Genomic DNA, 57,671 nt, shown 5'->3' on the forward strand with positions numbered 1-57,671 from the left:
TCTTTGATTAGGTTGAACATCGATTGCAAAGGAAAAAAACCCATTATTGCATCCGTCGTATCCCCATCAAATAATTTCCAGCGGATTATACCTCTCGTTATTCCTTCGAAAATTTGCCATAAAATGAGAAACCCTAGGGCAAAAGCAGAACGTTTTACCAAAATCCCAAGGAAAAGACAGAAGGAGAAAAAACCCATCAACTTAAAAAAGAAGGCTGCCAGAAATTCCAAATCGGAAAATATGATGGACAACTCGTCATAATCTGAATATATAAGACCTAATATTAAGGAGACCAAGAAAACAAACACAGTAGAGATGACGGAAAAGGATACTACTGTCAGGAACTTGGAAAGAATAAATTCTTTTTTGGATAGTCCGTCTATAAGATTTTGCTTTATGGTCTTATTGCTGTACTCATTGGACATCATGGATACGATAACTATGGCCAAAAACAATTTAAAAAAGGCGGTAACGAAGGTGTTGAAGTGCCAAATATAGGGGAAGTTAAATATTCCGATTTCTGCCAAGTGAAACTTAACAGGCCCAATATCGAACTTAATCGCTGCAACAAGTGCGATGGAGGTAAGGATAAAAAAATAGGAGATGATCAACACCTTGCTGGCCCTATTATTCCATAGTTTTATGAATTCTATTTCTAATAAACGTATCATGGTCTTCTGTTAGTTTGATTGATTCTTGGTCAGTGTTAGGAACTGTTCCTCAAGACTTTCCTTTCTTTTTACCAAATGGGAAAGCACGATACCCTCTGAAAAAAGGGATTCGTTCAGGGTTTTGGCGTCCATTTCTTCCGTTGGGAAGGCGGTGATCAATCCATTCTCTTGCTTTATATCCCCAAATTTTTTGTTGGTTTTAAGGGATTGGGACAATTTGTCCATGTCGTTGGCTTTCAGTTCAAAGAATCCATAACTGGCCATCATTCCATCGACCGGGCCTGAATATAATTTTTCACCTTTTCTTAGGATGATAACATGACTGCATACTTTTTCCACCTCGTCCAACAAATGGGAAGCCAGTAATATGGTGGTGCCCTGTGATGCTATTTTTTTGATGATTTGCCTGATTTGGTGAATTCCCTGTGGATCCAAGCCATTGGTCGGCTCGTCCAGAATCAGGATTTCAGGGTCGTTAAGAAGGGCCGATGCAATGGCCAAGCGCTGTTTCATACCCAGGGAATAGGTGCTGAACTTACTGTGTTTTCTATCCAAAAGGCCCACCAACTCTAATTTCTCATCGATTTTATCGGTGCCGACTTCCTTGATCTTACATACAAGTTTCAAGTTTTGTACGGCAGTCATATACGGGTAGAAATTGGGACGCTCAATGATGGCACCCACTTTTTTTAAGGCCTGGTGGGTCGAGGTATTTCCATCGAACCAATAAAAGTTCCCACTGGTTTTGTTCACCACGTTCAAGACTATGCCCAAAGTGGTCGATTTTCCACTTCCGTTGGGCCCCAGAATACCGTATACATTGCCCTTTTCAATGGAAAATGACAAATCCTTTACGGCGGTTAAATACCCAAAATTTTTGGTAAGATTGTTAACGGTAAGAATAGTGCTCAAAGCAAGTAGTTTTTTGTTTGATTGTACTTACTTGACGAGCGGTTTGAGTAATTGTTACAAAAAATGCCTAATTCTTATTGACCCTAATGGTTATTCTTCGGTTAGTGATGACGGTCCTAGGGCCTACCGTCAGTGTTGCAGGGAAAGAGACCGTATTCCCACATACAAAGGTATCGCTGGCAATAAGGACCCGGTATTGATAGCCGTTCTTGTCCACTTCAGGGGTAATGATTGTGAGGGTGTTGGTCGTTGTTCCGCTGTATTCGGGTCCGTCCGAAATATCCGTAAAGGTAGTGCCCCCATCCGTGCTGACTTGCCATTGGTACGTATCCCCGTCATCGGTCGACGAAAAAGTGTCGTTTGTGTTTACAAAAGTATGCGAATTTGCAGGTGCTACCGTGATTGTAGGTACGGTTCCTGCTTCTTGGAATTCAGGCGTGCCATTGGTATCCATATCGGCAGGAGTAGGGTAGGCCGCTGCTACTACTGTGCCATTGGCGTTTACGGAAGGTACACCGGAACCGTAGACCATGTCGTCGCCTCCGTCGGCATTGATGTTGTTGTAGGCCTCATTTGAGTCCGAGCAACCATCGTTGTCCGAGTCAAGTTCGTAACTGTCTATTACGTTATCAGAGTCACTGTCCATTCCACGACAGGAAGAAATGGTAAAATTAATGTCATCAAAAAATGAATAATTTTCTCCATCGTCATCTATTTGATTATATACATAGACCCTTAATGTATAGGTAGTATCTGGTAAAAGTGGTATAAAAGTTTGGTCCATGAGGTCAAATACCTGATATGTAGTGGCATTGTTGGTTATGACCAAATCTTCCTTAGTAAGTATACTGCTAATGAAACCATCAGCCGATAAGAAAGCACTCATGGTATAGGAGTCACCGCCGCTAGGTTGATACCAGCCCCAGTTTATATTGTGCAATATGTGGTTGGATAGATTATCTGTGGTGGTAAAGGACACTTCTATATAGTCATTATTATATAAGGCCTCTTCAAGGGAAGTTGATGGCATATTGTCTATTTGAACCGCGCTAAAGGGAGTACTCGCGGTTATACCGCTATATGAAAGGTTTGAAGTAGAGGACAAGAACCAGGAATTTAATTCAGGATTACTGGTGTTATCCATGGCCAATGTTCCTGAGGGTGTATTTAAATACCAACCGAAGGTACCATTGGTAATTGTTCCATTCGATTCCGTGCAATCAAGAATACCATCATTATCATCGTCAAGATCTACGACGTCGATTATTCCATCGTTGTCAAAATCATTGTTTACGATAATAGCCACGGAAGGTTTGTCCAAGCTAAGATTGCTGTCCACCTGATTTTGGGTATTTAAGGCAATATTTGCCAAATGGCGTATTTGGTTGGGTAACGAATTAAAAACAGCCACAGCGGTAATAGTAATAGTCTCCAACTGTCCGCTGTTCAAAGTACCTACGTTCCAATTGGGAGATGTCCATGAACCTGTACTGGGCGATGCCGATACAAGGGACAGTCCCGTTGGCAATGCATCGGTCACTACCAAATTGGTGGCGGGATCTACACCAAAATTCTGCACGGTAATGGTAAAGGTGATATTCTCCCCTTCATTGATCATAGTTTGGTCCGCGGTCTTTATGAGTTGAATATCAGGATTGCAATAGTAGGCTGCCAAGGTGTTGGAGTCATAGGTACAGGGGCCTTTGGTCACGCGTACATAGTAATCACCGGCCACTGTTGGGTTATAGGTGTCCGAAGTGGCGCCAGAAATGGGGTTGCCTTCATAAAACCACTGGTAGGCATCAAAGACTTCTCCAACAACTTCCAAATTGGAACCTGGTAAACACTGCGTACCGGTAATCTGAAGGTCTACATTGGGTGCCACGTCAAAGCCGGAAAAATACCCAGCGATACCCCGGTTGCCATTTGCTCCAAAGAACCCTACCGCTATGGGACCGGTGGATTGAACGTCCACGTTTCCCGTTAAGTTGGGTATATAGAAAGTTTTCCAGTCTGTATTACCAGAAATTGTTAAGGCTGCGGGTTTGGTGACTGCACCACTACCATCTGTCACTACAATGTTGGCATCTGGGGTTGTTGCGGATGCAATGATTGTGATACCACCATTTAAGGTAGTTCCAGCGGCATCGGTTATATCTGGAATATTGTCGACTTTATCCGGTATCAAACAATTTAGGGGAGCAACAAAATTTAATCCAACGGTCTGCACTCCGGTACTGCCCGCCAAGTTTTGATAGGCGTATGCGTCCTTGGATGTTCGAACGTACATATTGGCGCCCGGGCTAGCACTTGAATAATTGGTGCCGGGCACTATAAAATAATCCCCTTCATTGATGGTGGCCATTGGAGTCGTATTTCCATTGACAAATATTTGTGTGTTGTTCTGGGTGGCGATGATTATGGGAAATTCGGTACTATCCTGACCACCGCCTCTTATGAATACATAATCCTTGCCCAAATTGTCTTCCGGTACAGGTTGGTCGATACCGGCGTCCCTACTGCTAGAAGAGGTTGGTACCACACCGTAATTAAGACCACCATTGCTTATGACTATATTTTTGTCCGACGTTATGGAGGCGCCCAACCAGCCATCCACGTTCGCCGCAGTTTCCGTAGTGTAGGCTTCGAGTACAAAACTTTCGCCTGCGTTTAGCACAACTTGGATAGCATCGTCCAATATGCCATCCCTGTCGTTTTGCAAACGGAACTCGCAGCCTGGGTTGTACCCAAAAATATCCACCGTGGTGTTGTTTTCCGTGGCCATTATGCCCAAGGAGGTCGAAATGTCACTGGTAGTGGCATAATTAGGCGCACCGCCCCATTTAAAGTTGGTTCCCATCGCTTGTCTACCTTTTGATGTCAACGAAGTGGATTGGGCTCCGCTACTGCCCCGATAGTTTACATAAAACCGTTGGCCACCGGTAGATTCAAATCGAAGTCCGCCGGTTGTAATGACAATACCCGTATCGTTGTTCTGAACCATGGTAATGCCATTATCGCCATTTGGTAAATCATATCTTGCAGGAGTTGCGTTTGAAATACTGAAGCTTGCTATGGGTATAGTACTTGTGCCTCTATAGGCATTTACTGTAAAGGCCGTGCTCTCAGGGGTTGACATATAAATGGCCTGTTCCTTAACGGAACTATTATTACTTCCTTGTTTTAAGGGAGGCAAATAATGTAAGTCGCTCAACTGAGCGTTACTTTTTAAAATTCCAAAAATCAAAAATAGGATCAGTAACCCTAATTTTTTTATTTCCATACCTAGACGTACTACGTCTCAAAATAATACGAATACCACCGCATGGACAATCTTTTGTTGTGAACGGGCCAATCCCGTAAACCAAAACTTCGATAAATGGTGTGGAATACTTAAAATGACCTGATTTTCCTTACGTTGGCAGCTGATCCTTAATAAGTAAAAACTAATTTTTATTAACCCTAATTGTTATTCTACGGTTGGTAATGATGGTCCTGGGGCCTACCGTCAGTGTTGCAGGAGAAGAGACCGTATTCCCACATACAAAGGTATCGCTGGCAATAAGGACCCTGTATTGATAGCCGTTCTTGTCCACTTCAGGGGTAATGATTGTGAGGGTGTTGGTCGTTGTTCCGCTGTATTCGGGTCCGTCCGAAATATCCGTAAAGGTAGTGCCCCCATCCGTGCTGACCTGCCACTGGTACGTGTCCCCATCATCGGTCGACGAAAAAGTATCGTTGGTGTTCACAAAAGTATGTGAATTTGCGGGTGCCACCGTAATTGTTGGTACGGCTCCCGCTTCTTGGAATTCAGGGGTTCCGTTGGTATCCACATCGGCCGGGGTAGGGTAGGCCGCTGTAAATACGGTTCCATCCGGGTTTACGGTTGGTATGCCGGAACCGTAGACCATGTCGTCGCCCCCATCGGTATTTGGGTCGTTATAGGCTTCATTGGCATCTGAGCAGGAGTCGTTGTCCGCATCAAGGTCCAGATGGTCCGGGAATCCGTCGGTATCGCTTTCACAGGAGACAGGGTATAGGATTGAGAATGGGATATTCTGTTTGGTTATCGAAGGCCCTTGGTACTGAACGATCAAATTATCGCCTCCTGTAAGTTCAAAGAAGACTATTTCCAACCAATGAACTCCAGCCGAAAGTGCTATGGTGCCGGATTCCTCGTTCATGGCGTGTAGGCCGTCATTGTCAACCACTTCTAGGGCATCAATATATAGCTTAGATCCATCATCTGAATTTGTAAAAAAGGTGTAGCTGCCGCTCGTGGCTATTTCAATATACCCGGTATACCGAACCGAATACGTTTCGCCATCCCCGGGCGTATAGGTGGCCGCCAAACCGGATACATCGATGTTGGTTGCCACTCCGGTTGCGAGTGCCCCAGAGGTAGGAATGTTATCTACCGAGTTGCCTGCTGGCGATACATTGTAAAACTCATAATCCAATCCTCCTGAGCAACTATTGAGTTCCGTGGCATCATAGATTCCGTCGTTGTCATCGTCCTCATCCGAAAGATCGACAACGCCATCATCGTCAAAATCGTTATGGATAATGACGGATACGTTTGGATTGTCCGAAGTGATATTATTATCGGTTTGATCCTGACTGTTGGTGACCGAATTGGTGACCGATACCGCTGGAATAACCGAATTGTTTGCATCCGCCACCGCTGTAATTGTCAGCGTTTCCAATTGGCCACTGTTCAAAGTGCCAACGTTCCAATTGGGAGCTGTCCAACTGCCATGGGATGTCGTGGTCGATAGGATGGAAAGTCCGGAGGGTATAGGGTCCGAAACGACTAGATTGGTCGCAGGGTCGATACCCAGGTTTTCGACCGTTATTGTAAAGGTTACATTATTCCCTTCCGATACGGTCGTAACATCCGCAGTCTTATTGAGCACAATATCAGGGTTGCAATAATATACCGATATGGAGTTCGAGTCATAACTACAGGGTCCCCTGGTTACCCTTAAATAATAGTCTCCCGCCGTAGTTGCGGTATAAGAAGACGACGTGGCCCCCGGGATCAAAGCTCCATCGCTGTACCATTGGTAGGCATCAAAGACTTCGCCCGATGCAATTTCCAATATGGCACCCGGAAGGCAACTGTTGCCTGTAATTTGTAAATTGATATTGGGAACGGTATCAAAACCCGAATAATATCCGGCTAGACCCCTTGCCCCATTGAAACCGAAAAAACCAACGGCTATGGGTCCAGTAGACTGCACACTTACATTACCCGTTAGACTGGGAAGGTAAAAGGTTTTCCAGTCCGTCGTACCGGCAACTGGAGAGGAGGCTGGGAGCGTAACGGCTCCGCTGCCATCTGTGACCGTTATGTTAGCGTCCGGTGTAGTGGTAGCGGCAATAATGGTGACACCACCTGTAATGGCAACTCCGGCCGCATCTGTAATGCTGGGAATGTTGTCCATGGTATCTGGCAAAAGACAATTTACGGGTGCTACAAAATTCAGGCCCTGGGTGTAAGCCGCCGTTGACCCTCCTACACATTGGTAAGCATATACATCTTTTGAAGTTTCAATATACATGTTCGCCCCTACCGAGTTGGACGAGTAGTTGCTACTGGGTACCTCAAAAAAATCACCTTCGTTCAACGTAGCAATGGGTGTTGCCGACCCATTGACAAAAATTTGGGTATTGTTCTCGGTTGCAATAATTAATGGGAACTCTGTCCATCCATTGCTATTTCCATTTCCCCTAACGAAAATATACTCCTTGCCCAATCTATTTTCAGGTACGGGTTGGTCAATGCCCGCATCCCTGTTACTATTGCCTACTTGTCTACCATAATTAAGGGAGCCGTTGCTAATGACGATATCCTTATCGGCCACGATGGAAGCGCCGATCCAGCCCCTTTCGTGGGCCATGGTGGGGGAGTTTCCTAGATAGGTCTCATAAACAAAGGATTCATTGGCATCCAAGGTAATCGTATGGGAATTTGCCGTTATTCCAGCTCTGTTGTTACCCACCCTAAATTCACAGTTGGGGTCATAACCCGAAAGGGTAATGGTCGTATTATCTTCTGTTGCCATAATCCCCAAGGTGTTTGATTTGGAAACATGGCTGCCCAGGTTGGGAACGCCCCCCCATTTAAAATTGGTTCCCATGGCTACTCTTCCCTTTGAGGTCAAGGATGCCGCCTGTGAACCTGAACGGCCCCGATAGTTTACGTAAAATTTTTCCCCTCCCGCAGATTCAAATCGGAGTCCGCTATTGGTCAAAACCACTCCGGTACTATTATTGGTCACCAAAGTGATATCATTATCACCATTGGGAAGGTTATAGATGGCAGGCGCTACATTGGAAATGGTAAACGAAGTTATGGGAACGGGGTTCGTACCCCGATACACATTTACGGTAAACGCCGTAGTTTCAGGTGTTGAAAGATATACGGCCTGTTGTTGAATGGCCCCATTATTCTGTCCTTGCCGTAAAGGTGGCAAATAATGCAGGTCGCTCAATTGGGCATGGGAATATCCAACAACTAAAAAAAGTACCAATAAAAGTGTCTTCTTTGAAGGGTACACGTTCTTTGATTTTTAGTAAACCTTTGAACTACAAATAAAAAAGGATTATAAAGGGAAGGCAAGAGTTTGTTGTGAACGGGTCAATTATTGTGGTATTTCATCGATCAAGTCAATGAAAAGGGCTTTTTTGACAAAAAAAGCCCGTGGCACAAATGCACGGGCTTACTATATAATTTGGTTGGGTTTAACGATATAAGGTAAAATGTCCTATGAATTCCCGCTTGTCCTCTTCACCGTTTAGTTTCAGAATATACCAGTAATCTCCAGTTGGTAGATCGGTATCTTGATATAGTCCGTCCCAACCGTTCCTATCGTCTGCAAGTAGATAAACCTCACGGCCATATCTATCAAAAATCTTGATGAACAGGTCTGGGTATTGTTCAATATTTTTAGGAATCCATCGATCATTCTGTCCATCCCCATCAGGGGTAAAGAAGTTGGGTATTTCAATATCGATGAACTCCATGTAAATGGTGGCCATCGCTTCACATCCATAGGCATCCACAACGCGCACGGTATAGGTGTCCGTGCGTGTAATGAATATGGTATTGTCGTCCCCATTGTTTCGATCGCCAAAATAGAAGGTGTAATCACCACTTCCGCCGGAGGCGACGGCTGTAATCTCGTTTAGATTGTTTTGTTCCAAGATCAATTGCAATGGTTCAAAACTCTGCACCTCAAAGTCGATGGTGTTTGTACAGCCATTGGCATGAACTAATAGAATATAATGACTTCCAGGAGCCAAATTGGCAAAATCCGGTTCCAACCTATAGTCATTAGGGTCTGTTGAATCCAAGGCATACAATACATCACCGGCCACACTTGGGTCTTCCAATACCAACTGAATTCTATTGTCCGGTGTATCCCCGGAGCATTCATAGATTACCTCTGCCGTGGCATTGAGGTTGGCGCCGTTTTCAACGGTAATGGTCTGGTTTGTGGTACATCCATTGGCGTCCCTAACAAATACGATGTAGGTGTCTCCCGCAAGGTTTTCAAATAACAGACGATCTTGTACAAAATCAGCATCCGCATTGGAATTTAGTGCGGTACTGTATGGCGCCGTACCTCCCGTCACGGTAATTGAAATGGTTCCGTCCCCATCCCCGGCACATATCTCCGGTGTGCTGGAAGCCTCCATTTCCAATGGTTCCGGTGCAATCAGTTCAAATTGGATTACTTCAAAACAACCGTTGCCATCCTGGACGATTACCGTATACGATCCTTCTTCCAGTTCATCAAAAGTATTTTGATCGTCAAATTGGTTCAGGTTGGGTGAAATGGCATATTGATAATTGCCCGTTCCCCCTTGAACATCCAAGGTGATGGCGCCATCATTGGCATCGGAACAACTAATTTCCGTAATATCAGGAGTTACCACCAAGGGTGCAGGTTCATCGATTTGTATCACTTGCGAAATAACTTCACAATCCCCACTTTGTACCCTAACGTAGTAGGTTCCCATAGGCAAATCCGCGAACGTACCGTTGTTCTGGTTGGGTCGCACTTGATCCGTGGCGGCCGCATCCCTGAATAGGGCGAATTGATAGTTTCCTAATCCGCCATCGGCGTCTGCCAAAATCACGGCGGTCGCATCCCCGTTACAATTGATGAATGCTGCGGATGGGTCAACGTCCACCGTTAAGGCAGGAACATCTTCCACGCCTACAGTATTTGAAACGATGGATACACAACTGTTGCTGTCCATGATGTAATACCGATAATTTCCGGCGGATACATTGGTGAACAAATGCGTATCTGAAGTAATGGTCTCGTTCATTGGACTGAACGAAAGGCCATCAACACTCCATTGGTAAGGGGCCGTTCCGCCCGATGCTACCAATAGCAATTCGGCACCGTTCTGGCAGGTCATGGGCTGGTTGGTAACCAACAAGGCCTCCACATCTGAAGGTTCAATTATATCCTCATCGAAGGTAGCGGTACATCCCATATCATCGGTGACGAGAACACTATAGAAACCAGCGCCCAAATTGTTGAACGTATGATTCGTTTGGGAAACAGAGGTACTCAACAAGGTCGTTCTTGCCCCTTCGGCATACTTGTTCAGTACATATCTGTAGTTGGTCGTTACGTTTCTTGGGTTCAAGGTCACCGTAATCGCAGCATCTGTATCACCCTCACAGACCAAAGCGGTGCTTGACGAACTGCCGGTTATGGGGTCCGGTACCACCAAACTAAAGCTGTTGGTTCCGGTAAGCTGGTTACAACCGAAGGCATCCGTAACACTGACCGTATAAGTGCCCGCGCCCAATCCTTGGAAAACATGACTGTACACATTGGTTCGTGTTACCGGTGTGCCCAAAGCAGGGGTAATCGTTATGGTATACGGACCCTGTCCGCCCGCTGGCGTAATGGTCGCCGCACCTTGGTCGTTGGAACAACCTACGTCGGTGAGGGCAATTGGATTCAACGTTATCGGTGCCGTTGGCGAATTGATCGTAAACGACCTTTCTTGGAAACACTCCGGAAATGCTACTTGCGTTACCCGAACGATATAGTTGCCTGCCGCTGTCGGAATGTTGGCAACGGTACCTGAACCGGTCAATGTACCGGCATCGTCCGTTCTGGCCGTCGGAGTGCCATCGGCATTTAAGACTTCCCAGTTGTAGTCTCCGGTATAGGTGGCATCGGCCACGTTGAGGTCTATGCTTCCATCATCGCCAAAACAGATGACGTTGGTAATATTGCTCAAGGTAATATCAAAAGTATTGGGTGCCGCAACGGTATGGGATACAGTCACTTCACAGCCCGTATTCACATTTAAAACAGCGAAGGTATAGGTGCCCGCGGCCAAGTTCGAAAAGGTGTTACCTGCCTGATAGGCGCCCGAGGGCAATTGTCTAAATTGATAATTGGCCGGGTGGGTCGCGAAGCTGGTCATGTTGCTAACGATGTCTATGGAAATGTCCTCATCCGGGTTCGGACAACTGATTGGACTAACTACATGAACGCTAGGAGTGCCCATCAAATCGAAGGGGGCTATGGTCGCCGTGGTAGTTCCCAAGCAACCTTGGTCATCATATACATTGATGGTATACATACCTCCGGCAATATCTGTTTCAATGTATGTTGGGTTTGTTCCGGACTGTACCGTTACCGGTGCCTCTACGGCCATGGTATTTGGGTCGTCCTCCTCAATAAACTCATAACGTACGTAGTTGTTGCTACCACCTGTAACCCCGCTAATGGAAATGGATGCGTTGTCCATGGTATTACCGCTGGTACAACCAAATTCGACTACGGTCGGCGCAGGTACGCTAATAAGGGCAGGCTCACCAATCGGGATGACCACACTATCCACGGAACAGTTGTTCGTAGCGGGATTTCCCGTTACGGTCACCACATAACCACCTGCCGTGGCAGGGGCCAATCCTGTGAAGGTGGCAGAATTGCCCGTCGTACTCGATGGCAAAATACTGATAGCGGCACCGTCCATGGACGTAATCTCAAAAGTATACGGAGCTGCCGCGCCGTTGGTGGTACTAATGGTAATACTTCCATCACTGGCACCAAAACAGCTCACATCGTTCGCAATGATCGACGGATTGATGACCGGTACGACCCTATTCGGAACATTGATGGTAAAGGTTCGGTTACAGCTTGCACTATTGGGCGTAGTGGTATCGTAAATGGTTATGGTATAGGTACCTGGCATTGGCGCATGATAATCGAAGGTCGTCCCAGGAACCGGACCTTGAGGTACGGCAGGGGCACCCGCAGTATTGCTGATACTGTACTCATAGCTACCAGAACCGGCCAAGACTTCGATACCGATTATGGCATCGGGCGATGCGGTACAATCCAATAGTTTAGTAAGGGTTGCATCTGCCGATAACACCGGATTTACCGTGAAATTGCTTTCAACATTGGTACATCCATTTCCGTCCATGACATAAACATCATAGGCACCTGGCGTTACATTGGTAAATATACCGCCATTGTTTTCAAAGGTTGTAGGTGCCGGACTACCGCTAGCTATTATGGCATAGCGAAGGTTACCTGCGGCCGAAGCTCCTACAGCGTTGACCGTAATGGGCGAGACACAATTGTCCTGGGTCACGCTCAATGTTGGGTTGGGTGTTAAGCTCATCGTAACCGTGTTGGTCACGTAGGAACAACCATATTGGTCAAATAGGGTTACCGTGTAATTCCCTGCTGGGGAATTCACAGGAATTTCCACCGGATTGTCCAAGGTGCCCGTCAAGGCCATAAACCCGGCCGGACCGGTAATATCGTAGGAGTAGGGAGCCCCACCGCCTCCGGTAATTCCGGTAATCGAAATGAGTCCTGGCAAATTACAGGAAATATCCCTAGTGGCCGTGGCCGTCGCTGATAATGGAGCCAATTCCGGTACGTAAGCGTTTTCACTCGCGCCCCTACAGGCATCCGCATTGCTTCCGTCCACTTGAATCACATCAATGTAATATTCACCCTCTGCTAAGGGTACGGTAGTGGTAATGCTGCTATTATAAGCTACGATTCCTCCACTGGTTTCAATAGGCGTGGTATTGCCCAGTTCATAGATCTCCCATCGCATGTTTGGATAGGATGTCGTAGGGTTCAAATTAAAGGTAATGACTCCATTTGCGGCACTATCGCAACTAGGTTGTATGTCCGTTGTGATTTCAATAGGCAGATTGATGCCCGGAATCTCGTTTACGTTGACATTACTTTGTCTGATACAGCCTGCCCCGTCCCGTACGTAGAACACGTAGGTCTTTCCGGGAACCAGTAAAGGCACTTCTGGATACTGCGGTGTGACCGGGTCGATGTTCGCAAAGGTATGGGCGGTACCGCTAGGCAATGGCGCTGTCCATACGGCCGGATTGGCGGCAAACGTATTGAAATTGGCCGGGTCATCCGTATAGGTATATTCATAACCGGGAATCGGATTTCCTTCACTACCCTCAACGGTTACTTGTAAATCGTTACAGCCTATAATGATGGCGGAGAGGGTAATATCCAAGTCGTCCAATGGGAATGGAATGATGTATCGGTCAAAATCCTTTTGGCAAACCGTTCCGCTGGCCAAAGTAACCCTAATGGAAGGGAAAACCTCGGTACCGGAGGCATAGCCTCGCAATTCATTGGAAGCCTGCCATGTAGTTCCACCATCGGCACTGTATTCGACTGTACCGGTTGGCGTAACGACATTGGCGAATTCAAATCCGTATTCCAATGGATCTGGGTCGTTACAAGCCGCGGGCAATATCGGTATGATATCCGCGGTAATTTCCACGGCGTTGTTTATGGTCTGTATGGCTGCCGTTGCCGTACATCCGTTGGCATCGGTAATGGTGACTTCGTAATCACCTACGCCAATACCACTATAATTTAAGGTTGTAGCAGAAATATTCGTATTGTTTCGGCTGTAATCGATACCATCCGCAGGGGATAGATCGACCATGGCATACGTATAGGGGGCGGTTCCACCGGTAATGGTAATATCCATTGCTCCCAATCCGTTGAAACATTCCGGATCCGTTGGAACGGCACCTACGGATAATGTCGTCACCGGTGCAAAGATGAAATCTTCACGCAAGGTCGTACAAATTGCCGGAGTACCATTGTTATCCTGGACATATACATCCCAGCCTGCTGGGTTTGCGATGGCCATGGCCTCGGTAACCGTAAGGGTATTTGTGGCACTGTAAAAGCCTGCCGGACTCGTATTTGCGGGTACGATGGCGTACAATAGGGTGCCGTTTCCTCCCGTAGCCGTTGCGGTAATCAATCCGTCGCCACAGGCACTAAGCGGTGTGATGTCCACATCAAGTTCCAAAAGCGGACTGATGACCACTGTTTGGGTATTGGGGGCGGTGGGGCAACCCAATTGGTCCCTTACTTCAACATCATAACTACCTGCAGAAAGCCCGGAGAAGGTAAAGGAAGTCGCCGAAGCTGGCGTTGGCGTAATCCATGGACCTCCGTTGATCCTAAATTCATAATCCCCGTTACCTGCCGTAACATCCACTACTATGGAGCCATCGTTGGTGCCGGAGTAACATGCCGTAGGCGTGGTCGTAAACACGATGGCCGCAGGAGGGGTCACCGTTACTGCACTTGTCAGGGGCAATAACACTTCGCAGGCATTCGTATCCCGAACCCGAACCAGATAATCGCCATCCGGCACATTGGTAAATTGTGTGTTGGTCTGATAAGTGGCTATCACCGTTCCTGCGGTGTTCTCCAATTGGTACTCGTAACTTGGGTTTCCACCCGATGCCGAAGCTTCCAAAGTAGCCCCTGTGTTAAAGCAGGTATAGTCCGATATCTGGCTTAAAGCCGGTATAATGGCCGATGGTTCCGTCAAGGTAATGGGGAAGGAAACGGCGCAGGACGTATCGTCCAATTTTCGGACTTGAACCGTATAGCTGCCATCGGATAAATTTGCAGCCGTGGTCACTGGAGATGTTAAGGAACTGGTCCAGTTGGTACCGTCAAAAGAATACTCGAAACCAATTCCGCTCGTAAAGTTGTCCACTTCAAAACGAATGAATCCATCCGAAGAACCGTTACACCTTGGGTCGGTAACCGCCAACAAATTGGCTTCAAAAGCCTGGTTTGCTTCAACGACTACGGTCAGGTCCTGACTAGCCGGACAAACGGAAGGCACTTGAAAGGCCGTAATGTCGTCCAAAATAAGGTCGTTACCATCGTTACTGTTCACATTGTTCCGGAAGACGATATCAATATCCGTATTGGCACCTGGGTTAAAGGTAACGGTGCGTTCGTGCCAATCCGTATCGCTGGTGTTTTTTGGAATTTCCGGTACCACTTCACTATGGATTACCGTACCACCATTGTCCAATATCTCGATCAACACCTCTGGATTGTTACCTGCACCACCCAAGTTCATGAGGTTGTAGGCCCAGAAATTCAAGGTGATTTCCTCATTGGGCAATACTTCAACATCCCTTTTCGCCCAAAGAATGGAGTTCAATACGGGGCTACCCGTATCGGAGAAAGTAGAGATGTCAATGGCCAAGAAGCGACCATCGGTCAACCCGGTGTGATCTTGCGGACTGGTTAAGGTGGTCAAAGGATTGGTCACAAAATTCGTGACCGTATACTCCCCGTTTACCAATATTCCTGCAGGTCCACGGTTACATGGGGTCAAGGAACCGTTTTGGGGTTCAAAGCAATAATCCGGACCAATTTCACCGATCTGGGTACTAGGTCCTGCCCCAAAGTTTTCAAAGAACAAGGTCGTCTGATCGGGGGTACTACTGCTTGAATAATCAACGGTAACGGTGTGTGTACCCGCCGCTACACCGCCAAAAATATTGCTATCCCCTGGAGTGTTCAAAGTGCCGTTGAGGGTATAGGTATAGTCAAAGTCGGTCGTGTTCGATGTATTTATCGTTATCGTTCCCAAACCATCACAGTCATAATCTACGGTATAGGAAAGGTTGGGGTCCGCGGCCGGCGCCGGAACCGTTAGGTCCATGTCATAGCTACAGCCTAAATTGTCGCGTACGACCAATTGATAGGTTCCCGGCATTAGGTTTCGCTCGTTCAAGGCACCAAAATTGCTTCCGCCATCGAAACTATATTCGTAGGGGGCCTCACCGCCACTGGCATTTAAAATCTTGACCAAGGCACCACTTGGATTGCACGAAGCGTCCTCCACGATGGCCGCCGAGGCGGTCAAACGGAAGGGCTGGTCAATTTCATATTCCAGGGTTTCGATACATCTGGACGTTGGGGTTCCGCTGGAATCCATAACGGAAATCGTATAGAACCCGGCAGGAAGGTTTACAAAGGTATTTTGGGCTTGGAAGGTTACACCGTCCAAACTGTATTGATAGGGGGCCGTTCCGCCCGTAACGTTTATCGTTAAGGATGAGGTAGACGAATCCGCACAAATGATGTCCGTGTGGGAAGCCGATATGGAGGGAGTGCCCAAAAACTCGATTTCAACGGAATTCGAAATGGCATAGCATCCACTGTCATCGAATACAATGAATTCATAAATCCCTGCATCCGAAGCATCTGAAAAGGTAAAGTTGCTGGCCGTCTGGATATCCGTTACCAGAATGTTCAGCATATTTGGTGGACTTGGATACAGATCGGTTCCATCCTTGCTCCAAATGGCCATAAAATAGTCGGGGTTGGGTTGCCCACCATTTGGGGTCAAGGTGATAACTCCCGGATTACAGGTAATATTGTCCGTAGTAACAGCACTTAACGTAAGTTCCGGTATTTCCGCTACCGTAATGTTCTGGGTATCGGTACAGCCATCATCGGTAGTGGTGATGACGATATAATCACCTGCATTTACACTGGTAAACGAATAGGTATTATCAGGGGAAATCAGTTGACTGTCCACAAAAGTGCCCAATCCACCGTTGCTGCCGTCGTCCAAACGAAGTTCATAACTGTAATTTGGCAATACGTTCAAGGCTTGGATGTTAATGGCTCCCGGGGCACCGCATTCCGCTGCAACGGTTGTAATGTTTACCTGAAAGTCGCGCTCCAAAATCCCGATATCCTCTGTGGTAAAAATACAGGCACCATCCATTGGATTTCCCGTAATTGGATCTAGCTGTGTTACTTCCACATAGTAAGACCCGCTGTTCGTAATATCAAAACTAGGCCCGTTGTTGGCCGAAAAAGGTACGACAACGGAATCATCCGAAGCATCCACTAACTGAAAACCATATCCCGATCCAACATTGGTGATACGAATGTTACCTGGTGTACTGCACAGAATATCATCCGAAGTATAATCAAGATCCAACGTATTTTTGAACACGTTGAAATAAAAACGGCTAAAACATCCGTTCAAATAATTGATGACTACGCGGTACTCACCGCTATCGGTTATGGTAAAATTGTCCTGTATGGCCATATTGGTCCAGGTACAGGTCCCATTTTTGTTTGCACAATCATCTCCCGTAGCCGAGCAACTGCCCTCGTCCAATTTTTGCCAAACGATGCTCTGGGCATCGGAAATGCCCAATTGCAGGGTAGCCTCGTCATTTTCACCACACAAAAATATTTTGGGAAGTAAGTCCCCATCGATGGAACAGGTTACGATTTCCCCTTGGATATCGTTATCCGGATTGGGGTCCGCGTTGACCATATTGAAATAGTCGATAATGGGGTTGGTCTGGGTGGTCCCAAAACGTTCTACGGTAATCAGTTCCACCAAATCCACACAACCGGAAGCACCGGATTTTTCAACGATGTAGTTTCCAATATCCGTTACCAAAAGTGTCGCGGGATTATTGTCCGGATTACCGTCATTGATCGCGGGTTCCCCCGCGTCTATCTGTCCGTTGCCGTTGGCGTCGATGGCCCAGGTATAGGTGGCAAAACCACTTCCTGCGGTTAAGATGGCGAAATCACCACATAGCTGAACGGTACGTGCCACGTTACAGTTTGCCAAATCACTTAAAATGTCATTGGTAGCAACTTGAGGAGGTACGTCACAAGGGGAGGTTGAATTTGCCCCGCCCTCATCCGTAAAGGTGGCGGGATTCAATGTACCTTGGTAGGTAGAATACGCTTCATTGACCAGGGTGCCCGAACAGGCATCCACAAAATCCGAACAATTTCCGGAAAGGGTCACCATAATACGTATGGTATACTCAGGGTCTCCCACTTCCACCAAATTATCCGGTACTTGAAATACGATTTCATTGGTTACAGGATCGTGGTTGGAGGTAACCCCCGGAGCATCGGAAGTATTGATGCCATCCAAGGCTACATTAGCTGGAAGTATATTTCGTATGGAATAGTTTGTGGCATCGTCATCGCCCGTATTTTGAAAACGAAGCACGTATTGGAACGATTGGCCTAAGTTTATGGACTGTCCCGTTAGGGATGCCCCACCCAAGTTTTCTGAGGTGTTGCCCAGCAAAATTTCAGGAGCGAACACCTGAACATAGGATGCCGCGTTTACGGTTCCATCAGTAGGGTCTACTGCAGGAACACCTGCCCCATATACACCATCATCGCCACCATCGGCATTACCATCCTTATAAAATTCGTTGGCATCGCTACAGCCATCGCCGTCGCTGTCCAAATCCAAATGATCGGGGATTCCATCATTATCGGTATCGCAACCTGCGGTCAATAGTACACCCCGCATATTTGTTGGTCCTACCACTTGTTGGCCAATGGTGAACGAATTACTTCCAGAAGGATTCCATGAAACAGGTGCCGGTGGCGTGTCCAAGAACATGGGTTCCAAAGGACCGTTGGAGCTTCTTGCCCCAAAAATCTGAAATTGTCCGGATTGATCAATAATCACCCTAATCGTTGGGCTTCCGTTGGAACTGTTTACGGTCCAAATATTTGGGTTTCCGGCCTGTCCGTAGGTAGTACCATCCGTAAATCGTGCAAAATTTCCTGCCGCACCCAATTGGAACTGGATTTCACCCGCTACATCATTCCCGTTTAGGTTTAGATTAAACGAGTTATCCACGCTGAAAATATCTACGATCAGATAATTGTCCACACTGACCAAAGGGCTGGTATGGCCATTTCCATTGGCGATGTTGAAGGCCAAGGTATCACATTCATCCTCGTCATAAATTCCGTCATTGTCATCATCCAAATCAGTGATATCCCTGACGCCGTCATTGTCCGTATCGTTATGGACCGTAATCAATGCGGTAGGGCTGTCCGGTGTGGTATTAGTATCCGTTTGGTCTTGGGTATTGGTAACGGTATTTATTAAACCTAAAAGAGGTAGGGTATCGATTTCATCTGCGCGAACGGTAAGTTCTAGTTGTGCGACGTCCCCGCCATCCAAGGTGCCAATATTCCATGTACTACCACTCCAAGTACCATGGATGGTAAAAGCATTTTCCAAGGTGAGTCCGGCTGGAATGTTATCTGTAATTCGGAGGTTGGTAAGGGGTCCAATTCCATTATTTCTTACCCGTACCGTAAAAGTGGCCGTTTCCCCTTCCATGATTTCATCATTGTCAACGGTCTTGGTTAGGACTACATCCGGGTCGCAATAAAGCGCCTGAATGGTATTACTATCATAGGTACAAGGTCCTTTGGTACCTCTTACGAAGAAGTCACCAGCTCCAGTAGGAGCATAACTAGGACCGTTTGCCCCAGGAATTAAAACACCATCCTCATACCATTGGTACGCATCGAAATTACTTGTTGCTTCAAAAATTTCAGAACCTACAAAGCATCCAGATCCTCCTCTAATTTCCAAGGTAACCTCTGGCACCGTATCAAATCCAGAGAAATAACCTGCGACTCCTTGATTATTGTTTACACCAAAAAATCCAACGGCCATGGGTCCGGTGGATTGCACGCTCACGTTTCCGTTCAAATTGGGAACATAAAAGGTTTTCCATTCTGAAGATCCCGCCACTGGGCTTGATGGCGGTAGTGTAACAGGTCCATTACCATCCGTTATCGATATATTTGAATCCGGAGTATTAACTGCAGCAATTATTGTGATTCCACCAGTAACAGTTGTTCCTGCTATGTTCCTAATATCCGGAATATTGTCCATGACATCGGGTAACAAACAATTTACAGGAGCCACAAAGTTCAATCCCGCTGTTTGAGCACCGCTACTTCCGGCCAAACATTGATAGGCATATACGTTCTTTGAAGTTTGCACAAACATATTAGCCCCTACAGTACTGGATGAATAATAACTACTGGGAACTTCAAAAAAGTCACCGTTATTTAGAGTAGCCAATGGAGTTGTACTGCCATTGACAAATATTTGGGTATTGTCCTCCGTAGCGATGAGCAAGGGAAACTCCGTCCATCCATTAGTATTGCCATTGCCCCTTACGAAAACATAATCTTTTCCGAGTCGGTTTTCAGGAACCGGTTGATCGATACCTGCATCCCTATTACTATTGTTTACTTGACGACCAAAGTTGACCGAGCCGTTACTTATAACAATATTCTTGTCGGATTCAATAGATGCTCCTATCCATCCTTGCTGTTGCGCTAGAGAAGGCGGATTAACATTTCCGATATAGTTTTCAAAAACAAAGGATTCGTTGGCGTCTAAAGTGATGGTGTAGGTATCGGCTGTAATGGCGTTTGCATTATTGCCAATACGAAACGTACAATTGGGATCATATCCAAATACGCGTACCGTAGTGTTATCCTCTGTTGCCATGATACCCAAGGTATTGGATTTGGATGCGTGCCTACCCCCTAAATTGGGAACACCGCCCCACTTAAATCGGGTACCCATTGCCTGCCTACCTTTGGCCGTCAATGATGCAGCTTGGGCAGATGATTTTCCTCGATAATTAACGTAGAATCGATTGCCGCTTGGGGATTCGAAACGTAACCCACTGTTGTTTAGAACAACGCCTGTATTGGCATTGTTCACCAAGGTAATATTGTTATCTCCATTGGCCAGAGTCCAAGTGGCGGGACTAATATTTGAGATGTTAAAGGAAGCTATTGGGGTTGGGTTTGTACCTCTGTAGGCATTTACCGTAAATGTAGTAGGCTCAGGCGTGGAGAGATAGATTGCCTGTTCCTGTATACCTTGGTTGTTCTGTCCTTGTTTTAAGGGTGGTAAATAGTGAAGGTCGCTCAACTGCGCGTTACCGGTTATCCCTAAGACAAGTAATAAAACAAAGAGAATTCTTTACATTATTGATAAAAGCGTGAGTTATAACCCTCAAAAAAACCTCATTATGGCATTATGGGCAATGTATTGTTGCCAATGCCTTTTATTTTGTGGTCTTCCATACCTATTATGTAGTATGGCTTTTTTGAAACGCAATGAATTAGGCGGTTTATCGATAAAAGGAGCTGTTTACCTTAGTGTCCTGTTTGTTGTATCTTTAGGGGACAATTCAGTGCTATGGAAGAAAAATTGATGTCGAAAAAAAAGCCGGCCTATCCCGTCAGCGAGGCATTGGACGGTTATCTTAAACACTACAACCGGAAGAGCGAAATTCCAATTTTTTATGATGATTTGCTCAGGTTTTCCGGCTCAGTGGTTGTCTATGACAACAATGACGAGGATACCCTTTGGATACGGGTGTATTATTCCGAATTTGACCGAAAGGAAATAGACGATAGTCTAAAAAAAGTCTATTCGATTTTACATTCCGATGGTAGTAACAACATCCATCAATACCTCAATGTGGATGCGGTAGACTTTTGCACCTTTGGAAACTCCAAACCTTTTCGAATTAAGATTAGAAACATTCTGAACGACAACTTTACCTATTTCTACATAAAACGTACCGATGCCTCCCGTATCTATGGGCTGGAATTGGAGCACATGCTCTCTCCCTATAACCTGAACTTTTTGGTATACAAGGATACATTGATCGAGGAGCACATTGCAGGGATTCCAGGCGATGAGTTTATTAGGAACATGCTGCCCAAATGTTCCGAACCCGAAAAGGCACAGCTTGCCAAGGAGTTCGTAAAATTCAATGAGCGATGTATGATTCGGTTATTGGGCGATATGCGATCTTATAACTATGTCATTGTACCCACCCATGATTTTGATCATGTGGTCTATAAGATTCGGGCCATCGATTTTGACCAACAATGTTTTGAAGGAAAACTAAAGGTATACCGACCCCAGTTTTTCAAGGAAAATTATCAAATGGTAGAAATGGTACGTGAAAAGCTGCTCCGGGATTCGGTGGACCAATACAAACTGGAGGAGCGTTCCATGGTGGCCAAACGTATTCTTAGCTCTGGAAACCGAATCAAAAAGCTACGGGCAATCTGTAAGGAGGATACCATCTCAACGGAAGAGAATATAGCCCTTTTGAAGGAACAGATTGGCATCTTGACCTCTGATTCGAATTTCAGCAAATGCAAAACGATGGGCGAAGTCCTGGACCTTGCCTTAAATTTTGTCCGCCGCAACTATGAGGATGTCAGTATGAAGCAGATAATTGAGCAGAATATCAAAATTTAGTTCTGTGTGAAAATGAAAAGTGAAAAATGAAAAGTGAAAAATGAAAAGTGAAAAATGAAAAAGATTTTATTACTAAAGGCTAAAGGCTAAAGGCTAAAGGCTAAAGGCTAAAGGTTAAAAATCAACTCTTCTGTTCCTTGTTAAAATATACTAGGTAGTAATACATCTGTCGCTCTTCGTCCCAACCTTTTTCCACATATTTTTCGGCGGATTCCGGATTGATGAAGTCCAATTTGATCTGGATATTCGTGTCGAGGTTGATAACGTTTTTTATCTTTTTTCGGACATCGGAAACAGCCTTGTTGGCAATATCGAAACTGGAAACATCTTCAATGCTGTATTTTGGACCTTTCTCTACCTTATAGTGTTTGAATTCCGGAATCAAGGCTGGGTTTTCCATAACCTCATTTAGGAAATTGGTTTCCTCAAAGGCGTCGTTCTTGGCGAAATGATTAACCGCTCTGTTCATGAACAACACTTCTTGCTGCTTGTCTTCAGCAGGTAAAACTATGTCCTTGGCAAAGTTCTGACAGAATTTTAAGTAGTTTTTGGTCTTGAAATTGTCATCTGATAGTGGTTCAACGCTAAGGAAGTTTTCTAGCCAATATTTGGTGTCATATTTATTGCTATCTACGGAAAGCACTTTATAACCTTCTTCCTTGTTAACATTGAGAATCAAGCACCCCTTATCTAGTTTATTAATGTTGATACCTTGTTGGACGATAATATCCAAATTGGATTCATTCTCCTTGAACTGAAGGAAGTCATGTTTTAGCTCGCTTTTAAAAATACCCAAGGCTTCAACCTTTTCATTGTCCAAATGCACCCCGGTCAAATAGGTTACATATACCTCACCGCTTTTAATATGGGGATGGTTGGACTGTTCAAACAATAAGGTTGCTATTTTTTTGGAGGCCTCATGCGCGTTTGAGGAATCCTGAAAAACGGTGCTGGCCAATTTGTAGAGTTCATTGAATTCCACATCCACGTCGTTTGAGAGCTTAAAATAATTCTCCTCCTTTTCGCGAAAAGGTTTAAAAAAGTATTCTTTTAATAGACCTGTAGTCTCGTCGTTGAGTGCAAATGGTTCTGCGGACAAAAATATTCCTTCGCCCTTATTTTTGTTTCCTACCCTGTGTATGGATATATGTTCGATTTGGGTAGCATATAAGTTGATCATGGAAATGTTTGTTTAAAAAGGTATTGCCTGGGGATTATTTTTCTTTTACTAACTACTAACTACGGTCTAGTTCCAATTCTCATCAAAGTCAAGGTCGTCATAATTCTCGAAGGTATCATCGAAGTCGAAGGCACTATTTTCTGATTCGAATTTTCTTTCCGGGGGTGACTCCGGCAATTCCCCAAAGCTGAACAGTACATTGGGGTAGGGGCGGCCGTCTTCCTTTTCCACGATATCCGCTAGTTCCACAAAAAAGGTCCACATATTCAAGAAGTCATAAACATAGATCATTTTAGGACTGTCCTCGGTCAAGACATCTTCCAAAAAAGTTTCGTTCATCAATCGCACATCGGAACCTGTTTCGCTCATATCGAACAACGCAATTTCTTCATCCTGTTTCCAATTTTCGTCACAGGTGTAAAAGGATGCCATTTCATTACCTAAAAAGCCAAAGGCTTGGGTGATGGCATTATGAAATTCCTCCAACGTATTGTGGGCTTCAATTTCCAAATCCCTGAAGATATCCTCTTCGGCATCCAGTATTATCCTGATTTTATAGACCATACCTAATTAATTTGTGGGATGCCAAAGTTACAAAGAATTGAGACTTGTTTTTGGCTTAAGGGCATCTAAAACCAGATAGAACTGCACCCCGAATAAAATCGAGGCAAGAACAAGATGTAGTGGTTGACTTGCAAATGGGAAATCCAAATAATACATGGCCATTCCAGAGAAAGCCTCGACCACCAACAGAAATAGAATCCAGACAATTTTTATATGTCCGAGGTTCAGTTTGAAAATTCGGTAAGCCAAATAGGCATTTAAAAGAATGACAATAATGGAAAAACTTCGATGTACATAAAATACCCATGTTGGGTCTGCCAGCCATAACCTCTTAGCGGTATCTCCCACTATATCAATCTGATGGTCCACAAACTGCCTAACTTGCGTGCCAAGAATTATTTGAACGATGGTCAAAATCAATGCAAACCAAGCTAAAACGAGTGTTGTTTTGTCAAAAATGATTCTCTTGTCCTCATTGTTTACCCTGTAAATAATATAAAGTAGTATTGCCACGATGAACAAGGCCATAAGCATGTGCAAGGTTATTTTTACAGGTTCCAAGACGGAATATACTACGGTGGCCCCCAGCCAGGCCTGAAAACCCATGCCAAATACTACCAGCCATGAGAGAATGGTGACTCTTTTTTGTTTTTTCCAGTAGGTGATGGAACTTAAGGCCAAAGCAAGGGTAGCCAAACCCGCTAGGGCACCAAAGAGTCGGTTAATGTATTCTATCCACGTATGCCAAGGGTTAAAAATTGCATAATCATGCTTCGTATACATCTGCCAATTAGTTTCATCAAAAGATGTAGTGGATATAAAATCCTTGGCTGCTACCCATAATGTTTCATCCTTTATGATAACCTGACCTTTTTTATAGGGGCTCTCCGGTTGCCACTGGAGTTCAGAAGCTTCCGTGGGAGGGATATAATACCCAAAACATTTTGGCCAATCCGGACAACCCATACCGCTTCCGGTCATACGAACCACGGCACCGGCTACAATGACCAGATATACTAGAATAAGCGCTAATTTGGCAAGTCTTCTAAAGGATATTTTCATGGAGCAGTGTTTGTACAAAATTACCACTCTTTTGAAAAAATAATGGGGAAACCCCATTTTTTTCACCCAATTCACCTTTACGACAAATCAATTGAAAAATAGGGATTTAATCTACAATAATAAATTCGGAGCGTCTATTTAATTGGTGATCTTTATCAGAACATATAATACCGTTGGCACATCGGTTTATTAATTGTGTTTCACCATACCCTCTACCGGAAATTCTATTCTCGTCAATTCCTCTTGAGATGATATAGGAGACGGTTCTTTTTGCCCTTCTGTCCGATAACCATAGATTGTAATTGTCTTCCTCTCTACTATCGGTATGAGATCCAATTTCAACCTTTACCTCCGGTCTTTTCTGCATATAGGCAACGACCTTGTCCAAGTTTTCAAAAGCATCCTCCCGAAGATAGGAACTGTTGAGGTCAAAATAAATAGGATCTAATTTTAAGACCTTTACAAGATCGGCACCCAATACGGCTTTTTTGCTGCTTTCCTCCATCTCAACTTTGACATTCTTGATATATTTCTCATTTGGTGATGTGAAAAGCAAAAGTGATCCTTCTTCATAACCTTCCAGATTTCCGACAACTGAATATTGGTTTTCCTGACAAGGTATTTGTATCTCAAACTCACCTTCTCTATTGGCTATGGTTTCCCCAATGGTACCACCAGATGCATCATAAGCGGTCATTATTACGTTTGGAATCGCTTTTTCACTATCCTTATCGATAGCTATCCCAGAAATAGTGACAATACAGTCTATGGTCTTCAGGTAATAAATGTCATCTCGTCCAATTCCACCGGGCCGATTGGAAGCAAAAAAACCGATGGTCCGCTCCTCGTCAAATACCATCGAGAAGTCATCATAGGGACTATTTATGGGATTACCGAGATTAGTAACATTATCATATTTTTTTAAATCGATAGAGAAGATGTCAAGACCACCTAACCCCTGATGACCATCCGATGCAAAATATAAAATGCCGGACTCGGAAATAAAGGGAAAAGACTCTCTACTCTCCGTATTTACTTTCGGGCCCAAGTTTTCTGGGGTTCCAAAAGAGCCGTCGGGATGTATGTCTACCACAAAAATGTCCGATGCGCCTAAAGAACCAGGCATGTCCGATGAGAAATATAATTTTGTACCCTCCTCGTTCATTGAAGGATGTGCTACGGAATACGAATCACTATTAAAGGGCAGTTCTTCAATATTCCCCCATAGACCCGAGTTTAATGTTGCACGGTAAATTTTTAACCTGCTTATTCCTTTTTTGTCCCTACTGAAACCACCTTTTTTGAAATTGTTTCTAGTGAAATAGACCGTTTTTCCATCTTTAGAAAAACTTGTGGACGATTCATTGGCCATTGATTTTAGTTCCTTATCAAAGGAAGTGGCGGTACTATATTTTCCATCGTTCGGTTTTGTAGCTTGATATAAGTTCAAATAGGGGGTTGAGGTTCTTTTACTTGTTTCCAAGTCCCTTGCGGTTGAAAATATGAGCTGATTTTGATAAAAGGATGGTGCAAAGTCTGATTCCTTTGAATTGATGGAACTTAAATTTTCGACCGTGAACTCGGTTGATGGTGCCATCAACTCTTTCAGATAATTCTCATCTTTACTATGGTTCAATGCCCTAACATCGTTCGTATTGGCTTTTTTGAACTTGTTCATCCAAATTTCGGATTCGCGGTAATTTTTGGTCGACTTTAAAGCTTGGGCATAACGATAAAAATAGTCTGCATCTATGGAACTATCGTTCAGTTCAAAAAGTTTTGAAAACCAATACGTCGCCTCATCGTATTTGGCATTTAAATAGGCCGTATTTCCAAGGTTCTTACATATTTCCTCATCAGTTAGCCCTTGCTTGCTCAACTCTTCAAAGGTGGACATATTCACCATATATCCATAATGGTCAAAATTATCTTCGGCCGTCTTGGTTTTCTTTTGTGACGTAGCGAAAACCGGAAGCAGTAATAAAATCATCCCTATGTGATGTAAATTGAGTTTCATGCTTCGTATTTTAAAAGAATCGAGGGGTTAAATCGATTTTATCTTTTTTAATGAATTCATATCTCAAGAACACTTCAAAAGAGCCGTTGTTAAATTTGGTTCCTCCCAATTCTGATATATCACTGTCATAGGCAATTCCCAACAGGAGCTCCTTTGTCATCTGAAAACCGAATAGTCCACTTATAGCAGCATCCCAGCGGTATGCCGCACCAAGGGTGAATTTGTCGTTCATTAAAAAATTGGCAGATAGATCCGCCTGTAGCGGAGCACCTGGGGTAGCTTTCAACAAAATGGCAGGTTTGAACTTTAACGACTCGGATAAATAAAAAACATATCCAGAAATAAGATACCAAGTCATTCTGTCCACCGAAACTAGATTGTCATTTCCTCCTGTGCTCTCAAAATGTTTGGTCTGTAAAATGTTCGGGACAGATAGACCCGTATAGAATTTGTTGTTATGAAAATAGATTCCCGCGCCAATATTAGGGGTAAACTTTCGGTACAATTCAGTATCCGTAATTGTGTTGGCACTGGCACTGTAATTTCTCAGATTATTAAAATCAACGTTTAACAAATGACCTCCTGCTTTTAGTCCGAAGGATATTTTATCGGATTCAGAGGTGTTTATAGTGTAGGAAAATGCAGCATCAACATAAGTGTTCTGGGTGGTATTGTTGCCAATTTCGTCATGTACGATTGACAATCCCAGACCAACTCGGTCAGAGGTAGGTCCATGCACGTTTAAAGTTTGTGTGTTTGGCGCTCCGTCCCTTCCTAACCATTGGGACCTATGTAATAACGCAATACTCAGAATATCTCGGGAACCTGCATAAGCTGGATTAACCGAAAGTGTGTTGTACATATATTGGGTATACTGTGCATCTTGTTGGCTAAAACCTAACTGTACCGCCATATAAAGGGTAAAATAAAAAAGGATATTTCTTTTATTACTGCTCATACCTATCTGATTACATAGAGATATCCTGTTAACAATTTCTGTTCTCCTTGTGCTTCATATTGAATGTCATAATAGTAGACACCGGATGGAAGTTCCTCGTTTTGCATAATGGTAGTTCTGCCATTAGATATACCGTTAAATGCATTGGTAATATTTTCATAACCTTGGGTTTCCCAAACTTTTACGCCCCATCGATTGTAAATTTTAACCGTGTTGTTTGGAAATCTTTCAATATTGATTATTTCAAAATTACCATTGATGTTGTCTCCAGGTTTAACCAAATCAAGTTCTACATATAGTTCACAAGTTGAACCTGTAGGGGGTGTTCCTCCGACAGAATCGCAAGGGTCCAATGGGTCGGTTCCATCAGATACTTCTTGTCCGTCCACCACCCCGTCACCATCGGTATCTGGATTACTAGGGTCCGTACCTATTCGTACTTCCTCATCATCCGGCAGGCCATCATTATCACTATCCGCAGTTAATGGTACGTTCTCAAATATGATAATAACCTCTCCAATTCCTGTGTTCCCCGCAATATCCGTTGCGGTTATGCTCAATATTGCTTCAGCATCAATAGTAGGAAAGCTCCCGTTATGCGGAACTTCGGTTGATGTATCTATCGCCCAAATACCATTGATATCCGTATTGATGACATAAATAATAGGAGTTGCGATATTGTCTATGGTAACGGTAATGGTAATAATTTCATTCGAGCTTCCGGAACCTAGTAAAATTGGGAAACTGTCCCTCGTAGTAAAACTCTCCACCAAAGGTACCCCCGTATCTATGGTATATGGATGTTGTACGGATGCAGAACCCGTATTTCCATTATTGTTTATAGTAGTGATTGTTCCTAGGATACTAGTATCAATGTCCGACACCAAATCACTTCCGGATACAGAAATATTAAAATTTCCATTGGAGTCTACTGCTCCCGTATAGTTTGTGTTATTAATGGATAACGTTACAATATCTCCTTCGTTAAAATCGCCGGATACGTTACCGGTAATAGTTATGGTTTCAAGAGACTCCTGTTCATTTATAATATTGTCAGCAGTGATGGAGTCAATATCGATGATTAGCTGAACTGGAATAGTTTCGGTACAGTCTGCAATACCATTATTATTTGAATCTGTCTGATTTATTGATACAATTACGGTACTCGAATCATCGGTCGTACAGGGTAAAGTTGCAAGTACCGTGTAGGTGTGTGTCCCGTCGCCGTTGTCGGTCCATGTCCCCCCGGCATCGGGCGAACCGCCTAGCTGTGCGAAGAGGTCGTCGTTGTCGAAAGTGTCCCCTTGGCAGATGTTCAGGGTACCGTCGGTCCCTGCATTCGGCCGTGCCTGTTGCGTTACGGTCACGGTACTCGAATCATCGGTGGTACAGGGTAAAGTTGCAAGTACCGTGTAGGTGTGTGTCCCGTCGCCGTTGTCGGTCCATGTCCCCCCGGCATCGGGCGAACCTCCTAGCTGTGCGAAGAGGTCGTCGTTGTCGAAAGTGTCCCCTTGGCAGATGTTCAGGGTACCGTCGGTCCCTGCATCCGGCCGTGCCTGTTGCGTTACGGTCACGGTACTCGAATCATCGGTGGTACAGGGTAAAGTTGCAAGTACCGTGTAGGTGTGTGTCCCGTCACCGTTGTCGGTCCATGTCCCCCCGGCATCGGGCGAACCGCCTAGCTGTGCGAAGAGGTCGTCGTTGTCGAAAGTGTCCCCCTGGCAGATGTTCAGGGTACCGTCGGTCCCTGCATCCGGCCGTGCCTGTTGCGTTACGGTCACGGTACTCGAATCATCGGTGGTACAGGGTAAAGTTGCAAGTACCGTGTAGGTGTGTGTCCCGTCACCGTTGTCGGTCCATGTCCCCCCGGCATCGGGCGAACCGCCTAGCTGTGCGAAGAGGTCGTCGTTGTCGAAAGTGTCCCCCTGGCAGATGTTCAGGGTACCGTCGGTCCCTGCATCCGGCCGTGCCTGTTGCGTTACGGTCACGGTACTCGAATCATCGGTGGTACAGGGTAAAGTTGCAAGTACCGTGTAGGTGTGTGTCCCGTCGCCGTTGTCGGTCCATGTCCCCCCGGCATCGGGCGAACCGCCTAGCTGTGCGAAGAGGTCGTCGTTGTCGAAAGTGTCCCCTTGGCAGATGTTCAGGGTACCGTCGGTCCCTGCATCCGGCCGTGCCTGTTGCGTTACGGTCACGGTACTCGAATCATCGGTGGTACAGGGTAAAGTTGCAAGTACCGTGTAGGTGTGTGTCCCGTCACCGTTGTCGGTCCATGTCCCCCCGGCATCGGGCGAACCGCCTAGCTGTGCGAAGAGGTCGTCGTTGTCGAAAGTGTCCCCTTGGCAGATGTTCAGGGTACCGTCGGTCCCTGCATCCGGCCGTGCCTGTTGCGTTACGGTCACGGTACTCGAATCATCGGTGGTACAGGGTAAAGTTGCAAGTACCGTGTAGGTGTGTGTCCCGTCACCGTTGTCGGTCCATGTCCCCCCGGCATCGGGCGAACCGCCTAGCTGTGCGAAGAGGTCGTCGTTGTCGAAAGTGTCCCCCTGGCAGATGTTCAGGGTACCGTCGGTCCCTGCATCCGGCCGTGCCTGTTGCGTTACGGTCACGGTACTCGAATCATCGGTGGTACAGGGTAAAGTTGCAAGTACCGTGTAGGTGTGTGTCCCGTCACCGTTGTCGGTCCATGTCCCCCCGGCATCGGGCGAACCGCCTAGCTGTGCGAAGAGGTCGTCGTTGTCGAAAGTGTCCCCCTGGCAGATGTTCAGGGTACCGTCGGTCCCTGCATCCGGCCGTGCCTGTTGCGTTACGGTCACGGTACTCGAATCATCGGTCGTACAGGGTAAAGTTGCAAGTACCGTGTAGGTGTGTGTCCCGTCGCCGTTGTCGGTCCATGTCCCCCCGGCATCGGGCGAACCGCCTAGCTGTGCGAAGAGGTCGTCGTTGTCGAAAGTGTCCCCTTGGCAGATGTTCAGGGTACCGTCGGTCCCTGCATCCGGCCGTGCCTGTTGCGTTACGGTCACGGTACTCGAATCATCGGTGGTACAGGGTAAAGTTGCAAGTACCGTGTAGGTGTGTGTCCCGTCACCGTTGTCGGTCCATGTCCCCCCGGCATCGGGCGAACCGCCTAGCTGTGCGAAGAGGTCGTCGTTGTCGAAAGTGTCCCCTTGGCAGATGTTCAGGGTACCGTCGGTCCCTGCATCCGGCCGTGCCTGTTGCGTTACGGTCACGGTACTCGAATCATCGGTCGTACAGGGTAAAGTTGCAAGTACAGTGTAGGTGTGTGTCCCGTCACCGTTGTCGGTCCATGTCCCCCCGGCATCGGGCGAACCGCCTAGCTGTGCGAAGAGGTCGTCGTTGTCGAAAGTGTCCCCTTGGCAGATGTTCAGGGTACCGTCGGTCCCTGCATCCGGCCGTGCCTGTTGCGTTACGGTCACGGTACTCGAATCATCGGTCGTACAGGGTAAAGTTGCAAGTACCGTGTAGGTGTGTGTCCCGTCGCCGTTGTCGGTCCATGTCCCCCCGGCATCGGGCGAACCGCCTAGCTGTGCGAAGAGGTCGTCGTTGTCGAAAGTGTCCCCTTGGCAGATGTTCAGGGTACCGTCGGTCCCTGCGTTCGGCCGTGCCTGTTGCGTTACGGTCACGGTACTCGAATCATCGGTGGTACAGGGTAAAGTTGCAAGTACCGTGTAGGTGTGTGTCCCGTCACCGTTGTCGGTCCATGTCCCCCCGGCATCGGGCGAACCGCCTAGCTGTGCGAAGAGGTCGTCGTTGTCGAAAGTGTCCCCTTGGCAGATGTTCAGGGTACCGTCGGTCCCTGCATCCGGACAAGCAAATATGGTAATCGTCACAGTTGCATATTGTGTGTGTCCTTTAGAGTCCAAAATTCCGTAAACAAAGGAATCAGAACCAGAATAATCTATGTTGGGAGTATAAGTAAAATAGTCATCCACAGGATTGTTCGGTGTGCTATCATTATTCAATATAATTGTCCCGTTTGTTGGCGTGCTTATCAAAATAATGCTACCCGTATTGGGACCATTTCCACCAAAATCATCATTGGTTATTACTAAAATATCCAAGGAATCATCTTCTTCAACTGTGGCCATATCGTCTTGAGGTACTGGAAAGAAACTTTCCGTAAGGTCATCCAATAAGTTTCCATCCGAATCATTGCCGTCATCGGATGTATCAAAAGTGTCATTGGGCCCATATGGACTGTCGCCCATTGCCGTAACCTGATTTATAACTCCTCCGGCATCAATTGCATTTCCATCAAAAGTATATCCGGCAGCGTAGGTGGCTATTTCATTTTCTTTTAAAGTTCCTTCCCCAGAACCCATAGTTGCAGATATAAAAGATGGGGTGCTGGTTAACGTCAACGGATTTCCATTAGCATCCGTAAAAGTATCGGTAAGTTCGATATTTATGATTTCCACATTCCCCGTGTTCTCTACTTGAATGGTGTAATTGACCTCATCGCCTATGGAAATGGGCGTGCTATAATTTTCGGTTACAGCTTTTGTTACTTCAATGGAAGGTTCGGCAATTATCAGATTGGATAGAACAAATTCTACGTTTTCGTTAAAGCTGATAAGGCTTCCGGAAACCGATACGCCCATTTCAATGGATTGAACCGGAGTATCCATACGCATTGTCCCTCCACCGGTACCTTGGTCCACACCATTTCCACACTCGCCACCATTGGAGCTGAGTAGAGCAGCCGCATCAATTTGAAATTGTGTGTCGGTGGCTTGAAAAATGGGGCCATTACTACTAATATTGGTCCAAGTTTCATTGGTTAAGGTAAAAACTCCGGTATTTGTCCCGTTCAATAGCGGAAATGGTAAAATACCATAGGTACCTACCTTATCGACATTTACAAAGGGATTGGTAAGGTAAACCGGATTTCCCGTGGTTGCATCAAAAAAATGAAACTCCAAAGTACCGGTCAATAAAGAGCCAACAGAGATTTCTAAGGATGGACTACCAAAAATATCTGGTGTAGGATCGTTATAGGTGTTGTCCGAAGTACATCCCATTGTTTCATTGCCAGATATAATTACACTCCCGGTTACCCTGCATTCTACACGGACAAGACCGTCAGAGCTTAGGGATTCCCAAGTGTTTAAATTAATAGGGGTCCAAGTAGTAGTCTGTTGGGAGTAAAGACAGCAGCTTACCAATACTAATATTAGTGAAAAAAACCGCTTACCAAGACTTCTTTTGGTCAATTGGTCTTTAATTGGTTTAGCCATTACTTTATAATCCTAATTAATCCACCTTTCCAACGTGGTTTTCGTGGATTTGTGGCACTATATTGATAGATAAAAGTAACTTGACACAAATTCATTAAAAATTTAATGTTGTAAAGACAGTAAAAGGAAAGGTAAACCTTGGTTTATCTGTTGGTAACAGATTTGAAGTTTTTAAAATTATCTACCTTGGTAGTTGGGAATATTTTTCCCTATTTAGGACATAAGCCCAGTGATATACCTTTTTTTATCATAAAATTCTTGGCTGCATCATGCTCATTTGGGATTTCACCCTCCAGGATAGCCTCCTTAATGGCTTCCTTTATTATACCAATTTCTTTTGAAGGTTTTAGGTTAAAGGTGTCCATAATCTCCTCTCCCGAAACCGGAGGTTGAAAGTTTCGAATCCTATCCCGTTCTTCTACTTCCTTGATCTTTTGGCGGACAAGTTTAAAATTGTTCTTATACCTCCGCTGTTTTTTTGGGTTTTTTGTTGTAATGTCCGCTTCGCATAAGGTCATCAAATCCTCAACGTTGTTACCGGCGTCGAAAACCAATCTTCTTACCGCGGAATCAGTCACATGTTCCTCTGCTAAAATAATGGGGCGTGAACTCATCATGACCATTTTTTGAACGAATTTCATTTTGTCGTTCAGTGGCATGCGCAATCGTTTAAAAAGTTTGTACACCATTTTGGAGCCTACAAATTCATGGCCATGGAAGGTCCAGCCAATTTTCTTATGGAAACGTTTCGTAGGTGCCTTCCCAATATCATGGAGTAGTGCAGCCCAACGCAGCCAAAGGTCATCAGTCTCCGTGGAAATATTATCCACTACTTCCAGTGTGTGCCAAAAATTATCCTTGTGCCGTTGTCCTTCTATTTCCTCTATTCCCTGCAGAGCGGTCAATTCTGGCATGATGATGTCCAATAGGCCCGTTTTATGCAATAAGGAGAATCCTTTGGACGGGGTTGGGCAGAGCATAATTTTGTGAAGCTCCTCTACAATACGTTCTTTGGAAATAATCTTGATGCGTTCTTTGTTGCGTGTAATGGCATCCAAGGATGAGGCTTCAATCCTGAATTCCAATTGGGTTGCAAATCGGATTGCCCGCATCATTCTCAAGGGATCATCGGAATAGGTGATATCTGGATCTAGTGGAGTCCGTATCAGTTTGTTTTCCAAATCCTCCAATCCATTGAAGGGGTCTAAAAGGGTGCCAAAATCCTTTTTGTTCAATGATATGGCCAAGGCATTGATGGTGAAATCCCTTCGCTTTTGATCTTCTTCCAATGTACCGTCCTCAACGACCGGTTTTCTACTATCCCTATGGTAACTTTCCTTTCTGGCACCTACGAATTCAAGCTCCAGTTCATCATGTTTGACCATGGCGGTACCAAAATTTTTAAAAACGGAAACTTGGGGCTTTTTCGGAAGTTTTGATGCCAATTGTGTAGCCAGTTCGATACCGCTTCCAACGGCGACAACATCGATGTCTTTTGGAATTTTTCTCTTTAAGAGGTAATCCCTAACAAATCCGCCAATGACATAGGTGTCCAGCTTGAGTTCGTCTGCAGTGCGACCAATAATTTCAAAAATGGGTTGGCTTATGGCCTTTTTATAGTCCATTGGATATTCTTCGGCATTATTCCCTAATCACTTTCACGCGGCCATCGATACCCATTTTAATTATGGAGGATGGACCCGCATACTGATTTTCAGGCTTCAAATTTACCACATAGTCCACACCTGTTAAAATGGCCTTGTCAATTTCTTTGAAATTTAAAGCAATTGGTTGGTCTTGAAGATTTGCACTGGTGGAAACAATGGGTTTTTTGAACTTTCCAATGAGGTATTTGCAAAATTTATCGGAAGCGACCCTAATGGCGACCGAATTGTCCTGGGCAATTACATTTGAGGCGAAGCCTTTCGGTCTATCATAAACAAGGGTGGTAGGTTTGGTGGCCAAGTCCATAATGTCGTATGTCAAATCCGGAACCTTTTCCACATGCCGTTCCAGCATAGCATCGCTAGCAACAAGACATACGAGGCCTTTGTAATCTAACCCTTTCAATGTAAGTACTTTTTCTACAGCGGCCGTATTGGTCGCGTCGCAACCAATCCCCCAGACGGTATCGGTAGGGTAGAGGACAAGGCCGCCATTTTGTAGTACTTTAAGGGCTTTGTTTAATTCGTTGGTGAAATCCATTCTTTAGATCGGTTCAATTAATTTCAAATACTTTTTTAATTGAAATGGGTAATTCCACTTCTTATGGGTATATAATTTCTTTGTTTCCAAGCTGTTGTTTGAAATACTGTTGAAGAGTTGCGCAAGGCTTTCAGAATCCTCGTAGAAATATGAGTTTTCGTATAAATCGGGCATTACGCTCATTTCTTGGGGTGTGATTAAAGGTTTTTTATAGGCAAATGCCAAATTATAGGCTCCTGTTATCTTGTATTTCAAATAATTCTGTTCCGTATTGGAAACCGGTGCCATAATGAAATCAGAAGTTTTTATATACTCGTGAAATATTTCATTTTCTATAAAGTGATCGAAAGTGATTAGGAAAGGGGTTAAATTCAGCTCTTGGACTTGTGAAGAGAACAGGGCAACATCCGGATTTTTTGGATTCATTTTTCCCAAAATAATAATCTTGAGGTTGGTATTCTCCAATTCCAATCTGGACAATGCTTCCAGTACTATCTTATAGTTTCTTCTTTTATAGTTGACCTCCCCAGGGATACAAATCCAAACATCATTCTTTTTATCCATTATTTTCGAACTTGGGAATTTCGGGAAATAAATGGGATAGTAAGGAAAAAGCCGAATGTTCCTATCATTAATTACTGTAGAATCCACCAAAAAATCGTTCAGGACATAGTAGTTCTGAATCCGTTTACTAATGATTTTTTGTGAAAAACTGCCGTTCAGTTTTTTTAAATTATGGATACTCCCAAAGCATTTGATTCTTTTTGGCAACAGCCTGGTAAGTGCAATCGTTTCCTTATTACTACTGGCCGTATTGAAAATTACCACATCAAATCCATTTCTAACAATATATTGGTAGGTTGTAAACCAATTGTAAATTCTTTTTATAAAAAAAGAGGAGCTCCGTGGGTCTAGAAATCTAGTTTTGCTCGTTTCTATACCATAATGAACTATGTTTTTATGGATCTTTGGATGTATTATTAAATGAACATCGTAATTGGCGTCCTTTAGAAATCGGATTTGACTGTATAAACATTCTTCATGGTACGTGGTTAGCTCTATAAGGGCTATTTTCTTTTTGAGCATGTTTATCTTCTATTAATTTTCAAAGATACTGGAAGACTTTTATATTTTTGCCAAACTATGACCAATACACCAGAGGACCTAAAAATAAGTGTAATTGTGAGCACCTACAATGCGGAGGAGTGGCTCAAGAAGGTTCTTTGGGGTTTCAACCAGCAGACGTTCAAGAATTTTGAAGTGGTCATTGCCGACGATGGGTCCAAACCCGCGACCAAGGAGTTGTTGGACCAAATGTCGAAGGAGGTATTTTACCCAATCGTGCATGTATGGCAGGAGGACGATGGGTTTCAAAAGTCAAGAATCCTAAACAAAGCGGTCGTTGCGTGCCGGACGGATTATATTATTATGACCGATGGCGATTGTATTCCCCGGGAGGATTTTGTGCATGTGCATTACATCAATAAGGAACCTGGTTATTTTATTTCTGGTGGATATTACATGTTGCCGATGAATATTTCCAAATTGATAAGCCTTGAAGATATCGAACAGCAACGTTGTTTTGATATCCATTGGCTCAAGGAAAAGGGCATCCCCAAAACATTTAAGAACAACAAGTTAACGGCCAGCGGCCTTATTTCAAAGGTATTGAATTGGGTCACACCAACGAACGCCAGTTGGAACGGCCATAATTCATCGGGGTGGAAACAGGATATTTTGAACGTGAACGGTTTTGATGAGCGAATGCAGTACGGCGGTCAGGATAGGGAGCTGGGTGAACGCCTTTTCAATTTCGGGATCAAATCTAAGCAATTGCGATACAGTGCCGTTTGTGTGCATTTAGATCACAAAAGAGGATACAAAACTCCGGAATCCATTGCAAAAAACCAGGGGATTAGAAAAAAGACAAAAAAAGAAAAGAGGGTTTGGACCTTTTACGGCATTACCAAATAGTAGGCCAACTCGTTTTTTTGTTCCAGACGCTTTAGTTCCCTGAATCTTTCCAAGACGCCAAGTGCGTTCAAATAGCAGATTACATAACCTTTTTTGCCGTCCAAAAACCCAAGTCTTAGAACATAATGGTTAAAGAACTTCCAACCAGTTTTTAGGTACATCGCGGCATAATTGAATTTTCGTTCGCGGTAGAAACATTCAATTGCCTTTAATCTACCATAATTTAACATTTTGGACTTGTAGTCCTCGTAGTTTTTATAGCAATAATGGGTAAGTTTTTCATTTAGAATACCAGAAGTACCTTCCACATCCAACGTCTCATGGACGATTCTCCTATCCGAAAATTTAGCTTTGCTTTTTCTAAAGAGTCGGTAATTCTTGTCAGTTTGCCATCCGCTGAACCTTAATTTCTCGTTTTGGAACATGAACTGTCTGAAGAACCAATACGCCACGATTTCAGTTTGTTTGGAAACCGTTTCCAAAATTTCATTTTTCAAGGGTGTAGGCACAATTTCATCGGCATCCAAAAATAGCACCCAATCATGGGTCGCCTGCTTGAGCGCGAAGGACTTTTGGGCGGTAAAATTTTCAAATGGATTTTGAATGACTTTTACCTTGTGATGCTTTAAAAGATATTCATAGGTGCCATCCGTACTAAAGGAATCCACCACAATGATTTCGTCAACAAAGGAAACGGACTCTAAACACTTTTCAATGTATCCAATCTCATTGTAGGTGATTATCAGGGCCGTAATTTTTTCTCTATTACTCATCATATTTTTCGAATAAGTAGGGTCGATAGCATTGGGCTAACAAAGGTATAACAAAAAAAAAAGGCAAAAATTGTAATCCTTGGTAGATTTCTTACAAATTGCTTTAAAGACCCATGTTTTTAAGGAGATGTTAAAACCCGTTTAGGGTTGCGTTTCGAAGTTTATTTAAATGGATTTCACTTAAAACATCACTTAAATTTCAATGCCCCTTAAAAATATTAGGCCGATATTTTCAATAGTATAAAAATCGAAAACATCGGCCCTTGAAATTTTTTACAGATTTCTTTATACGGCTACATCATACTCTCTAAGCGCTTCGTTCAAGGAAGTTTTTTTGTTGGTACTTTCCTTACGTTTGCCAATGATCAAGGCGCAAGGCACCTGATATTCGCCCGCCGCGAATTTTTTGGTATAGCTACCTGGAATTACAACCGACCGGGGCGGCACAAATCCTTTGTTCTCGACAGGCTCGTCTCCCGTAACATCGATTATCTTTGTGGAGGCCGTAAGCACCACATTAGCACCCAAAACGGCTTCTTTACCTACTCGAACGCCTTCAACTACGATACATCGAGATCCAATAAAAGCATTGTCCTCTATAATGACCGGGGATGCCTGCAAGGGTTCCAAAACTCCTCCAATTCCTACGCCTCCACTTAGGTGAACGTTCTTTCCTATTTGAGCACAGCTACCTACCGTCGCCCAGGTATCAACCATGGTTCCTTCATCCACGTATGCGCCAATATTTACATAACTGGGCATTAGGATAGTCCCTGGGGAAATGTAGGCACCATGTCTAGCCACGGCATTGGGCACAACCCTGATACCTTTTTCCTTATAGCCTTTTTTCAAAGGCATTTTATCATGATATTCAAAAATACCCGCTTCTAAAGTCTCCATTTTTTGGATAGGGAAATAAAGTACCACAGCCTTTTTTACCCACTCATTGATTTGCCAATCGTCCCCGTTAGGTTCTGCGCAACGTAATTTTCCCGCATCAATAAGGTCAATGACCTCTCTAATGGCGTTTTGGGTATCCGTTTCTTTTAAAAGGTCCCTGTTTTCCCATGCTTTTTCTATGGTATCCCGTAATTCTGTCATCTGTATTAAAATTTTGTCAAATATAAGCGGAAGCCTAGGAATTCCCTATCGGTCTATCTTCATATAACAAATTATCCTTTATTTTTGCCAAAAATTTAAAGTGGGAAGAATTCTTGCGTTGGACTATGGTCAAAAGAGAACGGGCATTGCGGTAACGGACGAGTTTCGCATCATTGCATCGGGACTGACAACGATACCTACGGATGAAATCATTCCATTTTTGACCCACTATTTTAAGGAGGAGTCGGTCGATGTACTTGTCGTTGGGGAACCCAAACAAATGAACAACCAGCCATCGGAATCCGAAGTATTTATAAAACCGTTTTTGACAAAGCTGTCCGAAGCCTTTCCCGATATAAAAATCGAACGTCAGGATGAGCGGTTTACCTCTAAAATGGCATTCCAGAGTATGTTGGATAGTGGGTTGAAAAAAAAGCAGCGAAGGAACAAGGAACTGATCGATGAAATTAGTGCAACGCTCATTTTACAGGATTATTTAAAGAGAATCTAAATGATATTACCAATTGTAGCCTATGGCGACCCGGTCTTGAGAAAGGTAGGGGAAGATATTGATAAGGACTACCCAAAACTATCCGAGCTTATTTCCAATATGTGGGAAACCATGTACAATGCCAGTGGCGTTGGGTTGGCCGCACCCCAGATAGGATTGCCCATTCGATTGTTCGTGGTGGATACTACACCTTTTTCGGACGATGAGGACCTTTCTCCCGAAGAGCAAAAGCAGCTGAACGGTTTCAAAAAGGTATTTATAAACGCCCAAATTGAGGAAGAGACAGGTGCCGATTGGCCTTTTAACGAAGGCTGTCTAAGTATTCCGGATGTTCGCGAAGACGTTAATAGAAAGGAGCGGATACGGATTACGTATTTAGATGAAAATTTCAAGGAACACGAGGAAACCTACGACGGACTATTGGCCAGGGTCATTCAGCATGAGTATGACCACATTGAAGGGATTCTGTTTACGGATAAACTTTCCTCCTTAAAAAAGCGATTGCTAAAGGGAAGGCTGGCCAATATATCCAAAGGGAAAATAAGCGTGGATTACAGGATGCGCTTTCCCAATGTAAAAAAAGGAAGGTAAAGGGATTTAATTCATAAGAAAAGTGGCATCTTTGCCCACTCAAAAAAAATAAAAAATAGTGCCTATGGGTTTGGAGAAAATTTTGTCGGTTGCCGGTAAACCTGGATTGTATAAATTGATAACACAGACACGGACGGGTTTTGTGGCGGAGTCTCTATTGGACGGTAAGAAGATCAGTGTAGGTTTGCGAAGCAACGTCAGTGTACTTTCTGAAATAGCCATATATACTTTGGACGAGGAATTACCATTGCGGGATGTTTTCTTAAAGATTCAGGAGAAGGAAAATGGTGAAAAAACATCGGTAAGCCACAAGGACGAAAAGATAAAATTGGAGGAGTACTTTTTTGAGATATTGCCCAATTACGATGAGGATAGGGTGTATACCAGCGATATCAAGAAAATCATTCAGTGGTACAACCTTTTGGTAGAAAATGATTTGGCCGATTTCTCTAAGGAAGAAACTAAGGACACTGAGAAAAAAGAGAAAAAAGAGTAGATTGTTAGAGATCTAATTTTATAAAAGGCCCTCATTCAGGGTCTTTTTTTATGGAATACGAAATCGAAGAATGCTTTAGAATCTTCATAGAATTTTGGTCGTGGGGCGAAAAAAGCTCTCCTCCCCGGGTAGGGAAGGGTGTTCCGCGACAGCGGAACGGGGATGGTGAGGCAGTAAACAGATTCTTCCTCCTCGCTACGCTCGTCATCAGAATGACAACGGACACCCATTTGTCTTATTGAGCAAAGCGAAGTATCCAATGTAGTAAAGATTGCCCAAAGGGATACCGAGCAGCGGAACGGGGAGGGCCGGGGTTTTCTTTCCGATACTTTTTCCATCGCCGAAAAAGTATCCAAAAAGGCTAGGCTGATTTTAGGATACTTGAAATCCAAGAAGTCCTTGGCCCGCAGCGCCCAGGCCGTTTCCGATTGCATCGGAATACTATTTGGGCGATTTCCTTTTGGCCAATTCCAAGGCCTTCCGGATTTACTATGCATCCCAAAATAGGCCGGTTTACTCCTTAAAATGCATTTAAGTTAACTGCTACAATTAAAACCCAAAAAAGCTCCCCTCCCGAGGTAGGGAAGGGTGTTCCGCGATAGCGGAACGGGAAGGGTCGGGTTTATGGCAGTTGTTGCCACCTTCATTTTCTTTGGTTCTTCAAAGAAAACGAAGCAAAAGAAAGAAGACTTTCCAGTAGGAATTTTTACTTCGTAAAACCCATCTCGAAACTCGGCCGTTCCGCTTCACGGAACAGGTTCCATCCCGAGCTTTCTCGATGTATTCTTTTGGAAAGGGAACCACTCATTCATCTTTAGGTTTTTAATTCGCCATTTGTAGAGTTGGGTGCGATTATCTCAATTGCCTAAAAAAAAGCTCCCCTCCCTGGTCAGGGAGGGGAGTTACGCGATAGCGGAACGGGGAGGGTTGGGATTTCCATACGCTCAGATTCCTACTCCCTCTTTCCTATTAAATCAAAAAATCCTTAATCCTTTTCTATCGTTTCGTACGTGTATTTGCTTTTCTTCCAATCAATCAGTTTGGAAGGGTAGTAATTCACATTGTTCCGCTCTAAGAATGGTGCCTGGTCTGCCAATCGGACTTTGTAGTTTTCCCAATCCCTGTTTTCAGGTACCGTCCACGCAAGTTCTGAATATCCAATCATACGTGGAAACGCCAAATACTCCAATTCGCTGATATTGGTAATGGTTTCAGACCATAGGGGAGCTTCGGTTCCTAAAATATTTTCCTTTGGAATTCCGTAATCCTCCGGAGACCATTGGTAGGCCGAATCCACCGGAATGTAGGCCGCCCAGTGAAGCCCTAGGTCGGTCAGGGTATCGTATTTCATATCCAGATAGGCCTTATTCGCAGGAGAGACGATGACTTTCATATTTTTTGCCACCGCTTTCTTTGCATTTTCTTCACTGGCCCACCATTGTGCAATGGCGTTGGAGTCAATATCTGCATTGGCAACTTCGTCCCAACCGATCATGCGCTTGCCGTGTTTTTGCACAATTTTCTCCACCTTGTTCACAAAATGGATATAGTCGTTCTTTTTGGTAACATGGCTTTCATCCCCGCCCATATGGAAATAGGGGCCAGGGGTCATTTCGGAGATTTCCCGAACCACATCGTCAATAAAGGCATAGACCGTATCCTTGCGGGTATCAAAGGTGCTAAACCCTACCTGCATGCCCGTGTATAGTTTTGGCGTTTTTCCATTGCCGTTCAAGATGGGATAAGCCACGGAGGCCGAGTTCGTGTGTCCGGGCATGTCCACTTCGGGTATAATCGTCATATAGCGTTCCTGTGCATAACGCACGATTTCCTTATAATCCTCTTGGGTGTAAAATCCGCCGGGACCCCCGCCCACTTCCGTGCTGCCACCAATCTCCGTCAGTTTTGGCCAGGACTTGATTTCGATGCGCCAGCCCTGATCGTCCGTCAGGTGTAGGTGCAACATATTGATCTTGTAGTAGACCAATAGGTCGATGTATTTTTTCACGTCCTCCACACTGAAAAAATGTCGGGCTACGTCCAGCATGGCACCCCGATAGCCAAAATTGGGATTGTCCGTTATTTTCCCCGATGGTATGGGCCAAATTTTCTGGGCGGCCAGGGTATCATTGCTGGTATTTGGAACCAATTGACGCAAGGTCTGGATACCTCTAAAGGCACCTTCGGCGGTATTTGCGTTCAAGATGATGGAGTCCTGATTGATGTACAGCTGATAGGCTTCGGGAGCGTTCAATTCAAGACTGTCCGACTGGTTGATGTAAATGATCCGTTCCACTGTGTTGGTATTTTCTCCGTTCACGGGCACGTCCAAGTCTATGTGCGCCTTTATTTTTTCCGCTAAAAATTCGCCAACCTTGTCAAAGCCCGTGGCATTTTTGGAAGTGTAAATGGCGGTGAATTGATCCAGTGCAAAAGCCGAATTCGTTGGAATCACCTTTACAGGCTTTGGAATTAAGCTAATTATTGCCAAATCCGTTTCGGGCATTTGGATGCGTGGTTTTTCAGGTTCGTTTTGACAGGCCAAAAAGACTTTCCCAAGGGACAGGAAAAAAAAACTTCTGATGAAAACAGTTTTGATCATTGCTGTGGTTTAGGGGTTGTTTACTAAATGTTGCATGGCATGGAACCAAATGTCATATCCTTTTTGGTTCATGTGAAGGCCATCTGATACAAAGATATCCTTTTTGACTTCTTTCCCTTTAAGCATGGGATACCAGACATCCGCAAAGAGGAGGGATACGTCCTTTTTGGTCAATCTTAGGAATTTTCTATTGAGGCGTTTGTATTTTCTCCGCAAGTGCCATCTGCTGATACTGGGCTTGGCCGATATCAACACAATTTTCATGTCCGGGTTTTGTCTTCTGAGTTTGCCGATAATCATTTCCGTAGTGCCGATGATCTTCCGTGGTCTTTTTTTGGCCGAAATATCATTGTCCCCTTCGTAAATAAAAACTTTGGTGGGATTGTACCGAATCACTAGGGTGTCCAAATAATAGAGCAAGTCCGATGCCTGGGAGCCACCAAAACCGGCATTTAGTACCTGATGCTCTGGAAAGGAAGCTTGTAAATTGTCCCATTTACGTATACTGGAACTCCCCGTAAAAACAATGGTTTCCTTGTTTGGGTCCCAAAGGGAATCGTTTTTTTGGGTCAATGCCTCGACTTCTTCAGCAAAGGCGGGTCTTTCTTGGGCCGATAGCCAAAATGTGGTGCCTAAAAAGAAAATTATTAGAAGGATACTACCTTTTATTAAGGGTATTTTAATTTTCAAGATTAGAATATTATTTGGGTTCAACTTTATCAATTACTTTGCTTAATATCCCCAGAGTTTATCTCCACCTCCCACCAATCATAAAACCGTTGGATCCAATCATCAGAGGGTAGGTTTTGTTGTTTCATGCCAAATCCGTGTCCGCCTTTGGAATACATGTGCAGCCCTACGGTTTTGTTTGCCTTGAGCCATGAGGAATAAAGTTCAATGCTCCCGGCGGCCAATCCCAAGGGGTCGTCCGTGGCGCAGATGACCAGCATGGGTGGCGCGTCCTGTGGCACTTCCTGAACGGGTTGGGCCGTGGTCCAGGGATATACGGGCACCAGGAAGTCGGGCCTGTTTTTTTCGTTGTAGTTGTACGCCACGCCCAGGGTGACGGCACCCCCGGCGGAAAAGCCCATAAAACCGATTTTATTTGGGTCCAGTCCATATTTTTCCGCATTTGACCGTACATGGTCAATGGCGTTGAGTCCATCCTGAACCGAAAAAGGAAGCACCGGTGCTACCCGTTGCATAATTTGCATGGGATTGGTGGCGCCTTCTTGGGTAATTTCCTGTACACCGTCCGCTCCTGTGGGAACCAAACGGTATTTCAACACAAAGGCCGTAATGCCCCTTTCGGCCAACCATTGGGCTACAAGATTGCCTTCACTTTCTATGCTTAAGGCATATAGGCCTCCCCCGGGAGCTACAATAACGCTGGTTCCATTGGGCTTTTCGGGTGCAAATACCTCCATGGTGGGGGTAGAGACGTTGGTGACCACCTGGGTCTGCCAAATATCCGAAAAGTATTCCTTCTCGCCTCCTTCCCACTGTACAGTTGGTGGGATTTGATGGGGCAAGTCAATAATTTGCTGAGCAAAAATACTGCTTGAAAAGATAAGGACTAAAACTTTGATTATATGCTTCATAACTATCTAATTAATTCAATAACAAAAATACGCCTGCTGCCATTAGGGCACCTATAACCGGGCCCAAAACCGGCACCCAAGCATAGCTCCAATCGCTCTTTCCCTTGTTTTTCAAAGGCAGGATGGCATGCATGATCCGTGGCCCCAAATCCCTAGCGGGATTGATAGCATAGCCCGTGGGACCGCCCAATCCAAAACCGATGCCCATCACCAAGAGGGCTACGGGAAGGGCATCTAGGGACCCTAGGGAAATCGGTTCGTTGGCCAAGGCACCACCAGCGATGTAGAACACCCCAAAAACGAGGGCGAAGGTGCCGATCGCTTCGGTAACCACGTTCCAACCATAGCTTCGCACGGCCGGTGCCGTACTGAAGGTGGCCAATACAGCATCGGTATCATCGGTAAGGTCATATTGTTTTTTATAGGTGAGCCATACCAAAAAATTGCCGACCATGGCCCCAAAAATTTGGGCAATGATATAGCCGGGCACCAAGGTCCAGGAAAATTTTCCGGCGGCGGCAAGCCCAATAGTCACGGCGGGATTCAAATGGGCACCGCTGACATCAGCAGATATAAAAACCCCAATGAAGACGGCAATTCCCCAAGCCAGGGAGATGCCAATCCATCCGCTATCGGCACCTTTGGTGCCTTTTAAAACAAGATTTGCCACGACCCCGTTGCCTATAAGGATAAGCATTCCTGTACCGATGATTTCAAAAATATATGATGTCATAGTTGGTTGGTTTATACTTTTTAAAGAGTTAGAATTATAATTTCAAGTTTAAACTCCAAATTGTCTCAGGTGATGGTCCAAATGTTTGGAAAAGAGGGTGTTCCATTCCGTTTGGGTGAGGGGTCCAAAAGCATAGGATTCCTTCCCGTCAAAGTGGGCCGACCCTAGTTCCTGGGTCTTTCGCATGTTGGCAATGAGATTGTTCTTTTCCTTTTCAAAATCCCGTTCATCACTGATCTTAAATACGGGCGAAGTGGGGCCGTTTTTCTTGTATGGTTTTGGGCCTACAACGGTATTTTTTGCCAATAGCTTGATCAGGAATTTTTGGACGCCTTTGGGCCTGGGGTGTTTGTCCGTATAGGTGGTTTCATAGGCAACGTTACAATGCGCCAACATTTGGGAAACGTTCATCTTGCCCCATTTAGGGGCGGTTTCTGGAGTAAGGTTATTGATGCGCGAAATGGTTTCCTCGCATTCCTGCTTGTCGAATAAATTTTTCCAGGTCATTTTGATTGTGTTTAATTAATGCCTTTTACTTTCATCTGTAAGATATAAACGGCGTCCATGGCCGTAATAAAGAGTATGTCCCTTTCCGGGCCTCCAAAAGTGACATTGGCGGTCCAATTTTCAGGGACCTTAATGTGTTTTATTTGTTTACCATCTTTGTTGAATACCGTTACCCCATTACCGGTTAGATATAGGTTGCCTTTATTGTCCAAGGTCATACCGTCCGACCCCATCTCACAAAATAATTCCCGATCGGAAAGGCTTCCGTCCTTATTGATTTTATATACATATGTTTTTTTATCCCCCGGATCGGCGATAAACAATTTTTTGCCATTTTTGGACCCTATGATTCCATTGGGCATCACCAAATCGTCTTCAACAATGGTCAGTTGGGTACTCCCAGGAGCTAAATAGTAAACACGTCTTTTCTCGACTTCTGGTTCCCTATCTTTCCACCAATCTCTTTTGTACAGAGGGTCCGTTATATACATTCCCCCTTTTGGGTCTACCCATACATCATTGGGTCCTCCCAAAAATTTTCCCTCAAATTTTTCTACGAGTACCGTAACATTCTTTTCCGGATCAATTTTCCATAATTGATTATTTTCATCGGCACAGGATATCAGGTTCCCTTGGTGATCAAAATAGAGTCCGTTCGAACGGCCACTGGGGTGCATCCAATCTGAAACGGTATTGGTCTCTGCGTCCCATTTTACGATGCGGTCATTGGGCTGGTCCGTGAAATATACATTTCCCTCAGCGTCCCTCGCCGGACCTTCGGTAAATTTGAATTCTTCAGATACCAAAGTAAGTGAAGCACCCGCTTCTACAATATCTTGGGCGTAAGCGCAGGAGTTCAAAAGAAGTAAAGCAAAGAGTACATTTATGGTTTTCATCGATTAGTCAATAATTATTTTGTTAGTTTTTTAGTTTACTTAGTGGCACCCGGACCTTTTACGAATCGGCCAGAAAAGGTTCCCGTATGTTCCCCGTCTTTCAATATATGTCCCCCATTGACGAAGACATGCTGCATGCCCGTGGCATATTGGTGGGGTTCCTTAAAAGTGGCGTTTGCCTTGATGGTTTTTGGGTCGAAGACGACCACATCGGCAAAATACCCGGCTTTTAAAGCCCCTCTTTTTTTCAATTTTAAATTGGTGGCCGGTAGTGTCGTCAACTTATAAATAGCCTCTTCCAAGGAAATCACTTTTTCATCGCGCACAAAATGGCCCAACAAACGGGCAAAGGAGCCATAGGCGCGGGGATGGGTACTTTGTTCCAAGAAGACCCCTTCATTGGTATAAGAACCCGCATCGGAACATATACTCATGTACGGCAGTTTCAATTTCTTTTTTACGTTTTCTTCGGACATGGAAAAATAGACGACCTGGATCCTGCTGTCGTCCTCGTAGATGAGGTCTACCAAGGTTTCGTTGGCCGATTTCTGACGTTCTTCGGCAACTTCCGCCAAGGTCTTCCCGATCAAATGCCTCAGTTCTTTATTTCTAAAACCGACCAACAGAATATTCTCGGGTGGTACGTGGAAGTCGATTTCGTCCATCATCTTTTTTCGGGTGGCCGGATTTTCCATCAGCGTAATCGTCGATTTATGTCCGCCTTCCTTGGCCCATGCCGGAAGTACCACGTTCAATCCCGTAGAACTGGCATTGTACATGTACATATCCGTCGTGATGGCCAGACCTTCGGTACGGGCGGCGTTTACCATGGTAATCGCACTGTCCAACAAATGCCAATTCGCGTTCCCCGATGCCTTAAAGTGATAAATTTCGGCTGGGAGTTTCGCTTCCCTGGAAATGGTAATCAGTTCGTCCACTGCCTCCAAAAGCCCGCCTTCCTCGTCCCTAATGTGGGAAATATACATGCCGTCATACTCGGCCACTACTTTGGCCAGTTCTATTATTTCATTGGTATCGGCATGGCCACTGGGCACATAGATCAAGGAAGTGGAAAGTCCAACGGCTCCCTCTTCCATACCTTGCCGCAACAGATTTTTCATAGTTTCCATTTCTTCGGGCGAAGGAGGTCTTTTTTCTATGCCGATGGCATACTCCCGCAACGTTGCATTCCCAACAAAGGAAGCTACATTGGTGGATATGCCCTTTTCTTCCAAATAGTTGAGGTATTCGCCCAATGAGGTCCATGGGATATCGTATTTGATATCGCCCTGCCCATTCTTCATCTCCTGCTTCATCGCTTCACTTAAAGGCCCCATGGATGATCCCTCGCCCAATACCTCAAGGGTAACCCCTTGCCGGATATCCCCTTGTGAACGTCCGTCTTCCAACAGGGCCACATTGGCCCAGCTCAACATGTTGATGAAACCCGGCGCGACCGAAAGTCCAGTAGCGTCTATTTCCGCTTTGCCCACCGCATTTTCAAGGGAGCCTATGGCCGCAATGGTATCGGCATTGATGGCAATGTCACCTACGTAGGCAGCTTTGCCGGATCCGTCCAAAATCTGTCCGTTTCGGATTACTACTTCATAGGATGTTTTTTCCCGATTTTCACAGGCCGTGAAAAACGCCAATAGCAGTGTTAGACAGAGAAGGTATTGTTTTGACATCTAGAGGTTGTTTAGAAAGTCCATATTGTGTTGCATACTTTCCAAAGGCGTACTGGCGTATTCCTCCTGTTCGATCAGGATATGTTTGACTCCTGAAGCTTCCCGATTATTCATCATGGCTTTAATATCCAAACCGCCCTTGCCAAATTCCGTACTTTCCTTTTTGTCCATATCCATGTCCTTTAGATGCCAAAGTGGGAACCTACCCGGATATTTTTTGAAATAGTCCAATGGGTCCTTACCGGCCACTACAACCCAACCCAAATCAAGTTCCATATGTACCAGATTTGGGTCGGTTTGGTCCATTAGCACATCGTAAAGCACTTGTCCTTGATACGATTCAAACTCGTATTCGTGGTTGTGGTAGCCAAACTTGATACCCATTTTTTGACAAGCTTCGCCGGCCTTATTGAATTCCTCCGCCACCTTTTTATAATTGTCCAGAGTTTGGCCCTTTGAAGGCATGGAGGAGCATATCAGGTAGTCCTGACCGGAGGCAGCGGCCTCTTCCATCGTTTTTTCGAAGTGCTTGTCCAGATGTACATGGCCGCTGGCCAATTTCATGCCCAGATCTTCGCAGGCCTGTTTCATACTCTTGGGCGTGAGCCCGTAATAATGCCCTTTAGTGCTCCTGGCGGATTCTATTTCCTTTATGCCGATGTTGGCAATCTGCTCCAAGGTACCCAAAGGGTCCTTGGCCATCTGGTCCCTAAAACTGTACAGTTGCACCCCGAATTTCAGATCGGTTTCCAAGGCGAAAGATACCGAGGGCAAAAGAACCGACCCTACCGAAAAAAGCGAGGAACGGACTAAAAAATTTCTTCTATGCATGTGCTCTTAGTGTTTGTGCCGATGCGTTTTATGGAAAGCATCACAATTTCCCAAGTTACTAAAATATACAACATGGCCTGTACCCTTAGATTTGTACTTTTGCAAAAACTTTTGAAATGAATACCAGGGAGGAGAAACTAAAGGCATTTGATCGTTTGCTTACCATAATGGACGAGCTCCGGGAGGAGTGTCCTTGGGACCGAAAACAGACCATGGAAAGCCTTAGGCACTTGACCATTGAGGAAACCTATGAGTTGGGCGATGCCATTTTGGACAATGATTTAAAGGAGGTACAGGGAGAATTGGGCGATTTGCTGCTTCATATCGTTTTTTACGCCAAGATTGGTTCAGAAAGTGGAAGTTTCGATATTGCCGATGTAGCTAATGGTATTTGTGAGAAGTTGATCAATAGGCATCCACACATTTATGGCGATGTAAAAGTGGAAAAAGAAGAAGAGGTAAAACAGAATTGGGAAAAAATAAAGCTCAAGGAAGGAAAGAAAAGCGTTTTACAAGGAGTGCCAAAAAGTCTGCCCGCTATGGTAAAGGCGAATCGAATTCAAGACAAGGTGGCCGGTGTAGGTTTTGACTGGGAACAACCGGAGCAGGTCTTTGAAAAACTACAGGAAGAATTGGGGGAGTTGCAAGAAGAGGTTTCTACTGGAGATAAGGACAAGATAGAATCAGAGTTTGGTGATGTACTTTTCTCCATAATCAACTACGCCCGATTCCTGGGAATCAACCCTGAAAACGCCTTGGAGCGGACCAATAAAAAATTCTCAAAGCGGTTTCAGTTTTTGGAAATCGAGGCCCAAAAGCAGGGAAAGGCCTTAAAGGATATGAGTTTGGCCGAGATGGATATCTATTGGAACAAGGCCAAGGAAATGGACTGAATCTCTGCCTTTAAAATCGGTTTATAAAAGTATCTTTGTCGTACTAAATTTCAAACCGTGTTTTCCAACTACACCAAAGAATTCGCATACAACATAAAGCTTTCCGTGCCCGTCATCTTGGGGATGCTGGGCCATACCTTTGTGCAGTTTGCGGACAATATCATGGTTGGGCAATTGGGCACGGCAGAACTGGCTGCAGTTTCGTTGGGGAATAGTTTCGTGTTTATTGCCATGTCACTGGGCATAGGGTTTTCAACTGCCATTACACCTTTGGTCGCGGAGGCCGATGGGGCAGGGAACAAGCAAAATGCCAAGAGCGCCCTAAAACATGGATTGGTACTCTGTACCATTTTGGGTTTTTCCTTATTTCTTCTAATTCTATTGGCCAAGCCATTGATGTATTTAATGGAGCAACCGGAGGAAGTGGTGGAACTTGCCATGCCCTATTTGGATTTGGTGGCTTTCTCATTGGTGCCGCTCATCGTTTTTCAGGCCTTTAAGCAATTCTCCGAGGGCTTGTCCCAAACCAGATATCCCATGTATGCTACCATTTTGGCAAATGTGGTGAACATTACCTTGAACTATCTTTTGATATTCGGAACCTTTGGATTTCCAAAATTGGGGATTGTAGGAGCGGCGTGGGGTACCTTGATATCAAGGATCGTTATGGTATTCTATTTATGGATGCTCCTCAAGAACAAGAAAAAATTCCACGATTACGTAACCGGTTTCAACCTAAAGAACATTGAAAAACGGGTTCTACGAAAAATAATTTCCTTAGGGTTTCCATCCGCCTTGCAGATGTTTTTCGAGGTGGCCATTTTTACGGCGGCCATTTGGTTGAGTGGCGTTTTGGGGAAAAATCCGCAGGCAGCAAACCAGATTGCGTTGAACTTGAGCAGCATGACCTTTATGTTTGGGATGGGTCTTGGTGTTGCCGCCATGATCCGGGTGGGCAATCAGAAGGGACTTAAGGATTACACGGAATTGCGGCGGATTGCCCAATCCATATTTTTCCTGACCTTATTGTTGGAAATCGTATTTGCCCTACTTTTCCTTCTGGGCAGGGATTGGTTTCCCACCCTGTATTTGGACGTGGACGATAGGATGAATTTTACGGACAATACAGAAGTAATCATCTTGGCTTCCCAACTCTTATTGGTAGCCGCTTTCTTTCAGATTTCGGATGGGATTCAGGTGGTGGTTTTAGGTGCCTTGCGGGGCTTGCAGGATGTAAAAATCCCCACCTTTATTACTTTTGTGGCCTATTGGTTGATCGGGTTTCCCATTTCCTATTATCTGGGTTTACATACCTCTTTGGAGAGTGTGGGGATTTGGGTGGGACTCCTTACGGGCCTCACGGCATCCGCGATTATGTTGTATATTCGGTTTAACTATTTGACCCAAAAATTGATTCGGACTAGCTAATTTTTTGGACGTACCTTTATCCCAATTTAGTAAAATCAAACGAATGGAATTACCCAAGTTTATATTAGGCGACAATACGGATTATCCAAACGCCATCTATGTTATCCACACCGATTATCCCAGGTTTATCATTAACTTGGAGGACGATGAGGTGGAATGGCTGGAAGAATTTTCAAAGGAGGACGAAAAGGAACTGGAATCCGAGGCAGAAAACCTGATCGAGGCGGCCACTGCCTTTTATGATAGGGAAGTTTCGAGATACGAGGAATAAGGATGCTCGACCAGCTGCTACAATTAGACAAGGATATATTTATCTATTTGAATGGTTTGGGAACCCCTGCATGGGATACCTTTTGGCAATTCATTTCGCATAAATTAAGTGCCCTTCCCTTGTACCTTTCCCTTCTCATTCTTTCCTATCGGAAATATGGGTTGAAAGGCACCTTGGTTTTGGTAGTGACGGTGGCCCTCTTGATAACAGTATCCGATCAACTGAGCAATTTTTTCAAGTATGGGGTGGCTAGGTTAAGACCCTGTCATGACCCCGAAATTTCTTACCCCATGCGCCTGGTAAAAAGCTATTGCGGTGGGAAGTTTGGCTACTTTTCGGCTCATGCGTCCAACGCTTTTGCCGTTGCCTTGTTTTTTTGGATGCTTTTGAAATCGGATTTACGGTATATCGGTCTCGGCCTAGTTTTTTGGGCTATGCTGGTGGCCTATAGTCGGGTGTACATTGGGGTTCATTATCCCTTGGATGTCTTGACCGGAGCCCTGATCGGGAGTTTCTTGGGATGGTTGTTTGCGAAGTTATATATATTTGCACATCGGAAATACTCCCTATGATATCCAACCTAAGGTATTGGTTTTTAGTAGTTCTTATTGTTTTGGTGTATATCGCCGGTAGCTTTGTGACCCTCTTTGAAAACGATTCCGCCCAGTTCGCCGTGATGGCCATGCGCATGGTGAACGAGAACGATTTTATCAATCTTTTCAAGGGCCCTAACGAGTATTTGGACAAGCCGCATATGCACTATTGGCTAGCGGCCCTCTCCTATAAAATTTTAGGAATCCACGATTGGGCCTACCGCATACCCGGTATTTTGGCAACGCTGTTGGGTGCCTATAGTTGCTACGGGCTTGGAAGGCTACTGTACAACGTGGATACGGGAAAATTGGCGGCGCTCGTATTCATGAGCGCCCAGACCATAGTATTGGGAGCGATAGACGTACGTACCGATGCCGTTTTGACTGGCTTTACCATTTTCGCCATTTGGCAACTTACGGCCTATATTGAAAAAGGAAATCTTATGGCGATTCTCTTGGGAGGTGTTGGCGCCGGGATGGCCTTTTCCACCAAGGGTCAGATTGCTTTGGTAGTCATTGGATTGCCCATTTTATGCCATTTGGCCTATACCCGAAAGTGGCACCGATTTCTAAGTTGGAAGGTACTTTTGGCTCTTTTGGTTTTCGGACTGACCATTGCGCCCATGTTATATGCATATTACCTGCAATTTGACCTACATCCGGAAAAAGTGATTCGGGGTAGGGGAAACCGAAGTGGCATCTTTTTTATTTTCTGGGAACAGAGTTTTGAGCGCATGAGTGGGGAAGGCATCGGGAAGAACAGCAGTGATTACTTCTTTTTCTTCCATACCTTTTTGTGGGTCTTCCTACCTTGGACCCTTTTGGCGCTGGCTGCCTACTGGAGTAGGGCAAAGGCCTTTTTAAAAGTAAGGTTTGCCTACAAGCCCGGCCATGAATTTTTGACCTTGGGTGGGATTACCTTGGTCTTTATACTGATCAGTTTTGCCCAATTCAAACTACCGCATTACCTGAATGTTACCATTCCCTTGTTTTCGGTTCTTACGGCTTCCTTTGTGTACGATGTGCATCTGTCCGACAAAAAAAGGATGACCAAGTTTTTAATGGGTGGCCAATATTTTATCTTATCAGTGGTATTCGTGGCGAGTGCCTTGATCTGTTTTTTTGTATTTAAGTTCGATGGTCTGTTAATTCCGATACTACTGAGTGTAGCCGGGTTGGTCATTGTTTATTTTGCACTTAAAACGGAGACCTATTTTGCAAAACTCATTACCGTTTCGGTTTGCGCCTCCGTTTTGTTAAATGCGGTTTTGAACCTTCATTTCTACCCGAACCTACTCAAATATCAGGGTGGATCTAATATGTCTGCATTGATTTCGGAACATACTATATCCGTGGATAAAATTTATAAAATTGGAGATGACCATACTTGGGCCTTGGATTTTTACAACAAGTTTCCCGTACAGATCAGTTCCTTGGATGAACTAAAAAACAAAAAGGATGTTTGGGTCTATGTAAACGATGCCGAATTGGAGACCATACGACAATCCCCGCTGGACTGGGACAAGCAATTGACGGTGGATCAATTTAGAATCACCCGATTGCAGGGCAAGTTCTTAAATCCCTCCACGAGGGACCAAGTGGTGCGTAAGATGCATTTGGTGCATTTGAAGCATAAATAGGAGTATTGTTAATTAAAGTTTTTCTTTTTGTTTTAAAAAATTCCGCTTCAACGCTGAAATCAATCAACTCGAGACTTCCAGCTAGAATTTTTTTGTCGCACTAGCAAAATTCACATTTCTATCATCGAAATGTATTTCTAACAATTCAACCCACTTTTAAGACGATTCAAAACATAGTCATTTTATTTAGGGTGTAGTGTGTCCATCTTTGGCCTATCGATAAAACCTTAAAACACTTAAAATGACCGCAACAATTGTTTTTTCACTGGCAAATATTTTAGTCTTACCCATGTGGGTTTTGATGATTTTTCTACCAAAATGGAGGCCGACCGGGTTCCTAATTGATAATAAAATTATACCGATCGTCCTATCAGGTTTATATGTTTTTTACATCCTGCAAGTGCTGATCTCAAACGGTATGATGGACTTTGGGAGCCTTAAAAGCGTGATGGAATTGTTTACGATAGAAAATGCAGCATTGGCAGGATGGATACACTATTTGGCATTTGACCTCTTGATCGGAATGTGGATGATAGATCAAAATAAGGACCTTAACCTTCATCAGGTATTGATGGCACCTTGCCTTTTCCTAACCTTTATGTTTGGCCCCTTAGGTTTTCTACTGTTTATGGTTCTAAAAGGGCTTAAGTCCAATCCCATATAATTTAACAAAATACATTATTTAACAATTAAAAATATCAATCATGGAACAGCTAATATCCATATTCGTAAAAAATGACCAGCCTTCTTCTGAAAACCTAACCAACCATTCGTTGGTCGGGATAAAACTAAAACGTCTTTTGTCAATAGTGAAGGACCAAAGTCCTGTTTTGTATTGGATATCTATAGTTATATCCCTCTTGGGTCTGTTCTGTATTGTAGGAATTTTTATCGATGAAAGAACTTTATTAGGGGTCAATGTTTGGCTCAAGCCGTTAAAGTTTTCCATATCTATTTCTATCTATTTGATAACTCTTGGATACTTGGTTACAAAATATCCGTACTCCCAGAAAAAGAAGGCAATAATCAACCATCTTACTGCATGGACTTTGCTGTTGGAGTTCTTGATAATTTTCTATCAAGGATCTAGGGGAGTTCAAAGTCATTACAACGTTGCAACTCCTTTTGATGGCATTTTGTTCATGTTCATGGGGATATTTGTAGGGATTAATGTTTTGACCATGGTTTTATTTTTGATTGATGCCATTCGGTTAAAGCTAAGGGTTGCAAAGTCCGTTCAATGGGCTATTTTTTTAGGTTGGCTAATCGTTATTTTTGGAAGTTGGGTGGGAGGACAGATGATAAGTCAACTGGGCCACAATGTTGGGGTTGCCGATGGGCAAGAAGGCTTGCCCTTGGTCAATTGGAGCGTAAAAGGAGGGGATTTAAGGGTAGCACACTTCTTCGCGTTGCACGGCATACAGATAATTCCGTTATTCGCCATGTGGCTAGGTAATAGATGGAAATTCCCCCAAGGCAAACAAATTTGGGTCGTATCTTTATTTGCTTTAATGTTCGCCTCGGTGATAGGGTATATTTTTTATCAGGCAAAACAGGGCGTTCCTTTTATAGCATTTTAATTTTCTTGTAGTGATATATAATAAAGAAAAACGAATAAAATATTTAGGATTTAATGATATTTGGTTTTCTGTTGTTGGCATTTTTATCCTAAGCATTGTTACCTCATATCTTTTCAGTAGCACAACATCGGATATTTCGCTTTTAGAAGTCGCTTTAAGTTGGGTGATTGCATTGATGTTTTCCGCCATAGACTGGGTGATAAATCGAGGGATGATGATTTATTTACGAAGGAAATACCCAGAATTTACTGACGATGCCAAGCGTATCGTATTGTTTTTTCTTACCATAACCTTCACGGTTGTATTTGTAGATTATATAGGAGGGAAGTTATTATCCTTAATACCGGGTATAAATTATAACGTTAATGTATCCAGACTTAAAATGCTTTTGCCCATTATATTAATTACCATAATGACCATGGCGATATACGAGGCTATTTATTATAATATACGTCTTCAAAAATCCATCAGGCAAGAGGAGCGTTCCAAACAAGCCATAGTACAGGCGCAGTTGGACGTTTTACGAAACCAGGCGCAACCGCACTTTTTTTTTAATACCTTAAATACATTACGTGATATTATCGACCAAAACCCTAGGGAGGATGCCAAGAAATTTGTAGATAAGTTATCCGATATGTACCGATTTATACTAGAGACCGGTAATGAAAATCTTCTCCCACTACGAGACGAGCTAAAGTTCGCAAGAGCCTATATCCATATACAATCAGAGCGATTTGGAACTAATCTAATGGTGAATTGGCATATTCCCGAAACTTCATTGGATTATAGGGTTGTCCCTATGAGCCTTCAATTATTGCTTGAAAATGCAATTAAGCACAACATAATATCCAAGGCAAAACCATTAGCCATAGCAGTAGTTGTAAACGATGATAAATTGATTGTGGAAAATAAGATTCAACCCAAATCCACTCAGCTACCGTCCACAAAACTGGGACTTGCAAACATCCAAAAAAGATATGCGCTGATTTCCGATACATCCATTGAAATCCATAATGATGGAAACAGGTTTAGAGTAAGCCTACCCTTAATTAAAGTTTCAGAACTAAAAACTAGCCATGAAAATATTGATTATTGAAGACGAGGCAAGGGCCGCAAGTCAATTGCAGCGTATGTTAACTACTTGTGGTTTTGAATACGATCTTTTGGACATAATAGACACTGTAGAGGACAGTATACAATGGTTTCAAGACAACGCCGCACCAGATTTGGTGTTCATGGACATACAATTGGCCGACGGGTTGAGTTTTGAAATTTTTCAGAAAATCGAAATTGAGGCACCCATTATTTTTACGACTGCATTTGACCAATATGCCATACAGGCCTTTAGGGTGAATAGTGTGGATTATTTGTTAAAGCCTATTCAAGATGCCGATTTGAAAAGGGCCTTGGATAAGTTCAACAGATCTAATAAACCAAACACCCTTGATCCAAGTCTTTTGAGACAACTTCTAAGCAGTTTCCAAATGACTCCCAAACGGGAAGGTATCTTGGTCAAAGATGGTAGCGGTTTTTTTCAGATTAAAGTTTCTGAACTTTTGTACTGTTATTCCGAGGAAAGTGTCACTTTTGGCGTGACTTCTGGAAAACGTTTCATCATTAATGAAACGCTTGATGAACTGTTCGAATCTTT

At 44.4% G+C, this 57,671-nt stretch carries 39 protein-coding genes (2 of these 39 running past the window's edge); 14 read left to right on the forward strand and 25 right to left on the reverse strand.

Annotated elements, in window-relative coordinates:
• From ACZ41C_RS12505 to ACZ41C_RS12525, 5 genes are all read right to left on the reverse strand, one after another.
• Window positions 1-671, reverse strand: partial view of an ABC transporter permease gene (locus ACZ41C_RS12505; RefSeq protein WP_138257573.1) — the 5' portion only. It extends 163 nt beyond the left edge of the window; the window shows 671 of its 834 coding nt (coding positions 1-671); its start codon is at window positions 669-671; its stop codon lies off the left edge, out of view.
• 9 nt (window positions 672-680) lie between these two features.
• Entirely contained in the window at window positions 681-1,583 is a 903-nt protein-coding gene (locus tag ACZ41C_RS12510; RefSeq protein WP_138257574.1) for an ABC transporter ATP-binding protein, read from the reverse strand.
• Window positions 1,584-1,650: 67 nt separating this feature from the next.
• The gene (locus ACZ41C_RS12515) at window positions 1,651-4,797 is read right to left on the reverse strand and encodes a hypothetical protein (protein WP_464561863.1); all 3,147 of its coding nucleotides are present in this window, start codon (window positions 4,795-4,797) and stop codon (window positions 1,651-1,653) included.
• 232 nt (window positions 4,798-5,029) lie between these two features.
• Entirely contained in the window at window positions 5,030-8,146 is a 3,117-nt protein-coding gene (locus tag ACZ41C_RS12520) for a PA14 domain-containing protein (RefSeq protein WP_464561866.1), read from the reverse strand.
• A gap of 184 nt (window positions 8,147-8,330) precedes the next feature.
• Window positions 8,331-20,717: a T9SS type B sorting domain-containing protein gene (locus ACZ41C_RS12525; protein ID WP_464561867.1), complete on the reverse strand. Its 12,387-nt coding sequence runs from the start codon at window positions 20,715-20,717 to the stop codon at window positions 8,331-8,333.
• A gap of 285 nt (window positions 20,718-21,002) precedes the next feature.
• On the opposite strand from ACZ41C_RS12525, the gene ACZ41C_RS12530 reads away from it, so the two are divergent.
• The gene (locus ACZ41C_RS12530) at window positions 21,003-22,067 is read left to right on the forward strand and encodes a hypothetical protein (RefSeq protein WP_464561869.1); all 1,065 of its coding nucleotides are present in this window, start codon (window positions 21,003-21,005) and stop codon (window positions 22,065-22,067) included.
• Window positions 22,068-22,188: 121 nt separating this feature from the next.
• Here ACZ41C_RS12530 and ACZ41C_RS12535 read toward each other — a convergent pair whose 3' ends face one another.
• From ACZ41C_RS12535 to ACZ41C_RS12575, 9 genes are all read right to left on the reverse strand, one after another.
• Window positions 22,189-23,247 (reverse strand): nucleoid-associated protein, encoded by a 1,059-nt coding sequence (locus ACZ41C_RS12535; RefSeq protein WP_464561871.1) that lies wholly within the window; start codon window positions 23,245-23,247, stop codon window positions 22,189-22,191.
• 66 nt (window positions 23,248-23,313) lie between these two features.
• Window positions 23,314-23,811: an IS1096 element passenger TnpR family protein gene (locus ACZ41C_RS12540; RefSeq protein WP_464561873.1), complete on the reverse strand. Its 498-nt coding sequence runs from the start codon at window positions 23,809-23,811 to the stop codon at window positions 23,314-23,316.
• A 27-nt stretch (window positions 23,812-23,838) separates the two neighbouring features.
• Window positions 23,839-24,873 (reverse strand): COX15/CtaA family protein, encoded by a 1,035-nt coding sequence (locus tag ACZ41C_RS12545; protein WP_464561876.1) that lies wholly within the window; start codon window positions 24,871-24,873, stop codon window positions 23,839-23,841.
• Window positions 24,874-24,979: 106 nt separating this feature from the next.
• Window positions 24,980-26,890: an OmpA family protein gene (locus ACZ41C_RS12550; RefSeq protein WP_464561879.1), complete on the reverse strand. Its 1,911-nt coding sequence runs from the start codon at window positions 26,888-26,890 to the stop codon at window positions 24,980-24,982.
• A 10-nt stretch (window positions 26,891-26,900) separates the two neighbouring features.
• Window positions 26,901-27,848, reverse strand: a complete 948-nt coding sequence (locus tag ACZ41C_RS12555) for a PorP/SprF family type IX secretion system membrane protein (protein ID WP_464561881.1) — start codon at window positions 27,846-27,848, stop codon at window positions 26,901-26,903.
• Window positions 27,849-27,850: 2 nt separating this feature from the next.
• Window positions 27,851-33,106, reverse strand: coding sequence for a T9SS type B sorting domain-containing protein (locus ACZ41C_RS12560; RefSeq protein ID WP_464561883.1), 5,256 nt, complete (start codon window positions 33,104-33,106; stop codon window positions 27,851-27,853).
• A 209-nt stretch (window positions 33,107-33,315) separates the two neighbouring features.
• The gene (locus ACZ41C_RS12565; protein WP_138257586.1) at window positions 33,316-34,731 is read right to left on the reverse strand and encodes a CCA tRNA nucleotidyltransferase; all 1,416 of its coding nucleotides are present in this window, start codon (window positions 34,729-34,731) and stop codon (window positions 33,316-33,318) included.
• Between the two features lie 16 nt (window positions 34,732-34,747).
• Window positions 34,748-35,311, reverse strand: a complete 564-nt coding sequence (locus ACZ41C_RS12570; RefSeq protein ID WP_464561885.1) for an L-threonylcarbamoyladenylate synthase — start codon at window positions 35,309-35,311, stop codon at window positions 34,748-34,750.
• Window positions 35,312-35,314: 3 nt separating this feature from the next.
• Complete coding sequence (locus tag ACZ41C_RS12575; protein WP_464561888.1) at window positions 35,315-36,397, reverse strand: glycosyltransferase family protein; 1,083 nt, start codon at window positions 36,395-36,397, stop codon at window positions 35,315-35,317.
• A gap of 57 nt (window positions 36,398-36,454) precedes the next feature.
• Here ACZ41C_RS12575 and ACZ41C_RS12580 point away from each other — a divergent pair, with 57 nt between their 5' ends.
• Window positions 36,455-37,285, forward strand: coding sequence for a glycosyltransferase family 2 protein (locus ACZ41C_RS12580; RefSeq protein WP_154916764.1), 831 nt, complete (start codon window positions 36,455-36,457; stop codon window positions 37,283-37,285).
• Here ACZ41C_RS12580 and ACZ41C_RS12585 read toward each other — a convergent pair.
• A complete protein-coding gene (locus ACZ41C_RS12585; protein ID WP_154916762.1) occupies window positions 37,267-38,061 on the reverse strand; it encodes a glycosyltransferase family 2 protein in 795 nt (264 codons plus the stop codon). The genes ACZ41C_RS12580 and ACZ41C_RS12585 overlap by 19 nt on opposite strands.
• A 282-nt stretch (window positions 38,062-38,343) precedes the next feature.
• Window positions 38,344-39,159 (reverse strand): 2,3,4,5-tetrahydropyridine-2,6-dicarboxylate N-succinyltransferase, encoded by an 816-nt coding sequence (locus tag ACZ41C_RS12590; RefSeq protein WP_138257591.1) that lies wholly within the window; start codon window positions 39,157-39,159, stop codon window positions 38,344-38,346.
• 100 nt (window positions 39,160-39,259) lie between these two features.
• Here ACZ41C_RS12590 and ruvX point away from each other — a divergent pair, with 100 nt between their 5' ends.
• The 3 genes from ruvX (at window position 39,260) to ACZ41C_RS12605 (ending at window position 40,757) form a co-directional block, all read left to right on the forward strand.
• Window positions 39,260-39,670 (forward strand): Holliday junction resolvase RuvX, encoded by a 411-nt coding sequence (ruvX, locus tag ACZ41C_RS12595; protein ID WP_154916760.1) that lies wholly within the window; start codon window positions 39,260-39,262, stop codon window positions 39,668-39,670.
• Window positions 39,671-40,261, forward strand: coding sequence for a peptide deformylase (gene def, locus ACZ41C_RS12600; RefSeq protein ID WP_464561893.1), 591 nt, complete (start codon window positions 39,671-39,673; stop codon window positions 40,259-40,261).
• 64 nt (window positions 40,262-40,325) lie between these two features.
• Window positions 40,326-40,757 carry a DUF5606 family protein gene (locus ACZ41C_RS12605; RefSeq protein ID WP_138257594.1) on the forward strand — a complete coding sequence of 144 codons (432 nt, stop codon included), beginning with the start codon at window positions 40,326-40,328 and terminating at the stop codon, window positions 40,755-40,757.
• Window positions 40,758-40,792: 35 nt separating this feature from the next.
• On the opposite strand, the gene ACZ41C_RS12610 is transcribed toward ACZ41C_RS12605, so the two are convergent.
• The 9 genes from ACZ41C_RS12610 to ACZ41C_RS12650 form a co-directional block, all read right to left on the reverse strand.
• Complete coding sequence (locus ACZ41C_RS12610) at window positions 40,793-41,254, reverse strand: hypothetical protein (RefSeq protein ID WP_464561896.1); 462 nt, start codon at window positions 41,252-41,254, stop codon at window positions 40,793-40,795.
• 488 nt (window positions 41,255-41,742) lie between these two features.
• The gene (locus tag ACZ41C_RS12615; RefSeq protein ID WP_464561898.1) at window positions 41,743-43,359 is read right to left on the reverse strand and encodes a beta-N-acetylhexosaminidase; all 1,617 of its coding nucleotides are present in this window, start codon (window positions 43,357-43,359) and stop codon (window positions 41,743-41,745) included.
• A 9-nt stretch (window positions 43,360-43,368) separates the two neighbouring features.
• Window positions 43,369-44,049 (reverse strand): GDSL-type esterase/lipase family protein, encoded by a 681-nt coding sequence (locus ACZ41C_RS12620; RefSeq protein ID WP_464561900.1) that lies wholly within the window; start codon window positions 44,047-44,049, stop codon window positions 43,369-43,371.
• Between the two features lie 29 nt (window positions 44,050-44,078).
• Entirely contained in the window at window positions 44,079-44,960 is an 882-nt protein-coding gene (locus ACZ41C_RS12625; protein ID WP_138257596.1) for an alpha/beta hydrolase, read from the reverse strand.
• 10 nt (window positions 44,961-44,970) lie between these two features.
• Window positions 44,971-45,693: an MIP/aquaporin family protein gene (locus ACZ41C_RS12630; RefSeq protein ID WP_138257597.1), complete on the reverse strand. Its 723-nt coding sequence runs from the start codon at window positions 45,691-45,693 to the stop codon at window positions 44,971-44,973.
• Window positions 45,694-45,741: 48 nt separating this feature from the next.
• The gene (locus ACZ41C_RS12635) at window positions 45,742-46,200 is read right to left on the reverse strand and encodes a DUF1569 domain-containing protein (protein ID WP_464561904.1); all 459 of its coding nucleotides are present in this window, start codon (window positions 46,198-46,200) and stop codon (window positions 45,742-45,744) included.
• Between the two features lie 11 nt (window positions 46,201-46,211).
• Window positions 46,212-47,096 carry an SMP-30/gluconolactonase/LRE family protein gene (locus tag ACZ41C_RS12640; RefSeq protein ID WP_138257599.1) on the reverse strand — a complete coding sequence of 295 codons (885 nt, stop codon included), beginning with the start codon at window positions 47,094-47,096 and terminating at the stop codon, window positions 46,212-46,214.
• A 35-nt stretch (window positions 47,097-47,131) separates the two neighbouring features.
• Complete coding sequence (locus ACZ41C_RS12645) at window positions 47,132-48,784, reverse strand: N-acyl-D-amino-acid deacylase family protein (protein WP_464561906.1); 1,653 nt, start codon at window positions 48,782-48,784, stop codon at window positions 47,132-47,134.
• Window positions 48,785-49,615 (reverse strand): sugar phosphate isomerase/epimerase family protein, encoded by an 831-nt coding sequence (locus ACZ41C_RS12650; protein WP_464561909.1) that lies wholly within the window; start codon window positions 49,613-49,615, stop codon window positions 48,785-48,787.
• Window positions 49,616-49,731: 116 nt separating this feature from the next.
• On the opposite strand from ACZ41C_RS12650, the gene mazG reads away from it, so the two are divergent.
• The 9 genes from mazG to ACZ41C_RS12695 form a co-directional block, all read left to right on the forward strand.
• Entirely contained in the window at window positions 49,732-50,508 is a 777-nt protein-coding gene (gene mazG / locus ACZ41C_RS12655) for a nucleoside triphosphate pyrophosphohydrolase (RefSeq protein WP_464561911.1), read from the forward strand.
• A 57-nt stretch (window positions 50,509-50,565) separates the two neighbouring features.
• Window positions 50,566-51,936, forward strand: a complete 1,371-nt coding sequence (locus ACZ41C_RS12660) for an MATE family efflux transporter (RefSeq protein ID WP_464561914.1) — start codon at window positions 50,566-50,568, stop codon at window positions 51,934-51,936.
• Window positions 51,937-51,979: 43 nt separating this feature from the next.
• Complete coding sequence (locus ACZ41C_RS12665; RefSeq protein WP_138257604.1) at window positions 51,980-52,207, forward strand: hypothetical protein; 228 nt, start codon at window positions 51,980-51,982, stop codon at window positions 52,205-52,207.
• Window positions 52,208-52,209: 2 nt separating this feature from the next.
• Entirely contained in the window at window positions 52,210-52,779 is a 570-nt protein-coding gene (locus tag ACZ41C_RS12670; RefSeq protein ID WP_464561917.1) for a phosphatase PAP2 family protein, read from the forward strand.
• Window positions 52,776-54,440 (forward strand): ArnT family glycosyltransferase, encoded by a 1,665-nt coding sequence (locus tag ACZ41C_RS12675; RefSeq protein WP_464561919.1) that lies wholly within the window; start codon window positions 52,776-52,778, stop codon window positions 54,438-54,440. Before ACZ41C_RS12670 ends, ACZ41C_RS12675 begins: the two co-directional genes overlap by 4 nt.
• Window positions 54,441-54,681: 241 nt before the next feature.
• Window positions 54,682-55,104 (forward strand): ABA4-like family protein, encoded by a 423-nt coding sequence (locus tag ACZ41C_RS12680; protein ID WP_138257607.1) that lies wholly within the window; start codon window positions 54,682-54,684, stop codon window positions 55,102-55,104.
• A gap of 40 nt (window positions 55,105-55,144) precedes the next feature.
• Complete coding sequence (locus ACZ41C_RS12685) at window positions 55,145-56,020, forward strand: hypothetical protein (protein WP_464561921.1); 876 nt, start codon at window positions 55,145-55,147, stop codon at window positions 56,018-56,020.
• A gap of 10 nt (window positions 56,021-56,030) precedes the next feature.
• Window positions 56,031-57,116: a sensor histidine kinase gene (locus ACZ41C_RS12690; RefSeq protein WP_464561924.1), complete on the forward strand. Its 1,086-nt coding sequence runs from the start codon at window positions 56,031-56,033 to the stop codon at window positions 57,114-57,116.
• A protein-coding gene (locus tag ACZ41C_RS12695; protein ID WP_464561926.1) for a LytR/AlgR family response regulator transcription factor crosses the window boundary here: on the forward strand, window positions 57,097-57,671 show its 5' portion. 178 nt of this gene lie beyond the right edge of the window; 575 of the gene's 753 nt are visible here — the first part of the coding sequence; its start codon is at window positions 57,097-57,099; the stop codon falls past the right edge of the window. Before ACZ41C_RS12690 ends, ACZ41C_RS12695 begins: the two co-directional genes overlap by 20 nt.

It is taken from the genome of Maribacter sp. C-4077 (genome assembly GCF_055378385.1).

Excerpts from the sequence above, each read along its gene's own strand:
- ACZ41C_RS12530 (WP_464561869.1), top strand. The coding sequence starts at position 21,003 with ATGTCGAAAAAAAAGCCGGCCTATCCCGTCAGCGAGGCATTGGACGGT.
- ACZ41C_RS12535 (WP_464561871.1), bottom strand. The coding sequence starts at position 23,247 with ATGATCAACTTATATGCTACCCAAATCGAACATATATCCATACACAGG.
- ACZ41C_RS12540 (WP_464561873.1), bottom strand. The coding sequence starts at position 23,811 with ATGGTCTATAAAATCAGGATAATACTGGATGCCGAAGAGGATATCTTC.
- ACZ41C_RS12545 (WP_464561876.1), bottom strand. The coding sequence starts at position 24,873 with ATGAAAATATCCTTTAGAAGACTTGCCAAATTAGCGCTTATTCTAGTA.
- ACZ41C_RS12550 (WP_464561879.1), bottom strand. The coding sequence starts at position 26,890 with ATGAAACTCAATTTACATCACATAGGGATGATTTTATTACTGCTTCCG.
- ACZ41C_RS12555 (WP_464561881.1), bottom strand. The coding sequence starts at position 27,848 with ATGAGCAGTAATAAAAGAAATATCCTTTTTTATTTTACCCTTTATATG.
- ACZ41C_RS12560 (WP_464561883.1), bottom strand. The coding sequence starts at position 33,106 with ATGGCTAAACCAATTAAAGACCAATTGACCAAAAGAAGTCTTGGTAAG.
- ACZ41C_RS12565 (WP_138257586.1), bottom strand. The coding sequence starts at position 34,731 with ATGGACTATAAAAAGGCCATAAGCCAACCCATTTTTGAAATTATTGGT.
- ACZ41C_RS12570 (WP_464561885.1), bottom strand. The coding sequence starts at position 35,311 with ATGGATTTCACCAACGAATTAAACAAAGCCCTTAAAGTACTACAAAAT.
- ACZ41C_RS12575 (WP_464561888.1), bottom strand. The coding sequence starts at position 36,397 with ATGCTCAAAAAGAAAATAGCCCTTATAGAGCTAACCACGTACCATGAA.
- ACZ41C_RS12580 (WP_154916764.1), top strand. The coding sequence starts at position 36,455 with ATGACCAATACACCAGAGGACCTAAAAATAAGTGTAATTGTGAGCACC.
- ACZ41C_RS12585 (WP_154916762.1), bottom strand. The coding sequence starts at position 38,061 with ATGATGAGTAATAGAGAAAAAATTACGGCCCTGATAATCACCTACAAT.
- ACZ41C_RS12590 (WP_138257591.1), bottom strand. The coding sequence starts at position 39,159 with ATGACAGAATTACGGGATACCATAGAAAAAGCATGGGAAAACAGGGAC.
- def (WP_464561893.1), top strand. The coding sequence starts at position 39,671 with ATGATATTACCAATTGTAGCCTATGGCGACCCGGTCTTGAGAAAGGTA.
- ACZ41C_RS12605 (WP_138257594.1), top strand. The coding sequence starts at position 40,326 with ATGGGTTTGGAGAAAATTTTGTCGGTTGCCGGTAAACCTGGATTGTAT.
- ACZ41C_RS12610 (WP_464561896.1), bottom strand. The coding sequence starts at position 41,254 with ATGCATAGTAAATCCGGAAGGCCTTGGAATTGGCCAAAAGGAAATCGC.
- ACZ41C_RS12615 (WP_464561898.1), bottom strand. The coding sequence starts at position 43,359 with ATGATCAAAACTGTTTTCATCAGAAGTTTTTTTTTCCTGTCCCTTGGG.
- ACZ41C_RS12625 (WP_138257596.1), bottom strand. The coding sequence starts at position 44,960 with ATGAAGCATATAATCAAAGTTTTAGTCCTTATCTTTTCAAGCAGTATT.
- ACZ41C_RS12630 (WP_138257597.1), bottom strand. The coding sequence starts at position 45,693 with ATGACATCATATATTTTTGAAATCATCGGTACAGGAATGCTTATCCTT.
- ACZ41C_RS12635 (WP_464561904.1), bottom strand. The coding sequence starts at position 46,200 with ATGACCTGGAAAAATTTATTCGACAAGCAGGAATGCGAGGAAACCATT.
- ACZ41C_RS12640 (WP_138257599.1), bottom strand. The coding sequence starts at position 47,096 with ATGAAAACCATAAATGTACTCTTTGCTTTACTTCTTTTGAACTCCTGC.
- ACZ41C_RS12645 (WP_464561906.1), bottom strand. The coding sequence starts at position 48,784 with ATGTCAAAACAATACCTTCTCTGTCTAACACTGCTATTGGCGTTTTTC.
- ACZ41C_RS12650 (WP_464561909.1), bottom strand. The coding sequence starts at position 49,615 with ATGCATAGAAGAAATTTTTTAGTCCGTTCCTCGCTTTTTTCGGTAGGG.
- mazG (WP_464561911.1), top strand. The coding sequence starts at position 49,732 with ATGAATACCAGGGAGGAGAAACTAAAGGCATTTGATCGTTTGCTTACC.
- ACZ41C_RS12665 (WP_138257604.1), top strand. The coding sequence starts at position 51,980 with ATGGAATTACCCAAGTTTATATTAGGCGACAATACGGATTATCCAAAC.
- ACZ41C_RS12670 (WP_464561917.1), top strand. The coding sequence starts at position 52,210 with ATGCTCGACCAGCTGCTACAATTAGACAAGGATATATTTATCTATTTG.
- ACZ41C_RS12675 (WP_464561919.1), top strand. The coding sequence starts at position 52,776 with ATGATATCCAACCTAAGGTATTGGTTTTTAGTAGTTCTTATTGTTTTG.
- ACZ41C_RS12680 (WP_138257607.1), top strand. The coding sequence starts at position 54,682 with ATGACCGCAACAATTGTTTTTTCACTGGCAAATATTTTAGTCTTACCC.
- ACZ41C_RS12685 (WP_464561921.1), top strand. The coding sequence starts at position 55,145 with ATGGAACAGCTAATATCCATATTCGTAAAAAATGACCAGCCTTCTTCT.